Source organism: Streptomyces sp. MGP-P1 (genome assembly GCF_057766565.1).
This window is the reverse complement of the sequence record NZ_JBYMEM010000001.1, coordinates 1-57,671: the sequence shown is the minus strand read 5'-3', so window position 1 is coordinate 57,671 and position 57,671 is coordinate 1. Positions and strand designations below refer to the sequence as shown.

Below are 57,671 nucleotides of genomic sequence, written 5' to 3'. Positions count from 1 at the left end.
GCGCAGCCATCGGCCGGGGGTGGGCGTGCACAGCCACATGCCGGCGGGCTCGGCGAGCGGATCGAGATCGACGCGGTCGGTCAGCACCTGGCTCGCGAGGGTCGTGCCGAGGATGAGGACGCCGTCACCCACCTCGCGCACCCCGCTCCCGATGGCGCAGGCCGGCAGGTCGTACGGCCCCGCAACGACCGGCAGCCCCTCGGGCAGTCCCAGGATTCCGGCGCCGCGACCGTCCAGCCCGAGCACCGTGCCCGGAGCGGCGGGAGCAGGCAGCAGCCCCGCCCGTTCCCCGAGACCGCAGGCGGCCAGGGCCCGGGGCGCGTAGCGGCGGGTCCGCGGGTCGAGGAACGGCAGCGTCGCGTCGGACGCGTCGAGGCACACTCGGCCGGTGAGGCGCTGGGCGACCGCGTCGACGCAGTACCCCGCGACGGCGGCCCGGTCCAGCGACTCCGGCTCGTGCTCCTGGAGCCAGTTCAGCAGCGGGCCGTGGCACCCGGGGAACATGCCGGAGCCGGTGTGCGCGAAAGCGGTGCTGATCGTGCCGTCCACCAGCCAACGGGTCACCAGCTCCGAGGCCCGGGCGTCCATCCAGGAGATGGCGGGCCGCACCGGGCGGCCCTCGGAGTCCCGCAGCCACAGACCGTCCCCCTGCCCGGTGAGCGCCACGGCCTCCGGCGGCCGGCCGACCGCGGCGGCGACCTCGCGCACGACATCGCCGACACCGGCCACGACGTCGTCGAGATCCTGCTCGACCCGTCCGCCCGGCAGCATGTCCAGACGCGAGGGCCGGCTCGCGGAGGCCAGAGCGCCACCCGCCCCGTCGAACGCCACGGCCTTGGTGACCGACGTCCCGATGTCCACACCGATGATGGTGCTCACGCGTGGTGCCTCCTGTACGAGCCGGTAGCAGCCGATACGAGCCGGGGGTTCCCGGACGACGGGGCACGGCGACGGCGGCCGTCAGGGCCGACCGGCCTTCAGGACGTCGGGGTTCGCGAGGTGGGACAGCTTCTCCCCGCGCAGGAAGCGGCCGACCTCGGCGGCGGTGATGGCCGCCGCTCGGTGCGCCGTCTGCCGGGTCGCGCCCGCGAGATGGGGTGTGGTGATCACGTTCGGCACGTCGCGCAGGGCCCAGTCGGCGGGGATCGGCTCGATGTCGTACACGTCGAGGGCGAGCGCCCCGAGAGCGCCGCCGCGCAGCAGCCCCGGCAGCGGCCCGTGGTCGAGCAGTCCGCCGCGGGCGGAGTTCACCAGGACCGCGCCGTGCGGCAGCAGCCCGAGGCGGCGGGCGTCGATCAGGTGATGGGTCTCCTCCGTCAGGCGGGCATGCAGACTCACCACCTGACTACCCAGCAGAAGGGCGTCCAGGTCGACGAGTTCAACGCCCTCCGCCTCGGCCGCCGCGCGGTCGGCGTACGGGTCGGCCGCCAGCACCCGGGCCCCGAAGGCCCGCAGCACCCGTGCCACGATCCGGCCGATGGCGCCGTAGCCCACGAGCCCGACCGTGGCACCGCCCAGCTCGCCACCGCTCTCCTCGTACGCGTACAGATCGCCCCGCCAGACGCCCCGCTTGAGCTCCGCGTCGGCGGCGGTGACGCGGCGCATCGCGGCGAGCATCAGCCCCACGGCGAACTCCGCGGCGGCCTGGGCGTTGCGGCCGGGGGCGAAGCTGACCCGCACTCCGTGACGGGTGGCCGCGGCCAGGTCCACATTGACCGGCCCGCCCCGGGAGACGGCGACGAGACGCAGTGCGGACGACGCGGCGAACACCCGCCCGGTGAACGGGGCCATCTGCGTCACGCAGACCGAGGCCCCGGTCAGCGCCTCGACGAGCTCGTCCTCCGTACCGCTCGCCTCGCGGACCTCCGCGACCGGGCCGAAGGGCTCGTGGGGCCAGGGGAGGGTCAGCTCCGTGAACTCCGGGAGATCCCGGCCTGTGCGGGACAGCTCCTGGCTCACGGCCGCGCGAATCAACGAGGGGCGGACGAAGTGGTCGCCTGCGGCGAGGATGCGCATGACGTCGGATTCCTTCTGCGAGGAGAGCCGGTGGAGTTGCGGGGCGAGCAGGCCGGAGCGTGATCCGGGCCGCGACAGGCCGGTCCTGGGCTGTGGAATTTCTGTTAAATTTAACAGCGCTCACGTGAACCGGCAATGTGCTCGGCGCGTACGGCCTGTCGCCGGTCCTTCGGACGCGCCTCGACCTGGAAAGGGCCTCTCCATGACCTCTCGTCTCCTGCTGGTACGCCACGGCGAGACCGAGTGGCACGCGGAGAACCGGTATGCCGGTGTCACCGACGTCGCCCTGACGCCCAAGGGCGTGGCCCAGGCAGCCGACCTCGGATCCTGGGCCGTCCGCGGCGGCGTGGACGCGGTCGCCTGCTCCCCGCTCGGCCGCGCCCGCCTGACCGCGGCGCCCGCGGCGGCGGCACTGGGTCTGAGGGCGGACGTCCAGGAGGGGCTGCGGGAAGTGGACTTCGGGTGGGGCGAGGGCCGGACCATCGAGGAGATGGCCTCGGAGGACCCCGAAGCCGTGCGGCGGTTCCGCGAGGACGCCGACTCCGGAGCCTTCCCCGGCTCCGAGCCGGTCGCGCAGGCCGCGGCGCGGGCGACCGGCGCCCTGCGCGACCTCGCCCACCGTCACCAGGGGGGAAAGGTGCTCGTCGTCGCTCACAACACCCTGCTGCGCATCGCCCTGTGCGAACTCCTCGGACTTCCCCTCGGGCGCTACCGGCGACTCTTTCCGCGACTGGACAACGGGGCTGTCACGGAGATCGAGATCCGCGGCACGGAGACGGCGCTGCGCTCGCTCAACGTGCCCACCGTCGTGCCCCCCGCCCCGGCGCCCGACCCGGGCCCTGCGGGAGACTGATCCCCATGACCAAGAGATCCGCCGAAGAGCGGCGACGGCTCATCGCCGACCATGTCGTGGAGCAGGGCACCGCCACGGGCGCCGCCCTCGCCCAGCTCGCGGGCGTGAGCCTGATGACCGTCCACCGCGACCTCGACGACCTCGCGCGGCAAGGGGTGCTGCGCCGCTTCCGCGGCGGCGCGTCCGCCCTGCCGTCCACCGTGTTCGAGTCGAGCCTGGACTACCGGCTCGGCGTCAACACGGCGGAGAAGAACGCCGTCGCGCGCGCCGCCGCCGCGCTGGTGGAGCCGGGGATGTCGGTGATGCTCGACGACTCCACCACGGTCCTGGTCCTGGCCGGCCTGCTGGTCGACCTCGCCCCCCTGACCGTCGTCACCAACGCCCGCCGGGTGCTCGACGTCTTCACCGGGTGCGAGGGCATCCGCCTGATCGCCCTGGGCGGTGAGTACTCGCGCACTCATGACTCCTTCCTCGGGATGCCCTGCGTCGAGGCGGTGGAGGCGCTCTCCGTCGACCTGGTGGCGGTCTCCACCTCCGCCCTCGACGCCAGGACGGCCTACCACCAGGAGCAGGACGTGGTGCTGGTGAAACGGGCGATGCTCACGTCGGCGGCAACGAAGGTGATGCTCATGGACCACACCAAGCTCGCCCGGACCGCGCTGCACCGGGTGGGGCCCGTCGGCGACCTGGACCACCTCGTCGTGGACGACGGGGCGGACGCCGAACTGCTCGGCAAACTCCGCGAGCGGACCCGGGTGACGGTGGCGGCCACCGCACCATGAAGCCGTTCCTCCCGCCATGATGGAACGCTTGTCGACTTCACACGCACGTGGCCACGCGACGGACCGCCACCTGATCGGTGGACGTCAAAGGCCCGCCCCGCAGGGGAAGGACGCTTTCCGCCATGAGCAGTGCACCCCCTCGCCCCCCTCCCCAAGCCCCGGCCGTGATCGGCATCGACGTGGCGACCGCGTCCGTCCGCGTGGTGTGCGTGGACGGCCAGGGGCGCGTACTCGCGGAGGCACGGGGCGAACTGCCGCCCCCCGTACGGACCGCCGCCGGGACGAGCGAGCAGGACGCCCGGTCCTGGTGGCCCGCCGTACGGTCGGCCCTGCGCCGCACGACGGGCGCGCTGCCCCGGGGCGGGCGCGAGGTGGTCGCGGTGGCCGTGTCCGCCACGTCCGGCACCATCGTGCCCACCGGGGCCGACGCGGTTCCGCTCGGCCCGGCCCTGATGTACGACGACCGGCGGGCCGCCGCCGTCAACGCCGAGGCGCAGCGGGTGGGCAGCGCCCGGTGGGACGCGCTCGGCCTGTCCGTGGGCCCCACCGCGGCGTTGGGCCGGGCCGTCTGGTGCCTGCGGACGTACGGCTCCGCTCTGCGTCAGGTCCTGCACACACCCGACGTCGTCGGGCGCGCGCTGACGGGCCGTCCCGTTGCCACGGACTGGAGCCACGCACTCAAGTCCGGCTACGACGCCCGCGCTTCGGAGTGGGCGCACGAGGTCTTCGACGCCTTCGCCTTCCCGCTCGCGCTGCTCCCCTCCGTACACGCCCCCGCCACCGAGGCCGGAGTCGTCGGACCGGAGGCGGCCGAGGCCACGGGCCTGCCCGAAGGGTGCTCCGTACGCCTCGGGATGACGGACGGCTGCGCGGGCCAGATCGCCACGGGGGCGGTCGAGCCGGGCCGCTTCGTGGGCGTGCTCGGCACCACGTACGTCCTCAAGGGTGTCTCCGCGGACCTGGTCCGCGACGCGACCGGAGCGTTCTACAGCCATCGGCACCCCGACGGCTGGTGGCTTCCCGGCGGTGCGTCCAACACCGGAGGGGAGTGCCTGGCCGACGTCGACCCGGCCCGCCTGCCCGCGCTGGACGCCGCAGCGGCGGCCCGGGGCCCCGCCTCGTACGTGCGCTACCCGCTGCGCCGTGACGGCGAGCGGTTCCCCTTCGTCTCCGGCACGGCACGCGGATTCGAGCTGGGCCGCCCCCGCGACGAGGTGGACGCCCACCGGGCCGCACTCGAAGGAGTCGCCTTCGTCGAACGCCTGGCCCTGGACCGGGTCGAGCGACTCGGCGTGCCGGTGCTCGGCCCCCTGCACGCGGCCGGCGGGGGCAGCCGCAGCGCCGTGTGGACGGCGATCCGGGCCACCGTCCTGGACCGCCCGGTCCGGGTCGTCGAGCGTGCGGAGACGGCCTTTGGCGCCGCACTCCTCGCCGCGACCGGCACCCTCCACGAGGACCTCGCGGCGAGCGCCGCGGCGATGGTGCGCGGCGGCGCCCTCGTCGAGCCGGTACCGGCGGAACGCCCCGCCCTGGACGACGCGCACGGCCGCTTCGTCGCGGCGCTGTGCGAGCGGGGCTGGCTCCCGGCCGACTGACGCGTCGTGCCGCGCGCGTACGCGACGGCTCCCGTCGGCCGGAACGGCACCGCCCGCCCGGGCCCCTTGGGCAGCGGCGGATCCGCCGACCGTGGCCCGTGCCCGGCGGGCCGACGCAGGAGCTCGGTTCAGCCGGCCGTTCCTGTGAAGTCGGAGGCGTGGTCGCGGGCCCACCGCACGTAGGAGCGTCCCGGTCGGCCGAGGACCTCGGCGAGGGTGAGGTAGGCGTCGTCGGAGACGGGGTGCGCTTCCCGGGGTTCGTCGGTGACGCCCTCCACCCCGTCGTAGCTGGTGAAGCCGTACAGCCAGTCGGCGTTGTCGGCCGCGAACCCGCCCTGTTCGCGGTAGAAGCGGAGCGCCTCTTGGGGCGTCACCTCGTCGAGGGCGATGTCCTCTCCCACCGCCTCGGCGATGAGGGCGACCTGTTCGCGCTTGGTGAGCGTATCGGGGCCGATGATCGTGTCGATGCGTCCGCGGCGGTCGTGATCGAGCAGGTCGGCGACGACGACGTCCGCGATGTCCTGCTCGTGGATCGGATGGCCGGCCTGGTCGGGGAACGGCTCGACCGCCCGTCGGCCGGAGCGGATGGACGGGCCCCAGATGAGCAGGGCGTTGGTGGCGAACTCACCGGGCCGGACGATCGACCAGTCGAGCCCGGACGCCTGCACCGCGCGCTCGACGGGCAGGTTGTAGGTGGTGTCGTGGCCCGCGGTCACGGCGGCGGACGACACGACCACGATGTGCTCGATCCCTGCCTTCCGCGCGCGTTCGACGACCTCGGCGGCCGTGTCGGGCACCGCGATCAGCACCAGGGCCTTGGCCGCCTCGAAGGCGGGGCCGAGCGTCGACGGCTCGTGGACGTCGCCGGCCACCACCTCCACGGCGGAAGGCAGAACGCCGTGGCGGGGCCGCCGGGACAAGGCTCGCACCGGCCGACCGCTGCTCAGCAGCCCGGCGACGACGCGCCTCCCGAGCACGCCGGTCGCACCGGTCACTACGGTAAGAGGCAATGGGTCATCAAAATGAGACTTCATAGTCTCATAATGGCACTGTGCTTTATGATCTGGCAATGGAGTTGTCACCGCAGAAGCAGCGCACCCGCCGTGCCGTCCTCGACGCGGCGGCCGGTGAGTGGGCGCGGGATCCCGCCGCGAGCCTGGGGCGCATCGCCGAGGCGGCCGGTGTCGGCCGGGCGACCGTCCATCGCTACTTCCCCGACCGCGAACACCTCCGGTCGGCGCTCACCAGTGACTCCTGGGTTGCTCTCCACGCGGCGATCGTGGAGGCCGCTCCCGGCTCCGGGTCGGTGTCGGAGGTGATCGACCGGATCGTCAGCGCCATGGTCCACGTCGGTGACCGCGTGCTGTTCCTGTTCGCCTCGGCGGGGGAGGACCCCTCCCGCGCGGACGCCGCGGTGGCGGGTGCGGTCGACGAGATCCTCGTCGCGGAGATCCGGAGGGGCCAGCGGGGCGGCGAGCTCGACCCCACCGTCCCGGCCGAGTGGATCCAGCGCGTGGTGTGGAGCATCGTGTACACCGGCCTCCACGCGACCGGGGACGGGCTCGTCGCACGCCACGGCGTCGATGACCTGATCCGCTGGACCCTTCGTGGCGCCATCGGCGCGCGCTGAGGCAGGCGCCGACGCCGGGGGCCGCCCGAACGGGTCCGGGAGGCAGGGCACTTCGACGCGAGAGCGGTCTCGGGAAAACCGCTGCCGCACGCACCTTGCCATGCCGGTCGGACCCCTCTACTTTCACTCTAGAAAGCGCTTGCTGTCCTGTCGCTTCCGGCGTGGAGCCCGGGACTCAGGGGCGCTGCCGTACGCCCCCTGGTGGATCGAGCCGCTTCTGTGCGGCTGCGTGCGGGAGCGCTCCCGCATATGTCATGCACACGCCAAGAAGTGTGTGCTCTGGCATTCATCACCGACCAACCGAAGACACCTGGGAGACGAATATGGGACGACCAGTCGCACGGCGGCTGCAGGCCGCTGTGGCAGCCCTGGCCCTCGCGGCCGCGACCGGAGCGGTGCTGTCGGCGCCCGATGCGGCGGCGGCGACCGGGAGCGCCACCGGTTACGCCAGCCAGAACGGCGGGACCACCGGCGGTGCGGGCGGGCGGACCGTCCGCGCCACCACCGGGACCCAGATCCACGAGGCGCTGTGCGGGCGGGCCGACAGCGCCACCCCGATCGTGATCGAGGTCGAAGGCACCATCAACCACGGCAACACCACCAAGGTGTCCGGCGAAAGCTGCAGCACCGCCGCCGGCGTGATCGAGCTCAAGCAGATCAGCAACGTCACGATCGTCGGCGTCGGCAGCGGGGCCGTCTTCGACCAGCTGGGCATCCACCTGCGCGAGGCCGGCAACATCATCATCCAGAACGTGACCGTCCGGAACGTCAAGAAGTCCGGCTCGCCCACCTCCAACGGCGGCGACGCCATCGGCATGGAGTCCGGCGTCCGCAACGTCTGGGTCGATCACACGACCCTGGAGGCGTCGGGCGGGGAGTCGGAGGGGTACGACGGCCTCTTCGACATGAAGGCCAACACGCAGTACGTGACCCTCTCGTACAGCACCCTGCGCAACTCCGGCCGCGGCGGCCTGGTGGGGTCCAGCGAGAGCGACCGCTCCAACGGCTTCGTCACCTACCACCACAACCTGTACGAGAACATCGACTCCCGCGCGCCCCTGCTGCGCGGCGGCATCGCCCACATCTACAACAACCACTACGTGAAGCTCAACGAGTCCGGCATCAACTCCCGGGCCGGGGCCCGCGCCAAGGTGGAGAACAACTACTTCGAGGACTCCAAGGACGTCCTCGGCACCTTCTACACCGACGAGGCCGGCTACTGGCAGGTCAGCGGCAACACCCTCGACAACGTCACCTGGTCCAGCCCCGGCGGCACGACCAACCCCGCCGGGCCCGACATGAAGTCCACCACCACGGTCGACATCCCCTACACCTACCGTGCCGACACGGCTGGTTGCGTGCCGGACGTCGTGAGCCGCACGGCGGGCGCCGACAAGGGCCTGAAGGTCTCGGACGGCAACTGCACACCGCAGACGCCCACACCGGGACCGACCGACCCGACGCCGGGACCGACGGACCCGACGCCGGGACCGACGGACCCCACCCCCGGTCCGACCGACCCCACTCCGCCCACCGGGACCAACCTCAGCATCGGCGCGGGCTCCGACGGATCCAGCAAGGCCGCCGGAACGAGCTACGGCGATCTGCGCGACGGCGACCCGAACACCTACTGGTCGCCCGTCGGCCCCACCGGCTCCGCCTCGATCAAGTGGGCCTCCGCCACCTCGGTCTCCTCTGTCGTCATCCGTGAGGCGGCGGGTTCCACCGGCGCCGTCAAGGCCTGGCGACTCCTCGACGGCGACACCGGCACCGTCCTGACCTCCGGAGAAGGCGCAGGGCCCATCAGCTTCCCCCGTACCTCCCTGCGCAAGATCACCTTCGAGATCACCGGCTCGACCGGCACTCCGAAGATCGCCGAGTTCGAGACCTACGCGGGCTGACCGCGCAGTCCGCGCGCATCGTCCGCGACCCGCATCCCCCACGTATCCGGGAGGTGCGGGTTCCGGGCGTCCAGCCAGCGGGCCGGAGTGTGGGCGCGGGCCTCGGCAGCGCTGAGCTGCGGCCGGTTCGCGGGGACGGTGACGCGGGCGCCGGGTCCGGTGTTGCGGTGCTCGGCGAAGCGCTGGTCCTGCCAAGGGAAGCCCGCGGACATGGTGGCGTACGGCGTCCTCGCGTCGATCCCCGGGCCGAGCCGGCTGTCGCGGACGGTCAGCATGGGGTGCGCGGAGAGGTCCGAGGAAGGCACCCAGGGGCGGGCGAGCTTGTAGTACGCGTCGGGGGCGGTGCTCGTGATCCGGGAGCGCAGGACCAGGAAGCCGTACGGATTGGCTCCGGCGGTGCTCGGCGCGAAGACATAGCCGTACGGGGCCGAGGCCAGGTCGGTACGGTTGAGCGCGCGGAAGTGGCAGTGGTCGAAGACGGCGGTGGCGCGGCCGAAGACGATGTCGACGTCCCCCTCCGCGTAGCAGTCGCGGTAGTACTGGCGGGCGAACGCGTCGACGGCGGGGGAGTCGGCGTACAGCGTGTCCTGGTGGCCGAGGAACCGGCAACCGTAGAACGCCGACCGGTCCCCCTGGACCTTGATGGCGACGGCCTGCGTGCCGGTGTACTCGGGGTTGTCGGAGCGCAGCCAGTCGTTGGCGAAGGTCAGGTCGCGGGCGGTGAATCCGGCCGCCCGGACGGTGACGGAGGCCGAGCCGCTGGTGCCCAGGGTTCCGGAGCCGTCGGGCTTGGGTGTGCCTGCCGCGTTGTCGTACACGAGCACGGTGTCCCGGGCGTCGCCGGTCGCGCCGATCAGGGTGAGCCCTCTGTGGGCGGGGCCGATGAGCACCGTCGCGCGGTACACACCGGGGGCGATCACGAGCGTGCGCCCGGTGCCGGTCGCCGCGTCGACGGCGGACTGTACGTCGGTGTGGTCGCCGCGGCCGTACGCGTCGACGTACAGCGTGCGCCGGTCCGGGCGCCGTGCGGGTGAGCCGTAGCGGCCGAAGGGACGGGGGGCGGCGGTCCCGGCGTGGGCGGCGGTCGCGCCGAGGGCGAGGGCGGCACTCGTTCCGGTGAGCAGGGAGATGGCGGTACGTCTGCTGGGCACGGCTGGTCCGCTGGGCAGGGAAGGTTCGCTGGGCACGGCTGGTCCGCTGGGCATGATGGGGCTCCTCGGGGTGAGCGGCGAAAGGCCGGAGCGGCGCTCTCCGGGATGGTGGAAAGCATGCGGTGCCGCTCCGGCCGGTTCGGGGTGGTCGGGTCGAGGGGTGATAAGGCGACGGGGACGGTCGCGCCCGCGACGCCGAGGCCGGGGGCGGTTATGGCCGGATGACGCGGTCCGGGGGCGGTTGCCTGCGGGCGCGTGCGGTCGGGGACGAGCTCTCAGCGGCCGCTCGCGCCCGCCCTGCCCGCTCCCGCCTCGAACGCCACGAGCACCGGCACGACGAGCGGGTGGTGGACCGCCGTCCGCAGGCGGGGCGTCCAGCCGGCGCCCTCGGTGAGGTACTCGCCCGGCACGCCCGCGTTGTGCACGGCGACCAGGTCGGTCTTCCGCCCGTCGACGTAGTTGTTCCTCGCGGTGAGGGGCGACTCCGACCACTTCTTCAGGATCGACGCCCGGTCCACGTCCCGCGTGAGGGTGAACGCGTTGTGTTCGGCGACCAGTCGGGACTCCGCGCCGATGCCGAAGGTGTATCCGTAGGCGCTGCCGTTCGTCGCCGCGAAGTGGTTGTTGTACGCGTCGACCTGGCCGAACCGCACGCGCGGGGCCCGCTCCTTGACGTCCTTGAAGAGGTTGTGATGGAGCGTGACGCGGAGCTTGCCCCGGTCCGTGGCGCCGGCGCCGTCACTGTTGCCGATGAGCATGGTCTTGTCGTGGTCCTTGAGGACGTTCCACGAGACGGTGACCAGGTCGGCGCCGCGCACGATGTCGAAGAGGCCGTCGCGCTGTTGGTAGACCTGACCGAAGTAGTGGGGCTGGTCCGCGTCGGGGCGGTCGCCGTCGCTGAAGGTGTTGTGGTCGACCCAGACGTGGCGGGATCCGTACACGACGAGGTTGTCGTACTCGGAGTTCCAGGCGCCTTCGGCCCCGTCCGTGGGGTCCCACTGGGGGAAGCAGTCGTAGGTGTCCTCGAAGCCGATGTTCCGGATGATGACGTTGGAGACGTCCCGCACCTGGAGCGAGGCCCCGATGACCTTCGGGTTCTTCCCCACCCCGACCAGGGTGGTGTTGGAGGGGACCTTGATGGTGACGGCGGCCGCCTGCAGCTTCGCGGAGGCGACGCGAGCCTCCTCCAGCGGACCGGAGGGGACCGTGTCCCGGCCCCAGACCTCGGGATCGTAGGCGGCGAGGTACTTCTCCAGCGTGTAACCGCCGCTCTGATAGTGCTCGCAGCCGATCGGCGTGCCGTCGACGTCGGAGTTGCCGTGCACGGTCCCGGAAATTCTGATGATCTTCGGTGCGTCGCCCGCCTCCGCGAAGGCGGCGATGAGTTCGGCCCGGTCGGTCACCGTGTAGACGTGGTCGGGGGTGGCGTTCGCGCCACCCGTGGTGGAGCCCTCGGCGGCGGCCCAGCCGTCTCCGGCGGGCAGTACGGCGCGCTCGACCCCGGGGCCGGCGTGGCTCGGCTGTCCGGTGGCCAGGGCGGGGGTGCTGAGGGCGAGGGCCAGAGAGGTGCAGCCCAGGGTCACGGCGATGGCGCGGGTATGACGCTTGCGTGCGGGCATGGCGAATCCTTCTGTGTCGTCGGAAAGAGGAAGAAGGGAAGAAGACGAAGAGATGGAGAGGGGGAGGGGGAGGGGGAGGGTGTCAGACCTGTCCGGGCCAGGTGATCCACTCCGCCGGGACCCGGTTGTCCAGGCGACGGACGTCGCGCGGGTCGAGCACGTCCTCGCCCAGGAGCGCCCTTGCGGTGAGCCGGGCCACCTCGATGGCGCCCGCCGGTCGGAAGTGGGTGTTGTCCCGGGCGCCGTCGGGGTGGTTGGGCGAGTCGCCGGGGTCCAGCCACAGGAAACAGGCCTCGGTGCCGTCCGGACCCAGCTCCTGCCAGCGGGCGAGGGAGAGCGCCTGGACGTCGACCAGGGGGACCTTCTCCTCGGCCGCCAGGGCACGCATCGCCGCCGGATACTCGCCGAGGGTGGGCCGGGCGGTGCCGTCGGCGGTGAACCGGCGCCGCTCGACCGACGTGACCAGTACCGGCCGCGCCCTTCGTGCACGGGCGCCCTTCACGTACTGGCGCAGGTACTCCTGATAGGTGGTGTACGGGTCCGTGCCGCGGGCCGGGTCGTCGGTCTTCTGGTCGTTGTGGCCGAACTGGACGAGGACGACATCGCCCGGTCGGACACCGTCCAGGAGTGCGGTCAGGCGGCCCTCGTCGAGGAAGCTCTTCGAACTGCGGCCGTTCACCGCGTGGTTGGCGACCCGGAGCCGGCCGGAGAGAAAGAAGGGGAGCGCCATGCCCCAACCCGTCTCGGGCGCGGCGTCGGCGTGTTTCACTGCGGCCGTGGAGTCCCCGGCGATGTGGATCGTACGGGGCCGGGGCCCGCCGCCCTCACCGCCGCCCCCGCCGCCGTGGGCGAGCGCGGGGGTTGCGGTGAGGGCGAGGCCGGGGCCGAGGGGCAGGGTGAGCAGTGCGGTGGCGGTCTGTCTGCGGGTGAGTGACACGGAGCGCTGCCTCTCTTGTGTGCGCGCTTGCGCGGGAGAGGGACCGGCGGCGGAGCGCGACCCGGACCGCCGCCGGTCCCCGTCATGGGGGAGGGACGGAGGAGGAGGCCGGATCAGCCGTTGCCGATCTCCTTCCACTCCTTGTTGGCGGCGTTCAACTGCTCGGCCATGTCGTCCAGGAACGCCTTGGCCGTGATCTTGCCGAGCAGCACCTTCTGGAACTCAGGCTCGTTGTCCGCCTTGCTGATGTTGTTCCAGTCGGGCAGGTAGTAGGGCAGATCGACGACCTTCGTGGAGCCGTCGGTCAGGGTCTTCGCGGCCAGCGCGGTCGACTCGGTCTCGGTGATCCAGGGGTCCTTCGCCGCTTCGGTGTTGGCCGGGATGGCGCCCGCCGACTCGTTCCACTTGCTGTTGGACGCGTGGGAGGCCGCGAACTCGATGAACTTCCACGCCGCGGTCTTGTTCTGGCTCGACCGGAAGAGGCCGAGGCCGTCGACGGGATTGGAGACCTGTACCCGGGTGCCGCCGTCCCCGATGGGCGCGGGTATCCCCGCGAACTTGTCCTCTCCCAGAGCCTTCAGATGGTCCTGGTAGGAGCCCAGATTATGGCTCAGCATGCCGATCGTGCCGGTGTCCCACTGGGCCACCATCTTGGTGAAGTCATTGTTGACGTCGGCGGCGGGCGTGGTCTTCTTGAAGAGCCCGGCGTACTTCTCCAGAGCGGCGACGTTCTTCGGGTCGTTGAGCGTCGTCCGGTCGCCGTCCCAGAACTCGGTGATGCCGGACTGCCCGTAGACGGCGTCCAGGGCCTGCGCGATGGAGCCGGCGCCGCCGCGGATCGTGTAGCCGAACTTGTTGTCCTTCGCGTCGGTCAGTTTCTCGGCCGCCGTGTAGAAATTCGCCCAGGTGGCGGGAGCCTTCAGACCGGCCTGCTCGAACAGGTCGGTGCGGTACCAGAGCACACCGTTGTTCGCGGAGGTCGGTACGGAGTAGACGTCGTCGCCCCGGCCGGCCGCGGCGCGGACGCTCTCGACCATGGACTCGACCAGCTTGCCCTTCAGCGCGGACTTCTCCAGCCGGTCGTTGACCGGCTCCAGGGCCTCCTGGGAGACCATGTTGGCCAGGTAGGCCGTGCCGACGCCGCCGACGTCGGGCAGCCCGCCACCCGCGATCGCGGTGTCGTACTTGGACTGGACGTCGGCGATCGGGATCGGGACGTACTTGACCTTGATGTCGGGGTGCTGCTTCTCGAAGTCCTTGATGATCTCGGTCCAGACGGCGGTGCGCGGACCGCCGTTGTTGTCCCAGAAGGTGATCTCGCCCTTTCCGCTGCCCTCGGTGCCGGAGCCGCTGCCGTCGTCGCCGCACGCGATTGCCGTCAGCGCGAGCACCGCCGTGAGGGAGATCGCGGCCGTGGCACGCCCCCGCTGTGTCTTCGAGATGTTCATCGTCGGCTCTTTTCTGTCTGCTGGTGATGCGGGTGTGATGGGTCGTGACGTGTGTGCTTCTGCGGGGGGTTGGGGCGGGTGACGCGGAATGAGGTGAAGCGGGCTGTTCCGGCGGGGCCCGTCCCGGCCGGTGCGGTGGCGAAGAGCCCGAGGAGGGCCCCGACCCAGCGCCAGGGGGTGGCGGCGAAGACCTGGCCCGAGGGCCGGAACCCGTCGCCGGTGTCGGCGGAGAAGCGGCAACGGGCCCCCGCCGTGACCTCGACGCGCAGCCTGGCCCGTCCGTCGGGGGACGCGCGGGAGTCGGCCGCGTCCCGTTCGTGTGCGGCGACACCCTCGGCGAAACGGTGGACGAGCCGCGGTGTGCCGTCGGCGGCGACCGCGAGGCCGATCCAGTCGAAGGCGTCGCCCACCACGGTGAGTCCGGCCTTGGCGCCCGGTTCGCCGCTTTCCAGCGCGAGTTCCACGTCGACGGTGAACTCTTCGGCGGGCAGCCGCTGGACCAGGATGTTGGGCAGCAGCCGCAGGTCGTGCTCGTACGCGGTCCGTACGCAGGTGAGCCGCAGCCCGTCCCCGCTGTGCCAAGTGGCCCATTCGGGGCGCGGGTTGGCCGTCCACTGCCACTGGGCGCCGGGGCGGCCGTCGGGGAAGTCGTCGTCGACGGCGGGTGCCGCCATCGGCCGGGCGGGGGCGACGGGCTTGGTGTGCCGGGGCACGGGCTCGCCCCCGTCGCCGATGACGGGCCAGCCCTCGGCGTCCCAGCGCATCGGCTGGAGGTGGACGACCCGCCCGTACGCTCCCCGGGCCTGGAAATGGAGGAACCAGTCCTCGCCCACGGGGGTGTGCACCCAGCCGCCCTGATGGGGGCCGTTGACGTCGGTGCGGCCCTGGGCGAGGACGACGCGTTCCTCGTACGGGCCGAAGAAGTCGCGGGAACGGAAGGCGCCCTGCCAGCCGGTCTCCACGCCGCCGGCCGGCGCGAAGATCCAGAAATAGCCGTCGCGCCGGTAGAGCTTGGGGCCTTCGAGGGTGAACCAGCCCGGAAGCCGGTCGGCGTCCACCAACGTCGATCCCGCGTCGAGGAGTTCGCGGCCGTCGGGGCTCATCCGGTGGCCGGTGAGCCGGTTCTTGACGCCGGAGCGGGACTTGGCCCACGCGTGGACGAGATAGGCCTCGCCGGTCTCCTCGTCCCACAGCGGGCAGGCGTCGATGAACCCCTTGCCCGCCTTGAGCAGATGCGGGGCGGTCCAAGGGCCCTCGACGCGGAGTGCGTTGATCTGCTGGATTCCGTGGTCGGGGTCGCCCCAGAAGATCCAGAAGCGTCCGCCGTGGTGGCGCAGCGAGGGGGCCCAGACCCCGCGGTCATGGCGAGGAGCGGCGAACTCCGCTTCGGGTTCGAGGCGGTCCAGCGCATGCCCGACGGCGGTCCAGTTGACCAGGTCGCGGGAGTGCAGGAGTGGCAGCCCGGGGGACCGGCCGAAGCTGGAAGCGGTGAGGTAGTAGTCGTCACCGACACGGACGACGTCGGGGTCGGACCAGTCGGCGTTCAGGACCGGGTTGCGGTACGTTCCGTCACCGAGATCGGAGCTCCAGGGCCGGCTCACCGGGCCACCGCCTCGCGCGCGTACCGGGCGGCGGTCTCCCGGTCCGGCCTGCCGTCCACGACGACGGTGATGATCCGGCGCACGACCGACGCCCCGGCGGGTACGGGCAGCCGCTCGTGCGCCGCGAGGCTGGAGCCGACGCCCGGGTACTCGCATGTCCTCACGAACCACGGGTCGCGCCGGGTCTCCTCGGTCGCCCCCACGAACACGAGCGTCCAGCCGTCCCCGGCCAGGGCCAGCCAGTCGGCGGTGCGGCCGTGGACCTCGCTCTCGCCCTCGTGCGCGGCGCTGAACACGGTGGGCGGTTCGGCCTCCTTGGGGGCGCGCCAGAAGAAGCCGCCGTACCCGGCGCCCGGCCGGCCGTTGGTCGCGGGGCTGCCGATGGAGAGGTCCGCGCCCCCGGGGTTGGTGAGCACGAAGGAGAAGTCCAGCTCCCAGGTGGTGCCGGAAATCCGGGTGGCCGACAGGGTGCGGTGCTCACGCAGGAGCTCGACGCCGGCCGCTTCCCAGCCGAGCTCCTGGGTGAAGCCGTTCGGGCTGCGCTGGGGCCGGGCCAGGTGGCGCTGCACGCCGTGGTTGTCGAGTGCGGTGGGCCCCCGGCCCCGTACGAAGGTGCGCCCGCCCCAGAAGTTGTACCCGGCGACGTCGGGGACGGCGACGGAGACGCCCAGGTGGTGGAGGTGGTCGGCGGGACGCTCCTCGGTGACGGTGATCCCGCCGAGGGTGGTGACGGGGTGGAGGCGGGGTCGGCCGTCCGCCCCCGGCGCGTAGCCGTAGTGGGCGACGGTGTCGTCGCCGCAGGCAAGGGTGGCCGGGAGGTCGGGGAACGGGTCCGTGGCGTGCTGGGTCATGAGGTGGCCGCCTCGCCCACCCGGGCCCAGGGGGCGCCCAGTTCGGAGAAGAGGCCGAGGGACTCCGCCCCGGCGGCGACCAGGGAGTCGATGCCCGGCACGACCCGCCGCGCCCCGCCGTCCGGCCGGTCGTACCGGGTCTCCCAGGCGCGGTCGGGCAGCGGGGCGGGCTCGGGGGCGGTGCGCACGGCCTCGACGACGCGCATGAACGCCCCCGTGGACGCGGGCGGAACCAGCAGCGGTGTGCCCTGCTCCAGATGGTCGAGGAGGTTCTCCAGGAGATCGGTCCGCCCGTGGACGGTCTCCTCGGGGCCCCGTCCGGCGCGCTGCACCAGGACGCGGTCCTGCTTGTACCAGAAGGTGATCCGGCCCTTCTCGCCGTGCACGATGACGTACGGCTCCCCGGGCCGTTCGGCGCACAGGGTGACGGCGACGGTGACACACGGCCCCGCGGCGGTGGTGACGCGGATGCTGCTGGTGTCGTCCGCCTCGATGGCGTACGCCCGGTACAGCTCCGTCTCGATGGCGACGACCTCCTCGGACCGGCCCCGGCAGGCCAGCTCCAGCGCGGTGGCCACGGCGTGCGCCAGGGGATTGGTGAGGACGCCGTCGACCACGTCGGTGGTGCCGATCCTGCGCCGCCCGGCCCAGGGCGCCCGCCGGAAGTAGGCGTCGTCCCGGACCCACGCCCCGGCTGCCCCGAAGCCGGTGACGGTCCCGATGGCTCCGGTGGCCACCAGCTCGCGGATGGCGGGCAGGGCGTGCGACCCGAAGGACTGGAACCCCACCTGGCAGGCGATGCCCGCTCGTTCGACGCCTGCGGCCATCCTCGCGTAGTCGGCCCAGCCGGCGGCGGGCGGCTTCTCCAACAGCAGGTGGACGCCCCGGGCGGCGGCGGTGAGGGCCAGCTCGGTGTGGGTCTGGATGGGGGTGCACACGATGGCCGCCCGCGCTCCGGTGCCGTCCAGGAGCGCCCCGAAGTCGTCCGACTGCTCGGGCGACTCGTCGGGGCCGAAGCCGGCGGCCGCGAGTTCGCCGGCGGTCAGCGGCTCCAGCTCGCAGATGCCGGCCAGCCTGACCCGGCCCTGGTGCTGGAGCCGGCGCACATTGGCGAGGTGCCACCGGCCGTGGCCCCGGGCGCCGGCCAGGACGACGGGCACGGGGGTGGTCGGGACGACGGGCACGCGGGCGGCCGGGGCCGCGGTGGGGGCGGTCACTTTCCTCATCCCTTCACCGCGCCGGCGCTGAAGCCCGTGATGAGCCACTTCTGGATGAAGGCGAAGACGATCACCACGGGGACGGCCGCGATGACACCGCCCGCCGCGAGCGCGCCCAGGTCGACGCTGTCCGCGCCGATCAGCGTGTTGAGACCGACCGGGATCGTCTGCTTGTCCTGCTCGCTCAGGAACATCAGGGCGAAGAGGAAGTGGTTCCAGCTGTGCACGAACGCGAAGGAGCCGACGGCGATCAGCCCGGGGCGCAGGAGCGGCAGGACGACCGTGCGGAAGGCGGTGAAGCGCGAGCAGCCGTCGACCCAGGCGGCCTCCTCCAGGGAGACGGGGACGTTCTTGATGAAGCCGCTGATCAGGATGATCGACAGCGGGAGCTGGAACACCGTCTCCGCGATGACGACGCTCCCCAACGAGTTGATCATCTGGAGGTTCCGGAAGATCTCGAAGAGGGGTACGAGCATCAGGGCGCCCGGGATGAACTGCGAGCAGAGCAGCGCGAGCATGAACGCGCCCTTGATTCTGAAGTCGAACCGGGCCAGGGCGTAGCCGCCGGCCAGGGCGATCAGGGTCGTGGCGACGAGCGTCGCCACGCCGACGATCATGCTGTTCTGGAAGAAGACGGCGAAGCTCCGCTCGTTCCAGACCTTGGAGAAGTGCGCTCCGGTCATCGGCCAGGGCACCAGCGATGTGGAGCCGGCGGGCCGGACGGCGAAGAGCAGCATCCAGTAGAACGGGATGAGCGTGAAGAGCAGGTAGAGGCCGAGCGGTAGATAGATCTGCCAGCGCGGCACGTCGTCGAAGGCGCGCTCCCGCCCGGGGCGGCGGCGCGGGGCGGACGGCGGGGAGCCGGGAGCGGAGGACCGCCGAGCGGTTCCGTTCTTCTCGGTGAGCAGGGCGGTCACGTGCGGTCGCCTCCGAACTTGCTCAGGCGCAGATAGACGATCGAACAGAAGAGGAGGATCACGAAGGCGACGGTGGTGAGCGCGGAGGCGTACCCGAAGTCGTGCCCCTCGATGCCGGTGTTGGCCACGTAGAGCGGCAGGGTGGTGGTCTCACCCGCGGGACCTCCGCCGGTGAGGGTGTAGAGCAGGTCGACGTTGTTGAACTCCCAGACACCGCGCAGCAGCGTGGCGAGGATGATCGCGTCCCGCAGGTGGGGCAGCGTGATGTGGAAGAACTGCCGCAGCCGGCCCGCCCCGTCGACCGAAGCCGCCTCGTACAACTCCTTCGAGACGGACTGGAGGTCGGCGAGGATGAGAATCGCGAAGAAGGGGACACCGCGCCAGAGTTCGGTGACGGTGGCCGCCCAGAAGACGGTTCCGGTGTCCGAGAGCACCGACGTGCCGTACTCGCCGATCCCGGCGTCCGCGAGGTAGCGGCTGAACCCCGTCGAGGAGTTGTAGAGCAGGATCCAGATCGTGCTGGTCAGCACACCGGAGACGGCCCAGGGGGAGAAGACCATGGCCCGGGAGATGCCGCGCCCGATGAACGTCTGGTTGACGATCAGCGCGAGTGCCAGGCCAAGGAGCAGCTGAAGCGTGACCTGGGTGAAGACCCACTGGGCGCTGAACCCGAGCGTCGGCCAGAACTGGTCGTCCTCGGTGAAGACGCGCCGGAAGTTGTCGAGCCCGGCGAAGCCGTTCCGCCACGGCTTGGTGACGTTGTAGTTCTGCAGGCTGTAGTAGAAGACGCTGAGCACCGGGTAGGCGATGAAGCCCAGCATCAGGAGGCCCGCCGGTGCGATCAGCAGGTAGGGCAGGCGGCGAGGGCTCGCCCGGCGGCGCCGGGACTCTTTGGGCGGCGGTGTGGCCACGGCTGCGGTTGGGGCCATGACGCGTCTCCGATCTCTGGGAGGTGCTGGATGCGCTGGACGGTCGGGCCTGATGGCCACTGGTGGTGAAAGCGCTTGCTATGGAGAGCTGGAGCGACCCGGGGAATCGACGTGCAGAGGGGGTCCCCCCGGCTCCGCCCCTTACGGTCACAGGCCCCCGTACGGTCACGGGCCCCGCGTACGGTCACGGAACCGGCGTACGGTCACGGGGCCCGGTTCATCCCGCGTACGGGTCGGGCACCTCTCCCTGCCGGGCCAGGAACGCGAAGTCGCATCCGGTGTCGGCCTGAGTGATCTGGTCCTGGTACAGCGCCCCGTAGCCCCGCCCGTAGCGGGCGGGAGGCGGGGACCAGGCGGACCTGCGCCGCTCCAGTTCCTCGTCCTCGACATCGAGCCGCAGGAGCCGGTCCTCGACGTCCAGCGTGATGAGGTCGCCGGTCCGGACCAGGGCGAGCGGCCCGCCGACGAAGGACTCGGGCGCGATGTGCAGGACACACGCTCCGTAACTGGTGCCGCTCATCCGTGCGTCGGAGATCCGCACCATGTCCCGCACCCCTTGCTTCAGCAGGTAGTCGGGGATCGGCAGCATGCCGTACTCGGGCATGCCGGGGCCGCCCTGGGGCCCGGCGTTGCGCAGCACGAGCACATGGTCCGGAGTGAGGGCGAGGGCCGGGTCATTGATCGTGCGCTGGAGCTCCCGGTAGTCGTCGAAGACGACGGCGGGCCCGGTGTGGCGCAGCAGGCGCGGCTCGGCGGCGATGTGCTTGATGACGGCTCCGTCGGGACAGAGGTTGCCGCGCAGCACCGCCACCCCGCCCTCCCCGGCCAGCGGGTCGGAGCGCTCGCGGATGACGTCGCTGTTGTGCACGGGGGCCCCGTCGAGCTGCTCGCGCAGGGTGGCGTGCGCGACCGTGGGCCGGTCCAGGTGCAGCACGTCGGTGAGCCGCCCCAGAAAGCCGGGCAGGCCGCCGGCGAAGTGGAAGTCCTCCATCAGGTACCGCCCGCCGGGACGGAGGTCGGCGAGGACCGGCACCGTACGGGCGATCCGGTCGAAGTCGTCCAGCGTGAGCTTCACGCCGGACCGGCCCGCCATCGCGATCAGATGGATCACGGCATTGGTGGAGCCGCCGAGCGCGAGCACCGTGGCGACGGCGTCCTCGTACGCCTCCGGCGTCAGGATCTGCGACAACGTCACCTGCCGCATGACGAGGTCGACGATCCGCAGCCCCGAAGCCGCGGCCATCCGCTCGTGCCCCGAGTCGACGGCCGGTATGGACGAGGCGCCCGGCAGGGTGACCCCCAGCACCTCGGCGGCGGCGGTCAGGGTGGAGGCGGTGCCCATCGTCATGCAGTGGCCGGGGGAGCGGGCCAGACCGTTCTCCAGCTCGGCCATCTCGCAGTCGCCGATGATCCCGGCCCGCCGCTCGTCCCAGTACCTCCACATGTCCGTGCCGGAGCCGAGGACCTCGTTGCGCCAGTGCCCGGGCAGCATCGGCCCGGCGGGCACGAAGACGGTCGGCAGGTCCACGGAGGCGGCGCCCATCAGCAGCGCGGGCGTCGACTTGTCGCAGCCGCCCAGCAGTACGGCCCCGTCGACGGGGTAGGAGCGCAGCAGCTCCTCGGTCTCCATCGCCAGCAGGTTGCGGTAGAGCATCGGGGTCGGCTTCTGGAAGGTCTCCGAGAGGGTGGAGACCGGGAACTCCAGCGGGAACCCGCCCGCCTGCCAGACCCCCCGCTTGACGGCCTGGGCCCGGTCGCGCAGGTGGGTGTGGCACGGGTTGATGTCGGACCAGGTGTTGAGCACGGCGATGACCGGCTTGCCGAGGTGTTCCTCGGGGAGGTAGCCGAGCTGACGGGTGCGGGCCCGGTGGCTGAAGGACCGCAGCCCGTCGGTGCCGAACCACCGGTGGCTGCGCAGCTCCTCGGGCGCGATACGGCCGGTTCCCGGGCCCCGGGTGGACGTGTCGGTCACAGGGACCACGCGGCTGTCAGCCCGGCGACCTCGGCGCGCCGGGCCTCGGGCAGGACCCGGCTCGGAGCGCGTACATCGCGGCGGCAGAGCCCGAGCGCGGCCAGGGCTTCCTTCACGACGGTGACGTTGTCGGCGGACTGCTCCGCGGCGCGGAGCTCCTCGAAGCGGCGGATACGCTCCCAGACCTTCATCGCCGCCACGTAGTCCCCGGCCCGCAGCGCCTCCAGCATGTCGAGGGAGACGGCCGGGGCGACGTTGACGAGACCGGAGGTGAAGCCGGTGGCGCCGGTGGCGAAGTAGGAGGGGGCGTACAGCTCCGCGAGGCCGGCGATCCAGACGAACCGTTCCAGGCCGGCGTCCCGGGCGAAGGCGCCGAAGCGGGCCGCGTCGGGGACCGCGTACTTCACGCCGACGACGTTGGGGCAGGCGTCGGCGAGTTCGGCGAGCCGCTCGCCGGCCAGCCGCGGGCTGCGGACGTAGGGGACGACGCCGAGCTGCGGCACGGCCTCGGCGATCGACCGGTGGTAGTCGACCCACCCCTCCTGCGCGATGTACGGGTGCACCGGCTGGTGCACCATCACCATCGCCGCACCGACCTCGGCCGCGTGCTCGGCCGCGGCCACCGCGGTCGGCACGTCGTGACCGACGCCCACCAGGACGGTGGCGCGCCCCGCGGCCTCCTCGACGGTCAGCTCGGTGACGAGGCGCCGCTCGTCGGGGGTGAGGGCGTAGAACTCCCCGGTGTTGCCGTTCGGGGTGACCGTGCGGACGCCGCCGTCGAGCAGCCTGCGCATCAGGACGCGGTGGGTCGCGGTGTCGATACTCCCGTCCTCGGCGAACGGCGTCACCGGGATCGCCACAACGTCTGCGAGGGCCGCCTTGAGCGGTGAGTGGTCCATGCGGACTGGCCTTTCTTCGAGGTGCTGGTGGAGCGTGTCCAGCGGGCGGTTCACGCGGCGTCGCCCCCGTCTTCGTCGTCGGGGAAGGCGCGGCGCACGAACGACGCGATGTGGTGGTGCAGGGCCCCGGCAGCGGCCTCCGCGTCATCGGCGAGGGCGAGCCGCAGGATCTCGCGGTGCTCGGCCGCTTCGCGCTCCCAGGACGGGACGGCCGACCAGGCCACGGTCGACACGAGCGCCGCCTGGTCGCGGACCTCGTCGAGCATCCGGGAGAGCAGCGGGTTGCCGCAGGGCAGGTACAGGGCCCGGTGGAAGTCCCGGTTGGCCAGTGACCTGTCCGCCGTGTCGGCCGCCGAGTCGGCCCGTTCCAGGGCCTCCTGGGCCGCCTCCAGCGAGGCGCCCCGGGTGATGGAGCGGCGCAGCGCCTCCGGTTCCAGCAGAAGGCGCACGTCGTACACCTCCCTGGCCATGGTCGCGTCGACGAGCCGCACGGTGACGCCCTTGTACTGGCTCATCACCACGAGCCCGGTGCCCGCGAGCGTCTTGAGCGCCTCGCGGACGGGAGTCTTCGACACCCCGAACTGCGCGGCGAGTTCGGTCTCCACCAACGCCTGTCCCGGTCTCAACTGCGCGGTGAGGATGGCGTGCTTGATGGCCTCCAGCACGTACTGGGTCCGGGACGGGATCGGGGCAGGGGCGAAGGTCATGGGTGACGGGCTCTCACATCTCGCGTATCGCGTCTCATATATGACGTACGAAGTACGACGCGATGAAGCTAGGGCCACGTGGAATGTTTCGTCAACGCTTCCGACCGAAGAACTTCTGCGGCCCTGGAGCCACTTGGCGACGCCGGTGCGCGGGCCGCCCGTCCGGGTGGCCCCATCGGCGGAACAGGGCTCTCCCGTGCGGAGCCGGCCCGGCACGCCCGGGCCCGGCCGGTCGGACGTGCGCGACCTCCCATTTGTCGAACTGTGCCGTAACGTCACAAGTTTCGCCTGTACTCGACGAGGTAAACGCCCTTCGATACCCAAGCCCCGGCGTTCGGTCGACGGAAACGAGATGACGTGGGGAAAAGGGATTGCATTCGATTTCAGGGCGGTCCTGGAACCGACGACCCAGGAGAACTTCATGACTTTTCTGGACGGTGACCGCGGTGCTCCTCAGGAGCCCGCCGCACCCCTCGCGTCCGCGCAGGTTCCTGACCCGAAACCGACCATGCTCGAATCCATGGGAGGCCCGGCGGGATTCGTCTACTCCACCATTCCGGTCGTCGTCTTCGTGGTGGGAGATGCCCTGGCGACCACGCCGGTGGCCATCTCCGTGGCGATGGCCACCGGCGTGGTGCTCACCGTGGTGCGCCTGCTGCGCGGCGAGCGCTTCGCCTCGGCGGTCGGCGGGCTCGTCGGCGTGGCGTTCGCCGCGGGCATCGTCGCGCTGACCGGGTCGGCCAAGGACTTCTTCCTGCTCGGGATCTGGGCGGCCCTCGCCGGATTCATCGCCGCTTTCGGCTCGCTCCTGGCCCGCCGGCCGCTGACCGGCGCCGCCTGGAACCTCCTCCACGGCGGCAAGCACGCCTGGCGGGAGGACCCGGTGGTGCTGCGGGCGCACGACATCGCCACCCTGGCCGCCGCGATCATGTTCGGCGGCCGATTCGTCGTCAAACAGTGGCTCTACGTCCACGACTTCACCGGCTGGCTGGCGTTCGCGAAAATCGCCATGGGAACCCCCCCTGACGATTGTCGCCGCGCTCGTCGCCGCCTGGGCTTTCCGGCGGAGCTCCAAACGGCTGATCCGTGAACTCTGACCGGCCCACGCACGCACGGCGGCATCATTCGGAAAGGGCGGGAAAATGACGAACAACATCAGGCGGGGTACGGCACTGCGCGCGCTCGGTGCATTCGAGAAGACCATCGATCTCTATATGCACAGAAACCCTGTCCAGTTCTCCTTGGTGGCTCGCATCGACCGGCAGGTTTCGGTGGTGACGCTGGCACAGGCGCTGGCGCGCCTCCAGGAACGGCATCCCCTGCTCGCGGCCTCGGTCGACCGCGGCGCGGTGGAAACCCTGTACCGCTCGGCGGAGGGCGCCGTCGAGGTCGCGACACGTGCCTCGGGCACCCCGTGGCAGGCGGTCGTGGCCACCGAACAGACCCGCCCCATTCCGCCGGAACCGGGTCCCCTGCTGCGAGCCGTCCTGATCCCCGGAGAGGCGCACTGTTCCATCGTGCTGACCTTCGCCCATCAGATCACCGACGGAGTCGGCGGCCTGCGCGTGCTGCTGGACCTGATCGCGGCTCTCGACGGCGGCGCACGCGAAAGGACCGGCGGCGTACCGCGGGCCCAGGAGGACCTCCTCGCCGGCCTCGACGTACGGACGGACCCCGGCGACGCCGAGGCTCCGGTGGTCTCGCCGGCAGAGGACGAGCGTATGACCGCACCCGGGGAGCTCGTCCCGTTCACCGCGATGCTGCCGCACGTGTCCGCCCTCGCGCTGGACCGTGAACTGACGACGAGGCTCGTCGGCCGCTGCCGTACGGAGGGCATGTCGGTGCACGCGGCCCTCTGCTCGGCCGCTTCCATGGTGTTCCACGGACGGGGCCGCGACTTCGTGCGGGTGTTGAGTCCGGTGGACCTGCGCCGCGCGGCCGGCCTGCCCGACGATGTCGCCAACCGCTTCGCCGGCGCTCGGACGGCGAGTGAGGCGACGCGCGCGGACGACCTCTGGGCCCTTGCTCGGCGGCACCACGAGTCCCTCGCGCGGCAACGTGCACCGCACGTGCTCCGGGCCGGTTCCGCGGCTCTCTCCGCGAGCCCGCCGGAGACTCCCGAGGACGCCGAGGCGATGATGGCCGCGGTCACAGCGGCCGATATCCAGATCACCAACCTCGGTGCGGCGGAAGCGTTCGGATCGATCCCGCCCTCGGTCACGGCTCTCTGGGGCCCCGCGCAGATCACCCAGGTGCGAGGGGAGCACGTCCTCGGCGTCGTCACCGTCGGCGGGCGCCTGCGGATGACCGAACTCACCCACGACCCCGTGGCCGGCCTTCTCCCGGAGATGGCCGCTGTTCTCGCCCGGGCATGCGCGGCCCCGGACCGGGACGCCGGCCCCGCGTGACGGTTGCCTCCCGCGCGGCGGGCCCGCCGGGAGCCGGTCCGAGGCCGCGCACGACCGCACGCCCTTCCCCGACCCCCCACCACACCCCCCCACACGAGGAGCGACGTTGTCCTACCTGCCCACCCGACTCCACCCGACGATGATCGCGGTGGCCGTGCCGCTGCTGCTTCTGGTCGGAGCGTGCAGTCCGACCACGTCCGACGCCTCACAGCCGGCGAAAGCCTCGACGAAACCACCCGGTGAGCTGGACCGCTTCCATGCCCAGGACCTCGCATTCGGCTCGTGCAAGGGGTACGGCACCACTCCGGCGGACGAGAAGGCCTTCGCCGATCCCGGTCTCCAGTGCGCCCGGCTGGAAGTGCCGCTCGACTACGGCGAACCCGACGGCAGGACGGGGCAGATCGCGGTGCTCCGGGTCCCCGCACGGGGCAAGTCGAAGGGGCCCTTGCTCCTCAACTCGGGCGGTCCCGGCGGCACCGGGCAGAACTTCGCGGCGCAGACCGGCACGGCGCTGGCGAAGAGCCCCGTGACCGAGAGCTTCGACCTCGTGGGATTCGACCCCCGTGGCGTCGGAGCGTCCCGACCGGCGATCCGCTGCTTCACCGAGGAGGACTACCTCGCCGGTGACGTACGCACCGAACTCGTCCTGACAGCCGGTCGCTTCACCGAGGAAGACACCAAGCGACTCGTCGGCAAGTGCGCGCGGGGCTCCGGCGGTGAACAGAACCTGGGCAGCGTCAGCACCCGCGACACGGTCCGCGACATGGACATCCTGCTGTCCGCCCTCGGCGGGAAGAAGCTGAACTTCCTGGGCCAGAGCTACGGGACCCGGATCGGAGCGCTGTACGCCGAGCAGTACCCGCACAACGTACGCAGCATGGTCCTCGACGGCGCCGTCGACCCCCACCTCGGCAGCGAGCGGCGACTGTCCCAGTACAGCGGCTTCCAACGCTCCTTCGACAAGATGGCCGAGGCCTGCGCCGCCGGCAAGGACTGCCCCCTGGGCACCGATCCGAAGCAAGCGACCGAGAAGTTCCAGAAGATCGCCCGCCCGCTTCTCGACAAGCCGCTCACCTACGGGCAGGGGATGCGGTTCACGTACAACGACCTCATGGACGCGGTGATCTCCGGCCTCTACTACCAAGCGGTCTGGCCGAAGATCACCAAGGGCATCGCCGAGGTGCGGTCGGGCGACCCCGAACAACTCCTGGCCATCTCCGCGGCCTTCAGCGGGCGCGGCCCGGACGGGAGCGGCAGTAACTTCGACGTGGCCAACTACGCCATCACCTGCATGGACGAGGCACGCATGACCCCCGAGCAGGCGGTCGAGATGCGCGGCAGGACCTACCGGGCGGCACCGTTCGTAGACCCGGGCACCGGCACCGAAGGGGCCAGGGACACCTGCGAGTTCTGGCCGACCGGGCCGAAGACCACATACCCCTTCCCCGACCGCGTCGACGGGCTGCCCGCCACCCTGACGATCTCGATCACCGGTGACCCGAGCACTCCGCATCAGGCGGGCGTCAACCTGGCCGAGACCCTCGACGGCAGCCTACTGACCGTGAAGGGGGAGCAGCACACCATCGCCGCATCGGGGGCCAACGCCTGCGTCAACAAGGCTGTGGCCGACTATCTGATCCACCTGCGAACCCCGTCCGAAAGCACCACCTGCACCCTCTGAACACCCCACCGGGGCCCGCCGACGAGCGTCTGCGCCCGGTCCGTGTCCTTCTTCCCCCGCCGAACAGCGGCGGAAGAAGGACACCGCGGTTCCGGTGGGAGGAACACCTGCGCTTCCCGTAGCGACCTGCCCGTACGCTGCCGGGGCCAGGTGCGCCCATCCCGCACCCCCGCGCTTGACCATGCCGCTGCGGCATGGTTTCCACTGGACCCCTTCGGCGCGACCGCGCCGACATCACCGGTTGCCGAGGGAGAAACCCATCATGGCGTGGAGCACCCGCGAGATCGCGGAGCTCGCCGGCACCAGCCTGAGGACGGTGCGGCACTACCACGACATCGGGCTGCTCGACGAGCCGGAGCGGCGCTCCAACGGCTACAAGCAGTACGGTGTCACCCACCTCGTCCGGCTGCTGCGGGTCAAACGCCTCACGGCCCTCGGATTCTCCCTGGCCCAGATCGCCGCCCTGCGCGACGACGAACACCCCCGGGACGCCCTCCAAACCCTCGACGCAGAACTGGCCGCCACCATCGAACGCCTCCGACAGGCCCGCTTCGAGGTCGCGGCACTGCTGAAGAAGACCGCTACCACCGATCTGCCACTCCGGTTCGCCGAGGCGGACGGCCCCGCCGAACTCCCGGAGCCGGACCGCTCGTTCGTCACCGTCCTGGGCACGATTCTCGGCCCGGCCGGCATGGACGCCTACGCGGACATGCTGCGACAGGACCCCGACGCGGTAGCCCTGGAACTCGACGACCTCCCTGCCGACGCCGACGAACCGACGCGTCGGGACCTCGCGGAACGCCTCGTGCCTCATGTCCGCGCACTGCATGCGAAGCACCCCGGCCTGGAGCACCTCTCCTCGGACGCCCCACGAGGCCCGGAGCACACCGCGCAGACCATCGGCAGAGCGATCACCGACCTCTACAACCCCGCCCAGGTCGACGTGTTGCGCCGCCTCAGGACACTTCTCGGGCGACCGGAGGGCAACACGGCCGTCTGACCCGGCGGCCCCCCTTGTCCACCGGTCGGTGGACAACAGGTTCAGTCGGCAGGACGTGTCGGGCGCCGCACCCCCGCGGCCAGGATTTCCCGCATGAGACACCTACCTGTACGTATGGCTCGATGGAGCGCCCGGCACGCCGGGCGGGCGATCGCCGGCTGGTTCGCGTTCGTCGTCCTGTGCCTCGGCGCCGGCATCGCGCTGGGCACCAACGAGGCCACCACCGAGGACTTCTGGGTCGGCGAGGCGGGACGCGCCGAGGCGACGGCGACCGAGGGCGGCCTGGAGCGTTCTCCCACCGAGCGGATCATCATCCGGGCCAGGTCGGGGGAGCTCGACATGGCAGCGGCCGGCGCGGCGGCCCGGGATGTGACCGCGCGGATGCGGGGCCTGCCAGAGGTGGAGAGCGTGGCCGCTCCCGTCCGCTCGAAGAGCGGCGAGGCACTGCTGGTCTCGGTGGTCCTGAACGGCCCCGAACTGAACGGCAGGAAGAACGTCGTGCCGCTGCTGGAGCAGACGGCGTCGGTGGGCGCCGACCACCCGGACCTGGTGGTGGAGGAGACCGGATCCCCAGCCATCAGCAAGGGCGTCAACGACCAGCGCGACGAGGACCTCGCGCTCTCCGAACGCATAAGCCTGCCCGTCACCGTCATCACCCTGCTGATCGTGTTCGGCTCGGTGATCATGGCGGGTGTGCCGCTGCTGCTGGCGCTCTCCTCGATCGCCGCCGCGATCGGGCTGTCCATGGTCGCCTCGCACGTCATGCCCGACGCGGGGGTCGGGACGAACCTCATCCTGCTCATCGGCCTGGCGGTCGGCGTCGACTACACCCTCTTCTACCTGAAGCGCGAACGGGAGGAACGGGCGCGCGCCGACGGGCGGCTCGGCCCGGAAGCCCTCGTGGAGCTGGCGGCGGCGACAGCGGGCCGGGCCATCGTGGTCTCGGGTCTGGCCGTGATCGTCTCCACCGCCACCCTGTATCTGGCCACGGACGTCATCTTCTCCTCACTGGCGACCGGGACCATCCTCGTCGTGGCCGTCGCCGTGGCCAGCTCGCTCACCGTGCTCCCCGCGCTGCTGGTCGTCATCGGCCGCCGTGCCGACCGGCTCGCTCCCCGCAGGGACGCCCGCCGGGCGAAGCGCGGCAGGCCGGCCCGGGCCGGGAAGCCGGAGACGGGACGGGTGTTCGCCGCTCTGTTGCGCCCGGCCCGGACCCGCCCCGCCCTCACCCTGTGCCTGTCGGTCCTCGTCATGCTCGGTCTGGCCGTGCCCGCGCTCGGCATGAAACTGATCGACCCGGGAAGGGACACCTTCTCCCGCGACATCCCGGCCATGCGGGTGTACGACCGGCTCACCGCGAGCTTCCCCGAACTCCTCGTCACGCACGAGGTCGTCACCCGCTCCACGCCGGAGCAGGCGGCACAGGTGAGGCAGGCCCTGGAGGATCTCGGCCGACGGGCCCAGGCGGACCCCCTCTTCGTGCAGGCCCCGAAGGACGCGGAGGGCGCGGAGAGCCCCACGAACCCGAAGACCCCGGCGATATCCGAGCCGACGGTCCGCACATCGGCAGACGGCCGGATCAGCGTGCTGGAACTCTCGGTCCCCCATCCCGCGCCCTCCGCCGAGGCGATCGCGTCGCTCACCCACCTCCGCCAGGACCACATCCCCGCCACCGTCGGCCGACTGTCCGGCGTGGAGACGGCGGTGAGCGGCGACGTCGCGCGGGGCCGCGACTACGTGAGTCACGAGAGCGACAAGCTGCCCCTGGTCCTCGGCTTCCTGCTGCTGATGACCTTCCTGATGACCGTGTGGGCGTTCCGCTCCGTGGTGATCGGCGCGATCGGCGTCGTACTGAATCTGCTCTCCGCCGGCGCCTCGCTGGGCATGCTGGTCCTGGTCTTCCAGGGGACGTGGGCGGAGGGACTGCTGGTCTTCGACTCCCTCGGGGCGATCGCGTCCAGGGTTCCGTTGTTCCTCGTGGTGATCCTCTTCGGCCTGTCGATGGACTACCAGGTGTTCGTGGTCAGCCGGATCCAGGAGGCCAGACAGAACGGCATGTCCGCCCGTGAGGCGGTCCTGGAGGGCATCAACCGGTCGGCCAAGGTGGTGACCAGCGCGGCGATCGTCATGGTGACGGTGTTCGGCGCGTTCGTGGCCCTGCATCTCACCGAGATGAAGCAGATGGGGTTCTGCCTGGCCGTGGCCGTCCTCCTGGACGCCGTGGTCATCCGGCTCATGGTCCTGCCGTCGGTGCTGTTGCTCCTCGGTGAGCGTGCCTGGTGGCCGGCCCGGCGCCCCACCCGGGTCGGGCGGGCGCAGGAACCCGCCGCCGGGACCCTGGCGGAAGTAGGCTGACGCGGTGAATCAACGGCCGCAGCCCGACACCGCGTTGACCGTACCGTCGCTGCACCGGTGGAACGCCGTCTTCTGGGTGCTGCTGGGCGTGGTCCCGCCGGCCCTCGCGGTCGCCGACGCACCCGGGACGACGCGCTTCCCGGTGCTGGGGCTGCTGGCCGTGCTCGCCCTGTCGTACGGCGCGGTGGGGCTGTTCCCCGGCAACCCCGCCCTGCGCCCCCGCCCCTACCTGTACGTACTCGTCGTGGGCCTCGGAGCCATGTCGTACCTGCTCGACGGCAGCGCGGCGCTCTTCGTGGTGACACTGCCGCACTTCTGGATCTACACCGCGAGCGCGCGTGCCGCGATCGCCCTGAGCGGTCTCGCCGCTGCGGGCGTCGTGGCCGGCAACGTCGTACGGCAGGGCTGGGACGGGGAGTTCTTCACCGGCAACGTGATCTTCACGCTCATCGGGTACGCGGCAGGCGTACTCATCGGAGTGGGGGTGCGCCACATCACCGAGGACGCCGACGAGCGGGCCCGTCGGCTGAGCGCCGAACTGGAGGAGGCGCGGCTCCGGCTCATCGAGGCACACCACCGCCAGGGGGCGGCGGACGAGCGCGAACGGCTCGCGCGGGAGATCCACGACACGCTCGCCCAGGGGTTCGCGTCCATCATCGTGCTCGCGGAGGCGGCCAGATCCGGTCTGGCGACCGACCCGGGCAGGAGCGGGAAACACCTGCTCGCGATCGAGAACACCGCACGCGAGAACCTCGCCGAGGCGCGCGTCCTCGTCGGCTCGGCACCGGAGAGCGGTGTCGCCGCCGGCTCGGTGGCGGACACCCTGCGACGTACCCTGCGGCGGTTCACCGAGTCCACCGGGACCTGCGTCACCTCCGAACTGCCGGACGTCACCTGCGACCAGCAGACCCGCATCGCTCTCCTGCGCTGCACCCAGGAGTCCCTCGCCAACATCCGCAAGCACGCGGCGGCCTCCACCGTGGAGGTGGTCCTCACCGCGCAGCCGTACGGGATCGAGCTGGAGATCACCGACGACGGCGCGGGCTTCGTGACGGAGGACTCCCACGGCTTCGGGCTGCACGGAATGCGCAAACGCCTGGCCGAGTTGGGCGGCGAGCTCACCGTCACGAGTTCGGTCGGCGACGGTACACGCGTCCTGGCCATGATTCCCACCGACGGGCAGGGCTGAGATGACGCACGGGCCGACAGCGCAGAAGAAGCTCCGGATCCTCGTGGTGGACGACCATACGGTGATGCGTGCCGGGGTCGTCGCCCTGCTGGCGAACGAACCCACCATCGAGATCGTCGGTGAGGCCGAGGACGGCCGGGCGGCCGTCGGTCTCGTTCAACGGCTGGAGCCCGACGTGGTGCTGATGGACCTGCGGATGCCGGTCCTCGACGGGACGAGCGCCACCGCGGAGATCGTCGCCGGTCCCGCCCGGACCCGCGTGCTGGTCCTGACCACGTACGAGACCGACGCGGAGATCGAGCGCGCCGTCGAGGCGGGCGCCATCGGCTACCTGCTGAAGGACGCCACCCGCGAGCAGCTGGTCGAGGCCGTCCACTCCGCGTCCCGGGGCGAGACCGTGCTGGCCCCGCGTGTCGCGGCGCGGCTGGTGGCCCGGATGCGACGGCCGACGCCGGTGACGCTGACGCCACGGGAGGTGGATGTGCTGGGCGCGGTGGCGGACGGGCTGTCCAACGTGGAGATCGGCCGCCGACTGGTCATCGCGGAGGCGACCGTGAAGACGCATCTGCTGAGGGTCTTCGCCAAACTCGACGTCGCCGACCGTACGCACGCGGTGGTAAAGGCACTGGAGCTTGGTCTGCTGGAAGGACCCCGGGGGAGAGCGGAAGGCGTCTGACCTCCCTCCCGGTCGGCGCGTGCCCGTGCTCGTGGCGGGTCAGCCTCGCGAGCGCGCGGTGGGTCGGCCCTCGCGATAGAGGCCGGCGGCGAGGGCGATCGCGGTGTGCGTGGCGGGGTGGGTGGCGTGGGCGTGCCAGATGAGGTGGACGGTGACCGGGTCGGCCCCCCGGAGAGGACGGTAGGTGATGCCGTCACGGCGGTACTGGGCCGCGGTGGCCTGGGGTGTGAGCCCGACACAGCGACCGGTGGCGATGGCGGCCAGCCAGTCGTCGATGTCCTGCGTGAACTCGACCCTCGGCCGGTCCCGCTCCGGCCACAGATCCAGAGCGGTGGTGCCCGTGCGGCGGTCGATGGCCAGGGCACGGGCCGGGATCTCGTCCAGGCGGATACCGCGGCGGCGGGCCCAGGGGTCGTCGGACGCCATGGCCACGTACCGGGCCTCGGTACCGGTCCGGGCGTGGGACCACGGCTTGAGGTCGATCGGAGCACGGATGACGGCGAGGTCGCACAGCCCCTCCGCCAGGCCGCCGGTGGGAGTGTTGTGACGGATGAGGCGCAGGTCGGTCCCGGGGTGCCGTTCGTGCCAGCGGCGCTGGAACTCGGTGGTGTGCCGACCGAAGGCGGACCAGGCGTGACCGATGTGCAGACGAGTGTGCCCGGTGGTGGCCTCGCGGACGAATTCCTCGGTGCCGGCAAGCACGATGCGGGCGCGGGCCAGCGCGCGGACTCCCGCGGCGGTGGGGGCGACGCTGCGACTGGTGCGGATCAACAGCCGCACGCCGAGGAGGCTTTCGAGGCCGGCGAGGGTGCGCGAGACGGCGGCCTGCGACATGCCGAGTGCGTGGCCGGCGTCGGTGAAACTGCCGGTGTCCACGATGGCGACCAGACACCGGAGCTGCTTCAGCTCCAGCGCACGCGCCGTGCTCCCCGACTCATCCATACGCCCATCGTATAGATGCGTGCGCGGATGCATTTTGCGCAGGGCGGTGGCTCTCCCATCGTCGGTGGCATGAAGACCGATACTTCTCCGGCCTCGACGCCCCGCCCGGCCGGAGCCGACGGGGCGGGGCCACGACCGGGCACGGGGCGTGGAGCCGGTGTGGCCCTGATGCTGGGCAGCGGCCTGTCCAACCAGACGGGCGCCTCCGTCGCGGCTCTCGCCTTCCCGGTGATCGGGCCCGCTGGGGTGGTGGCGGTACGCCAGTGGGTGGCCGCCGTGATCCTCGGCGCCGTCGGCCGGCCACGGCTGCGGCACTTCACCGCCGCGCAGTGGCGTCCCGTCCTGGGCCTCGCCCTGGTGTTCGCCGGGATGAACCTCTCCCTGTACACGGCGATCGACAGGATCGGCCTCGGGCTGGCCGTCACGCTGGAGTTCCTCGGCCCGCTGACCGTCGCCCTGGCCGGCTCCCGTCGCCGGACCGACCTGGTCGCCGCCGGGGCAGCCGCGGGCGCGGTGGCCGTGCTCATGCGCCCCACGCCCTCCACCGACTACCCGGGCATCGGCCTGGCCCTCCTGGCGGCGGCCTGCTGGGCCTGCTACATCCTGCTCAACCGGACGGTCGGGACCCGCCTGCCCGGCCTGGAGGGCTCGGCCGCCGCCGCGATGGTCTCCGCCGTGCTCTACCTGCCCGTCGGCGCCTGGGTGCTGTGGCATCACCCGCCCACGCCCACCGCGCTGGGCTGCGCCCTCGTCGCCGGGGTGCTCTCATCGGCGGTGCCGTTCCTGGCCGACCTGCTGGCGCTGCGCCGTGTCCCGGCCCACTTCTTCGGTGTGTTCATGAGCGTCAACCCGGTCTTCGCCGCCCTGGTCGGCCTCACCGTTCTCGGGCAGCGGCTCGACGTCCTCGCCTGGTCGGCCATCGCGGTGATCGTCGCCGCGAACACCGCCGCCGTATCCACCGTACACAGGAAGAGAACCCCATGAGGATCACGTCGACGTCCACCGCGCGTCCGGCCCGTTCCTACCGCTGCGTGACGGTGGTGAGGAAGTCCAGGACGAGCGGGCTCGCGACGGCGCGGAACTCCTCGAAGTAGGCGCGCCGCGCTCCGGGGACCAGGTGCAGAGTGGCGCCGGGGATACGCTCCGCGAGCAGGGGAGCGTTGGCGGCCGGGTTGAGCAGGTCATCGGCGCCGTGCACGACGAGAGTGGGCGCGCCGATACCCGGCAGGAGCTGCCATGCGTCGTGCTGGTTGCCGGCCGCGAGGTGGCGCCGTCGGGCGTGGGCGGGCATGCCCGGGTCGCCCAGCGTCCGGTACGGTCCGGGGTTCGCCGTCAGCCAGGCCGGGGTGTACATCAGCTCCAGCAGGGCCTGCCGCGCCGCACCGGGTCGCGTCTGCACCAGGGACCTGCGCACGTCGTCGGTGCGTTCGACGGCGTGCGGGCCGCCGGGCGATGTGCACCCGAGCACCAGGGCGCGTACGCGGTCGGGGTGGCGCGCCGCGAGCTGCTGCGCCACCCGCCCGCCCATTGACGTCCCGTAGATGTCGGCCCGCTCGATACCGAGGGCGTCGAGTACCGCGATCACGTCCAGGGCGAACAGCTCGGTGCTGTAGGGCAGATCGGGTTTGTCGCTCTCCCCCGTACCCCGGTAGTCGAAGGTGATGGTGCTGCGGGCGTCGTGGAAGTCGCCGCGCACCGAGTCCCACCAGTGGTGGTTGTTGGCCTGCCCCGCCAGGAGGAGCAGGGGAGCAGCCCCGTCGCCCCGGACCTGATAGGCGATACCGACCCCGTCGGGCGTCGTCGTGCGCGGCATGGGCGTCCTCACTCCTCATAGGCCGAGGGCCGGGGGAGCACCGACCTGTTCGAGCGCCCCGGCCAGGTCGTAGTTGAACCAGCTCTCGGCGATCCTGCCCTGCTGGAACCGCAAGGTGACGTGACCGGTCGTCTCGAACGCTCTGCCGCTGGGCGGGTTTCCCCGGTAGTCGCCGGTGTGGCGGCCGTGGATGATGAATCGGGAGCAGACGAGATCGCCCTCGGCCACCAAGCTCTGTGCGGTGTGGGTGACTTCGAAGGCCTCGCGGACCTCTCGGTACGAACGCGTGGCCTCCGCGAGACCCACGGTCTCCTGCTCCATGTTGGGGTCGTGCTCGGCGTAGTCGGCTGTGCAGTGGTGCGCGTAGACGGACTCGCGGTCGTCGTCTGCTGACTCTTCCAGAAACCGGCGGGCAAGCGTTTTGGTGTCCATGACCCCGTTCTTACCTCCCGTCACCGGCCCCGCCTCGCCTCTTCACCCTCTGCCCGGCGGTTTCCTGGGCTGCCCGGTCGAATCGGGGCGGAGCTCCGCGCAGGGTGCCGGCCGCGCTACGCCTGCACTCTTCCGCTGCGCCCGCACTCTTCCCTGGCCTCTCGAAGGCGCGCTCCAGCACGGGAGGGCGCGTCGCACCGACCAGCGCAGCGGCGGCGCACGCTGCGGAACCGGGGTCCACGACTATCGACGCCGCTCCCGGTCCTTCTCCGGCAGCAGCGCGAGCACCGCGACGACGGCTCGGTGATCGGTCCCGGGCACGGTTCGCTCACCCACCGAGACCCCGGCCAGACCGGGACCGTGAAGGACGTGATCCAGCTGGACCACGGGTGGGACGAGGGCACGGCCGGCGGGCCACGTGGGGGCCCACCCGTGGCCGAGCTCGGCGTGCGTGTCCGTGAGGCCGGCCGAGAGCAGGTCCCGCATCGGAGTGTGGTCGAGGGAAGCGTTGAAGTCACCCAGGAACACGGTGTCCGGGCCCGCGCGCCGCGCCAGGGAGGTGAGCGCGGCCATGTCCCGGGTCCACCGCTCCGGGCTCCCGAGGGGGTAGTAGGTGTGCACCGCGACGAACTGCACGCTACGTCCGCCGACCGCGACCTCGGCGACGGTCTGGGGCCAGGCGGTGTCGGCACGAGTGGTACCGGCTTCGCCGATCGGGAGCCGTGAGTAGACCGAGGAGTCGTACTCGGGGTGGAGTTCCTGGTGCGGCAGCAACGCGCCCAGGCCCGCCCTGTCGAGGGCTTCCACGCCGCCCGGCGGCATCTGCTGCACTGCCAGGACATCGATCCGCTCCGTACGGACCAGACGCACCACCGCCTGGGCGTCGGCGGCGCCCCCGTTGGTGTTGAGGGTGGCCACACGCAGCTCAACCGCGCGCTCCGGCACCTGCGGGCCATCAGCTAGGAACCGTGGGGCGAGCAACACCGCGTGAGCGATCACCAGGGCTGCGGTGCCGGCCAGGGCCCATCGGGACCGCAGCGCAGGAACGGCGGCCATCAGCAACAGCACCAGTACGCCGATGACGGTGGTCCAGGGAAAGAGCACCATCGGCATCGCCAGCGGTGTTCCGGCGTCGAGCCCCGTCAGCCGGACGACGAGCAGAGCGGCGGGCGCGATGAGCGCGACCGCGCAGCCCAGCAGCCCCCATAGCTGCCCGCCACCACCGGCCCACCGCCGTCTCTCAGCGGGCGGGGCCTCTGTAGCCGTGTGCGTCACTTGTTCCCATCCTGGAGTCGTGCCCGGTGGACTGAAGGTGATGGCCGGATCCCGGACGGAGACGTCGGTGCATGCTGCATGGTTCCGCAGGCGGGTTCCACACTCAAGAGGCCCCGGAAAGTCGGGCGGAGGGGGCCCGCTCCACGATGAAGAGCCCGTCAGCGTACTGACGGGCTCCCACGGCATCGCAGCTAACCTGCCATCAGGTCAGATCGTCGGCGTCTCGTCGATGACCTCCTTGTGCGGTTCGACGACGAACTTCCAGCCCTCGCTGGGCTCGAGAAACCGCACGCGAGTCGGGAAGATGTCCAGGGCGCGGCGGTCGCGGTTCTGGCTGTTCGTGTTCTTGCGTCCCCGGGCCGGCTCCTCGTACAGGTCGACCTTGACGTCCGGTACTTCGACGACTTCCTCGCTCCAACGCTGGACGACCCCTGCGCCGAATGCTTCCCGGGCCGCGGAATAGAGAGAGTCCAGGGACTCCTTGCTTCCGCCGGGAACGAAGAGGGCCAGGTTCAGAAGAACGCCGGCACTCTGGAGAACCTCGATTGCCTCCCCTGCCTTGTCTGCAATCCAGATGCCGCCCTCTTCGGCACTGTCGGGGAGGACATGAACCTCCTCGCCGAATGCCGTCCGTACCGTGAAGGACCCGCCCTCGAAACTCTTTCCCGATTTCGTAAGGAAAGCTGGTGCGTAGCAGTCGGGGGAAACGCCATCCATGCTCGCCGGGACGAAGACACCGTCCTGGGGGCCCAAACCTGAAGTCTCCTCGGCTGTAAGACGCCGAGCCGTAAGCTTCTCGGTATTCACGCCATTCCCCTTTATCGCGTCGTTCTGATAAATCATCAAGACTCTATCATGGAAAGGGAAGAAGGCTGCCCTCAGGTGCCCCATGCCGGAAATGACCAGTCGTGGAGAAATCGGTCGGCATATGGGTCGTCTGCGGTCTGTATGTGTACGCCCGGTCAAAAAGGGGACCTGGGTTGCCGGGTGACAACTCCCGCCGAAAACAACTCACCCCTGAGTGCTCGTAGCGCACCATGCAAGGGATCTCCGAACATCATGGGCATCAGCAGGCTCCGCTATGTCATCGAGCAGACCTTTGCCTGCTCCACCCGTGCAAGCGGCTCACCGTCCGCTGGTAACGCCGCACGAACTCCACGCCGGCTTCGTCTCCCTCGCCTGCAACCCGATCTGCTTCAGACGCCTCAAGGAGGCACGATCTTGATCGTGTTATGAGCTCAAAGGGGGATTGCGGAAAGGGATCAGCCATCGTCCCGCTCACCGTGGCAGGGATCCGATGGCTCCCGGACACTCTCCCGCCCCACCCAAGAGCCGCCCGCGACCCCGGCACCCATGAAGTGGTCGGCCTGAGGAAGGCGCGCGCCAGTCCGCCGCCCCTACCAAAAAACGCAGCTCAGGGCCGCGCCCTCGCGGGCGGACGCGGCCGCGTTGGCGTGCGGCCCGTAGACGTCGGCGGTGTCGATCAGATCCGCGCCCAGGTCGAGGGCACGGTGGATGGCCGCGATCGATGCCGCGTCGTCCCGCCCGTGGGGGCGTACGCATAGGACATCCCCATGCAACCGAGTCCCACGACGCCGACCCGCTGCCCACCCTGTCCCCTTGCCGTGGTGCGCAACCTACGTCTCCTGTCCAGGAGTTCCGCTCCGTCGACGAGAGAGTCGACGAGAGAGGGCCGGTTCGTGTCCACCATCGAGGTGGTGGACACGAACCGGCCCCGGACGTTCAGGAAACGGCACCCTCGGTCCAGGCCCGTTCGAGGATCTCGTCCACGGTCTGGTCCACCGTCTGGTCGGAGGTGTCCAGCCAGAGCCCGATCTTCGAGGTGCCGCCGCGGAGCACCGCGTCGAGGTCCTTGGGCTGCCAGTCCGGGCCGTAGCCGGTCTTGGCGCGCTTCTCCTCCCGCGCAAGCACGGCGTCGGGGTTCGGAGCCAGGACGACCACCGCCAGAGGCCGGCTCTTGATCGTCTCGGTGATCTCCTGGAGATGCTCGCCGAGCAGAATGTCCTGGAGGATCGCGGTGAAACCCGCCTGGCAGTAAGCGTCGGCGGACGCCGCTGCCAGTCGGTGCCGGAGACGGAGCTGCTCGAGGGCCTCCGGCTCCGGGTCGGCGGTCACGTTGACCTGACCGTTGACGATCATGCGACGGAAGAAGTCCCCCCGCACGTGAACAGATCGGTCCAACCGCTCGGCCAGAGCCTGCGCGACGGTCGACTTGCCCGCCGCGGAGATGCCCGACAGGACGAGGACGCCCCTGCTGCCTCCGTCACCCGGATTGTTGTCTGCCATAAGGTGAAGTGTTTCCTCTCTCGTGTACTCGGTCGCGCGGACCGCAGCCGTTCCAGCACGTCCGGAAAAAGCCGACGGCGTGGCCTGCACGGGTATTCAGCGCCCTGTGCGCTCAGCCGCGTTCGAGGATGAGCAGGTCCAGGTGGTCGGACTCTCGTTGGAGATACCCCACGTGCCCGTCTTCGGCTCTCGACGCAGGCGCAGACCATACCGTGCGGCTGCGGCGCGCAGATACTCGACCTGATAGGCGATAGCGTAGGCTGGCTCTTCCTTCGAATGTACGTAGTATTCGCCACGATTGTTGGTGAAGGTGAACGCCGTACGCCCCTGGGCGATATTTTCGGCCACCTTGTCGTCGACCGGATAGTCCGTCGCAAAGCACCTGCCTTAAGGGCGGAGCGCACGGGCCGCCTCCGTCAGGTAGTTGTTCAACCCGGGCCGGATCAGATGGCTGACGAGACCCGCCATCGCGACCACGTCGAACGCCGAGCCCTCGGCCGGGAACTGAAAATCCACAGCTCGCGGCTTTGCGTCGGTATTATAGATCTCCTGACGGATGTCGACATGCTCGAATCTGAAATTTGGGTACTTCGACGTAATGGCGTACGAGCACCACTCGCTGGCATGCGGCACGATGTCGAAGCCGAGACAGGAGCCCTTCTCGCCGAGGACGTCGGTGAGCGGAGCCGCGATGCACCCCGCACCGCAGCCGACGTCCAGCACCTCGTGCGCGTACCCGACGTCCAGCTCCCGCCGTCACGTAGCCGGTGATCTGGCGCCCGACCTTCAGGAAGTCGCCGTTTCCGACGAAGCGGCGGTATCTGTGTGGCGGCAGCCGCTCGTGGTTCCGGCCGCGCAGCCGGTCGGTCAGGTCAGGAATCCGCGATCCCTCCCGGTACCCGGAAGCCCGCAAGCGATCAAAAGCACTGGACGCGCGAACCGTGGAGGTATATCCGTCGCCTTCTTGGGCGAGCGCGCGGCGGCCGACCGCTTCCACGGTGCCGTCACGTCGTCCCGCGACACCGCACCGAGCGCCCGGGGCGGCGGCCGCAGCGCGAGAAAGCAGCGGGTGACCCCACGACGACCCGCGGTCCGGGTGCGAGCAGGGTGGACGAAGGCCCCGGCAGAGGGCTACGAAACCGGGCGTTCCGAGCCCCAGGAGCCGCGCCTCACGGCCTATCAGCGCCTGCTGAACGGGTGGGCGGCGAAGTACCCCGCCGCCACCCCGCCCCAGCCGCAGGTTCCGGAGACGTTCACCGGCCCCGGCACTCCCGAGCCCCCGAGCCGGAGATCCCCGCCCCGGCACCAGCCCCGGCCGACCAGGCCACCCCCGAGCGCCGTCCCGCCCGTCCGGCGACCTCGCGCCGCCCGGCGTCGAAGAAGGCGGCGCAGCCCGCGACCGACCCGCGCTTCCCGAACGGCCCGCTCGCCGTGCTGGACGGCCACGGCTCCGCGCACGGCATCGACGACCTCGTCCTCCACTGCCCCGCCACCATGATCCCGGAACTGGTTGAGTGGACGCTCACCGAGTCCGGCCTCGGCGCGGCGAAGCTCCACCGCAACGGCAAGGATGCCGACCCGCTGATCGTGCTCACCGCAGCAGCCACCGTGAAGTTCGGGCTCCCCGAGCGCCTGGAGGGCCACGAGCAGCGCCGCTCCCTGCGCCTGCCCGAGGACCACCCGGTCGTCAAGCAGGTGGCCAAGGCGCGCTGGCAGCTCACCCAGCGCGGGTTCGGCCCGTGGGCCAGGGTGTACCGCAAGGCGCAGGGGCGAGAGCGGCAGTGCGTACAACTCGCGATCCTCTCGTGGGACGCCCTGGACGAACGGTCATGGCCCGGCGTCGCGGACATGGGCGCCGCCGACATCGCCCGCGTCCTGGGCACCTACGCGACACGGGTCACCACCCCGCGCGGCTCCACGGCGGTCTCCGGACTGGAACTGATGACCGCGCTGCGCCCGCCGACCAGGGCCGTGCGGGACGAGGCGACCGGGGCCCGGGTGTCCGGCCACAACGCGGGCAGTCTCGGCACCGAGCCGATGGAACCGGCCCCGCCGGAAGCCACCCCGGAGCACCCCGTCGTAGTCGGCAGCGGCTGGAAGGGCGGTTTCCTCAACGAGGAGGCCTACCAGTGGGTCCGGCCGGTGGACGCACTCACTGCCGAGGAGTGCACACTGCCCTACGCGATCGGTCTCGACCTGAACGCGACATTCCTCGCCGCCGCCTCCCGCCTGACCGTCGGCCTCTCCACGCCGGACCACTTCCCCGCCCCGAAGTTTCACCCGAAGATCCCCGGAAGCTGGCTCGTCGACCTGAGCCACATCGAGCTGGACCCCCGCCTGCCCAGCCCGTTCACCCCGACGGCACCCGCCCGACGGGCCCGGCCTGGTACCAGACGAACGCCGTCGCCTACGCCCAGGAACTCGGGCACGAGGTCCACCCGGTCGAGGCCTATCTGCGCCGTGGGACCGGCGCGTACCTGGACCCGTGGCACGACCGCCTCAACACCGCCTACGTCGACACCCTCGCCGACCTCGGCGTCACCAAGGATCTCGCCGACCGCGCTTTCCTCGCCGCGATGGAACAGCACAAACAGACCGACCCCGCCATGGCCGCCGTGCTGTCCGCGATCAAAGCGACGGTGAAGGGCGGCGTCGGCAAGCTCCGCGAACGCCCCCAGGGGCGCCACTACAAGGCGGGGGATCGGTGGCCCGCACTGGAACGGCCGACCTGGCGACCCGACATCCGGGCCGCCGTCATCAGCAAGGCCCGAGTCAATATGCACCGCAAGATTACGAACATGGCGAAGATGACCGGCCTGTACCCGCTCGCCGTGCTGTCGGACTGCGTCGCCTACGCCAGCCCGGGAGACAGCCCACTCGACTTCCTCCCGTACGACGATGCCGGGAAGCCCCGGCCCGGTGGCTTCCGCCTCGGCGCGGCCCCGGGCCTGGTGAAGCTGGAGGGCGTCCGGACCATGTCATGGGCGGTCGACCTGATGGAGAAGGGCCTGAACCCAGCTCGCCACATCAAGGGCGGCGACGCCGTCCTGGACGAAGGGGAGTAGGCTATGGGGGAGATCGAGGACGCTATCGAGCGCGCCGACCGAGAAGCCTTCACCCGTGAACCGCCCAAGACGCTCAAGGCCCAGATCGGCTACCTGCTCAAGCAGTACGGCAGTGCCAAGGCCGTCGCGGCGGAGCTCGGCGTCACCGCCGACAGCGTGAACCACTACCGGCGCGGAGCCCGCAAGCCCGCCCGCGCCGACGTCGCCGCGAAGATCGACGACGCGGTCCGGGCACGCTGGCAGCCCCAAGTCCGCAAGCGCCGCAAGCGCCAGGCCGCCACCACCGGCGGGATCACCGTGGAGACCCGCCCGCTTCGGCTACACCGCACCCGTCGGCACCACCGACGACGGGCGATTCCGCCGCCTCACCGTCCACCTCCCCGCCACGTACGCGCAGCGCCTGTTCGACGCCCGCGACGCCGGAGCCAACGACCAGGAGATGCGCGGCATCATCGCCGAAGGTTTCAAGAACGTCTACTTCCAGGACGGCGGCAACCGTGCCACCGGACTCTCCGACGTCGAGATCAACGACATCGACTACCTCGATCTCAACTTCTGAACCCTCCCGACCCCTCGCCCCGGACGCGACACACCATCAGGCGCGGGGAGGCGGGCCCTCGCCAGAACGCCACCGTCACGCACCGGGCCGTGCGCGACGGCCGCCCGCGACCCGAACGCCGAGCGCGCACCCGGGGAACCCCGAACCGCAGCCGGGCGACACCAGGCCCCGCACGGAGCCCCCGGCGCGCGCCGCCCCCGCCCCGGCCGGCGGGCGCACGCCGTACGGAACGGCGGTGCCGAGCACAGGAAGAGAGCGACACGGATGATCCCCCAAGGCCGCCCCGCCCTGACCGAGGACGACATCGCCACCGCCGCAGGCCTGCCGGTCCACCCCTGGCGCCGCCGCCACGGCGCCGCCCTCCGCGCACGCGTACCCGTGGTCACCCGGGCCAACGCCTGCGCCTGTACGACGAAGAGCAGGTCCGCGCCTACCTCGACGGGAAGTCGTGGCCGCCGGCGGCGAACGACGAGGACGAGGAACCGGTCGCCGAGGACGCAAGCCGTGGCCGACCGCCGTGCCACCGGGAGAGAGACACCCCGACGACCTCCTCACCGACAAGGAGACCGCCGGCATCCACGGCCTCGGGGACTCGACCGTCCGCGCCTACGCCACCACCGGCTACCTGCCAGCCGGCATCGAACGCCACGGCCGCACCTGGTGGCCCCACCACAGCGCCGAAGCCCGACGCGAAGCCGGAGACCAACGCCACCGCAACCCCGGCCGACAGCCCGGCGACCCCCGCAACCGCGCACCACGCCCCCGCCACGACCCCCGCATCACAGAAATCGCCGGACTGACCACCGTGGCGCCTCTCACCACCGCAGACGTCGCCCAGCGCTACAAGGTCAGCGAACGAACCGCCCAACGACTCCTCGCCGCCGCCCGCAAGCACAAAGAGAACCAATAGCGCCCCCTGAGCTAGTCGTTTTATCCCGTAGGAGCCTTGGGTGCGTGGCTCGCATAGTGGTCTGATGAGTCCGATCTCCACACACCATCGGTTCCGGGACCCGCGCAGTACGAAGTACGACTTCCTCGCGTCTGTCCTCGTGCGCTGTCCAGGCTGCGAGAAGATCGCTGACGTCGTGGCAGGACCGGATCCGGCAGGGGTGCACGATCCGGATCTCTTTGGACCAAGGCGTCTAGCCTGCCGGAACTGCGGGGCGGCGAAGGAATGGAGCCGTGGGGGTGTGACCCTGCACCGGGGTCGGGATGAGCCGGCCACGGACCCGTACTTCGGCGTCCGTCTGTGGCCGCAGACCGAGAACCGGCACGCGTGGGTATGGGCCTACAACCTGGAACACCTGGACCTGATCAGGCGGTTCGTGCAGGCGCCGCTGCGTGAAGGGATTCCCTGGCACGACCACGGCCGGAAGATGACCGTGGTGGCCCGCCTGCCTGCATGGATGCAGCAGGCCAAGAACCGCGACGAGGTGCTGCGGGCCATCGCCCGCATCCACGCCGCACTGCTCCGCGCCTGATGTGGGAACACCGAGCCTGCCGCTCATCCCGTGACGCGTGGGGGCTTGGTGCCTTTCTTGTAATGCCTGGGGCGCGAATGCGCTTCTCCGGTCTCGAGGACAAGACCGACGTCCTGAACGGTGGCCCGGCGTCGGTTTTTCACGCCGGGCGGGCGGCCCGGGCCGGGTTTGGTGGGATTGGGCGCATGGGCTGGCAGGGGGGCACTTCATACGGAGGTTCCTGAACCCGCGCCGTACCCGGGGCGGGGTGAGCTTGTTCGGTAGAGCCGGCCGTTCCCAGGGGCGACGGAGATCGGTGACCAGGCCACGGACGAGACGGAGTTGGGTGTGAGCGGCGACGATCAGCCAAGTCCACCGGTCGGCGGCCACGGGATCACGGAGCTTGGGGCGGGGCCTCCGAGCGTCTGTTTGATCATTCTGAAGGTGTGCTCAAGATCGAATCTGCGCAGGAACGCGTGCCGGAGCCGGTCGACATCCGTCTCGCTCGCGCCGGTGCCCGACCATCACAGCCAGACTGGCTCGGGGTCCGCTCCGTTGGACAGGCGGTTGACCTCGAGCCGGATTACGGTGCCCTCGATGATCGGCAGCTCCTCCCGGCGGGTGAGCCAGGCCGCGCGGCGGGTCAGCCGCGGGTGGAGCCGGCCGAAGGAAGTGGCCACCGCGGTGCCGTACCGCTCCGTCTCAGTGACTGTCCGAACGTCGGGCTCGCCCCAGATGCCCGGCTGGCCGAAGATGAACTCGCAGCCGAGCTTGGGCGGCCGCCCGCCCGTCGGGTCGTAGATCCTCGGAGGCGTGGGCCGGCGCATCGCGCGGTCCGACCGTAGTCTGCCCAACCGCTCAAGTGGTAGGTCCATCAGCAGGAACGACAGGCGCTGAACGCCGTAACCGGCGTCCAGGACCAGGAGAATGGCCAGGTCGCCGGGGGTCCACTGGTCGGCGGCGACCAGGCGCTCGGCGACCTCGTGGACTTGGGCGGCGGTGACCGCCGCGACATCGGTACCCGGCTCCAGCCGGGCCGCGTCCAGCAGCGCGGTCCAGGAGGTGCGTCCCACCTCCAGTGCCGCGACGATCGAGTCCGGCCAGCCCGGGATCATCGTGTGCTTGCTTTCGCCATGGCCATAGGTGTGGCAGAACGAGCGGTCCGGTGACGTGTTTGCGTCCGGCCGTAGCCACGGCTGACATCGGCCGTGAACACCAGGCGCCCGGCCGCAGCCCGGGGCTGCGGCAGCCCGGCCAGCGTTCTCCGCAGTCGTGCGACGTCGACGCGGCCGCGGTCGAGCCCGCCCTACAACGCGCCGTGCTCACGCCGGTGTTCAGGCGTGAGCGCGAGATCAACCAGAGTCTTCGCGGGCCCGTCGGAGCGCAGCAGCGCGTCGCAGAGCTCGAACAGTTCGTCGCCCCCTCTGGTCAGGCACGCATACAACTCCGACCGGAAGTATGACGCTTCCGCGAACGCCTCCCGGCGGACATCCTCATCCAGCAGACTCGACTCCACGGCCGCCGTTACGGTCATGTGCACTCCTTGGTCGGAGCACAGGATCGAGCGAAGACCGCCCGCACGTCCGCTGAGCTGCGAAATCACGGCTCAAGTTCGAGGGCTGTTCGACACGGGGTCGATAAACGACAAGCTGAGTGGCTGTTGTTGTTACGAACGCGAGCGGTATCGCTCGAACGGAAATCTCAGTATCGGGTGACCACGGTGGGTGCCGGGTATGAGAAGTCGGCGTACATGGTCGTCTCGACTCAGATCGTCGCGTGATGCTCGCCGTGGACCCCGGGAGTGTCGCCCCTACTCGGATCGTCGCCGCGCGAGATGGACGATGATGTCGGCGGCGATCTCGACTGTCTCGGGAAGGACCCGCGTGATCGCGTCGTACGCCTGCTGTCGCCTCGATTGCGGCAGTTGGAGATACGCCGAGACCGTCGACAGATAACCCACGTAGTCAGAAGCGCTCGTCGTCAAGCGCCGCTTGACGACGGCCTGCTGAACATCGAGGAACAACGGAGACCGCTGCAGTTCCGTGCCCGGCCACTGCATTTCCTCGTCAGGATCAGTCCCATCGGGAGACGGAACCTCGTCGCTTTCCAGGAACGGCGCCCGCGCCGCACGCACACACTCCGCAACAGCTGGGTCAGCCGGCTGAACCTGGCCGCCGAACGAGGCGAAAACGCCCTCCGGCTTCAGTAGCGCGACCACTCTTGACCACCGACTCTCCGGGCGTGTCCAGTGCAGGGCTGCCGCCGCATAGACGAATTCATAGGTCTCACCTGGCCGCAGGTCCTCGAACGCGGCCCGCACGGTCGTCACGTTCGGGGTCGCGGTCTTGTTCAGCTCGGTGAGCATGGCGGGGTCGGGCTCCGTCGCCGTGACCGCGACCCCATGGTCAGCGAACAGGCGGGTTGCTTTGCCTGTCCCCGCACCGATCTCCAGGGCCGTCCGGACCGGTCGGCCCGCGTACGTCATCACCAAGTCGAAGAGCTCCTTGGGATACCCCGGCCGGAACCTTTCGTAGGCTTCCGCGTTTACGCCGAAGCTCAGTGCACGAGCAGACATGCCGACCATCCTCACACGAGCGGGGCAGACAGCGCTTGGCAGTGCTTAGAAGCCATCTCATTTGGGCGACTCGGTATTCTGTGAGTCATGGTGGGGATCGTTGAGCGGTTGGTGCCGGACGAGTTGTGGGAGTTGTTCCAGCGGGTGGTGCCGGAGGCGCCGTCGCGGCCGCAGGGCGGTGGCCGGCGCCGGCACGGCGACCGGGAAGTGCTGGCGGCGATCGTCTTCGTGGCGACATCGGGTTGTACCTGGCAGCAGCTGCCTTCGGCGTCGTTCGGCCCGTCCGGCGCGACCGCCCACCGGCGGTTCTCGGAGTGGTCGAAGGCCAGGGTGTGGGCCAAGCTCCACCGCCTGGTCCTCGACGAACTGGGTGCCCGCGGCGAGCTGGACTGGTCGCGGTGCGCGATCGACTCGGTGAACATGCGAGCCCTGAAAAGGGGGACCTGACAGGTCCGAATCCTGTCGACCGGGGCAAGTACGGCTCGAAAATCCACCTGATCACGGAAAGGTCGGGTCTGCCCATATCCGTCGGCATCTCCGGCGCCAACCTGCACGACAGCCAGGCCCTGATCCCCCTCGTGAAGGGCATCCCGCCAATCCGCTCGCGCCGCGGCCGGCGACGGCGCAAGCCCGCCAAACTCCACGCCGACAAGGGCTACGACTACGCCCACCTGCGGCAATGGTTACGCGAACGCGGCATCACCCACCGCATCGCCCGCAAGGGAGTCGAGTCCTCGCAACGGCTGGGCCGCCATCGCTGGACCGTGGAGCGCACCATGGCCTGGCTCGCCGGCTGCCGCCGCCTCCACCGACGCTACGAACGCAAAGCCGACCACTTCCTAGCCTTCACCAGCATCGCCTGCACCCTCATCTGCTACCGCAGACTCACCAAATGAGATGGCGTCTAAACATGCGCAGCCGGGGCCGCCGAACCTCACTTCGGCGGTATCCCGTGCCTATGTGCGCACGCCAGGACATGATCTTTCAGGAACGCACTGGCTCGGACTCCTTGACAGCAAGCCGGTATGAACCGGTCCGGGGACGCGTCAGAATTCCGCGCTTCACCATGCGGTTCAGGTCTCGGGCGCAGTTCTCCGCCTTGACATCGGGACGCATCTTCCCGACCTCATCCTTGATCTCCGCGTACGTTGCCTCGACTTGCAGCCGCAGCAAGTCCTGGATGACGGCAGCGACGGAGACCCGCGGCTGTGAACGCGGCGACGCTTCCGCGACGGGATCAGGAACACCGGTCGCACCCTCGGCCAGCGGCTCGTCCAGTGCCGACAGCCAGGCCTCGGCCTTCGACAGAGCACTGCCGGAAGCCGTGACCATCAAGGCCACCAAATCCTCCCGCTCCTTCGCCGACCGCAGCGCTTCCTCGGCGGCCTGACGCTCAGCCGTCGCCCTGCGGAGCAGTTCTCTGTCTTCTGCAGCATGCCGCGCCAGCTGGGTAGCCCACAGCCTCCGCCTGGTCACGTTCACTGGGCATCTCCTTCCGGCATAGTCGTAAAAGGCCTTCCCTGCGCAGCAGACCATATAGCGGTCCCGCCACCTACCTAGCAACTTCCTGGCTGGATGGAAACACTCTCCCATCCAGCCAGCACTGAACTACCCCGTATTCCTGGGCCCACCTACCGTCGGACACCTTCCCTAATGCCGTAACCCTCGTGGGTGAATGCCCCAAGGGTCAAGATTGACGCCTTCTTTGCGTCAGCCGCGACGGTAGCTCGCGGCATACCTGCGACGGTGCCGGATGGTCCGTGCTGCCCGCACTCGCGGTGTATCCAGCGGGTCGTGACCTACCGTTTGGAATCGGCCTCGCAACAAGCAGAGTGAGCCGCTGCGGCACCGGCGTGACGCCTGCCCCGTTATGATAAATCCGGCTGTCCGGCACCCTCAGGAACCGTCACTGAATACGGCAGACGGGAAGATGCCGGTTCCGCTCTGGTGTAGGTACCGTTACGATATCCAATCGAATAGAACATGTTATCCGTGTTCGAAACTATTTCTTGATCTTCCAGAGTGCAGAGGAAGTTGAGAGGGAAAACCGTGGCCAGACGCGAGCGATCAGTTCCCGCGGGCGAAGGCGTGCCGGTACAGCGCCTGGAGTGCCCCCACTGCGGCATGTCCTGGAACCGTCCTCCCAAGCCAGGCCGGCTACCCCGGTTCTGTCGGATGCCTGCAAGCAGGCTTCCTGGCGCAGACAGGCCCGGGATCGGCACGCCGAGAGGGCGTCTGCGCAGCCGCGACAGGGGCAACGCGAGCGATTCCACGCCGAACTGGCGGCCCTCTCGGGCAGAAAGCCCCTGCCCACCCCAAGGATCCTTCCCCTGCTGAGGGAACTCGCACAAGCGACGGCCTCGGACGAACGCACAGCCCAGCAGCTCTACAAGGCCGCGGCGCGGAAATGGCACCCGGACGCTGGGGGAGACGCCGGAACATTCACGCTGCTCCAACTGGCATACCGCCGGGCGCGGCAGGAGGGGTTGTGAGGGCGGCAGAACCTGCAGGCAGTCAACGTCCGTGGCCTCCTGTTCCTTCCTCCCGGCCGGTCTGCCGGCTGCTCGTACGGTAGGCGGGCAAGCCGCGACCGGTAGTGCTCGTTCACCGAGCCACCTGCTCTATGCCCTTCCGGCGGCGTGAAGCCGTTCGGCGGCGGCACCCTCTCGCCTGCCAACTGGGCCCGGCGCGAGCGCACTTCTTCACCGGCGTGAACGCCGCTGCACTGAGGCCGACGAAGCCGAAGGGACGGCGCCGCTTTCACCTCGAAGAGGTGTGAGCGCCTTCTGGCTCTCCCGTGCTTGCTGTCCCCCTCGCCTCGGCGACGAGCTGTCACGAACTGCCGTTTTCCTCGGCCGCATGGCGGCTTCTTCGCGTCCCCCAGGACGAGATCCGCTCTCCGGCTCCCCTTAGACGCCATCTCATTTGGTGAGTCTGCGGTAGCAGATGAGGGTGCAGGCGATGCTGGTGAAGGCTAGGAAGTGGTCGGCTTTGCGTTCGTAGCGTCGGTGGAGGCGGCGGCAGCCGGCGAGCCAGGCCATGGTGCGCTCCACGGTCCAGCGATGGCGGCCCAGCCGTTGCGAGGACTCGACTCCCTTGCGGGCGATGCGGTGGGTGATGCCGCGTTCGCGTAACCATTGCCGCAGGTGGGCGTAGTCGTAGCCCTTGTCGGCGTGGAGTTTGGCGGGCTTGCGCCGTCGCCGGCCGCGGCGCGAGCGGATTGGCGGGATGCCCTTCACGAGGGGGATCAGGGCCTGGCTGTCGTGCAGGTTGGCGCCGGAGATGCCGACGGATATGGGCAGACCCGACCTTTCCGTGATCAGGTGGATTTTCGAGCTCGTACTTGCCCCGGTCGACAGGATTCGGACCTGTCAGGTCCCCCTTTTCAGGGCTCGCATGTTCACCGAGTCGATCGCGCACCGCGACCAGTCCAGCTCGCCGCGGGCACCCAGTTCGTCGAGGACCAGGCGGTGGAGCTTGGCCAGCACCCGGCCTTCGACCACTCCGAGAACCGCCGGTGGGCGGTCGCGCCGGACGGGCCGAACGACGCCGAAGGCAGCCGCCGCCAGGTACAACCCGATGTCGCCACGAAGACGATCGCCGCCAGCACTTCCCGGTCGCCGCGCCGCCGGCCACCGCCCTGCGCGGCTGACGGCGCCTCCGGCACCACCCGCTGGAAATACTCCACAACTCGTCCGGCACCAACCGCTCAACGATCCCCACCATGACTCGCAGAATACCGAGTCGCCCAAATGAGATGGCTTCTTAGTCCTCCTGGCTGTGCGCCCTTCGGAGTGAAGGAGGAGAGCCTTGATCGAGCCGGGTGAAGCTGCAGCGCGGAGGCCGTGCGCTACCGGGCCGCGCCCCCGCCAACTCCCGTTCACCGGAAGCTGCGCACCAAGCAGCTCGCGGCCTTCGGACCCGGGGACACGGTCCGAAGCCGTCGTGGTCTCGCCTGTCCCCGAACGAAGTGCAAGTCGGATCAGATAATTGAGTTGGCTTGTATCTGGAGAGGGTTCGCGGTATGTTTGCAAGCAGAGCTTCAATCGGCGAGGAGCCAGGCCATGCTGCTCACGACTGGGCAGAAGCTGCCAGGAACTCGGCTGCGCCATCACTACTTTCCGCCGCCTCATCACTGCAGAGGTCCTGCCCGGCTCTCGCCCAGGCGTGCGGGTCATGACTCCCCTTCAGGTCGTACAGGCTCTGCGGGAGCGCCCTTCCGCTCCCGTGCAGCACCTGGGTGTGAAGGAGATCGGTGTGCTGCGTGTTGACGCTGCCCACCAGGGCGGTGGTCCTGACGGGCAGCGGTCGGCTTCTTGTTCAGGCTTGCCCCCGAGGATCTTCTGGAGAGCCTGCGGGCGGGTGGCGCTGCGATGCCGCCAGTGTGGCCGCCGGGGGGGAGTGCTCCCGGTGACCCTGTCCGGTTACGTGGTGGCCGTCCTACAGGCCTGGGGACATGGAGAGAGGGAAGACGGGCGGCACGTCTTCCCGGACGCCGTCCTGGCCGGGTATGTCACCGACCTGGCTACCGCGGTTGTGCACCTGACCGCACCGCGGCAGGCCGACCGGGCATCGCCGACCTCTTTCGGGCACCCGCCTGCCCTCCCACTCGGTGGCGCTGTCGCCTACGTCTCCACCAAAGTCTTCCGCCAACTGACCCGCAGGCACAAGGAATCGTGATGGACGCAAAGACCTACAACGCGGAGCTGGCCGAGCTGCGCGCCCTGCGGGACGGCATCAGGAAGACGCAGGCCACGCTGGAGAAACTGGAGACGGACCGCGCCCGCAAGATCACCGCGCTCGCGGATACGAGAAGGCGAAGGCAGAGCGTATCGCTCCTGCGGCCGGGCTCAGCCTGGCCGACATCGTGGCGATCGCCCCCATCCTCGCCCCCGACCGGCTCACCACCGCAGCACAGCCAAACCCCACTCCCGTGCCCCCGTCGCCCGAACCGGCAACTCCGCCCACCACAGCCGTCCCAGCCCCCGAGCCCGCCGGGGACACAGCACTGCCCAGTAGCACCGAACACCCACAGACCCCGTCCCAGGCGGCACGGTCGCCCCGGCCATGACCCGCCCCGCCCCTGAACCGGCAGCTGAACCCAACGGCCCGCAGCCCCCTCGAAGCCCGCCCCGGCCACCGCCGCCCCTCTCTCGCGGCCCAGACAGCACAGCGCACCCTTCCCGGGCACCCCCAAGGCCCCACGGGGACCGCTGGTTCACCCACACCACCAACCTCGCCTCCACACACCCCAACTTCACCCAGCAGGCCCGCAGCACCGTCTTCCTCGACACGCACACCGGTGTGCTGGTCCACCGGGACCAGACGTTCCGCATCGACCTGCCGACCGCCAGCGCCGCGGAAATCCTGAACACCGTCTTCCACGTCCTGCCCGGCGGTGTCGAGCGGATCGACACCGCCAGGCGCCCCTGGGCACCGGCAGGCCGACCAGCACCCTTTCCTCAAGGACACCGTCGCCGCCTGGCTGATCTACACCCGGCTGGCGCACGGACACCGGCCGCGGCAAGGACAAGATGGCCGCGACTTCGTCCACCCCCGCAACCCCGTCGGCCGATACCAGCGCGAACAGGGCGACCAGCATGTCGAGATCCGGTCGGCGGGGGAGTGGTTCGACACCGAGGGCACTGAGCCCGCCGTCATCCGTGACGCGTTCGTCCTGCTGTGGAAGGCCCTGCGCCGCCAGTGGCCCGACGCCGTCCTGATGGGCTCACCGTCCCAGACCGGCCGTGACCTGTGGACCCGCACCATCCCCACCAAGGGCCAGTACGCGGACGGCTACCCCGTCCTGTCCGAAGAGCTCCGCGGCCTCTTCCACGCAACCGCCGGACAGGGCCGCACCGAACTGATCACCCCGCCCCGTGTTCCCGCCCAGCTCCCCGCCCTGGTCGAGTACGACCGCACCTTCGCCTACGCCAAACACACCTGGAAATCCGGAGTCGGCACCCCCGCCGCGTCACTGCAGCCACCTTCGCCTCCTGGTCCCAGAGGAACAGACCAAAGCCCTCTTCGCCTGCGGCCACTGGCACGTCCGCGTCACCGTCCCCGACACCTGGACCCACATCGGGATCCTCCCCGCACCCGCCCCCGGCGACCGCGCCTGGCACTACCCCGCCACCCCCGGCACCACCTTCACCACCTGGGCAGGCGGACCCGAAATCCACACCGCCCTCTCCAACCAGCAACCCACACATCCCGTGGAAGATCGAGATCCTCGACGGGATCCTCTTCGACGACGGCAAACCACTCGACGACTGGTCCAAGAAACTCAAGGAAGCCGCAGCCTCCCTCACCGCCCAGGCCGACCTGAACGGCGACCCCGACCAGCGCACCGCAGCCCACCTCGCCGCCCGCGCGCCGCGCCCTCCTCCTCTACGGCATCGGCGCCTTCGCCCAACGCCCCCGCACCGTCACCGGCACCACCCCCCGCACGATGGAACGCGACGTCCCCCCGGACGCCGAAATCATCGGCTTCGACGACCAGTTCATCACCTGGCAACGCCCCACCGGCTTCACCCGCGACCCCAACGCCCACCCCGAATGGGCCTCCCACATCTGGTCCTCCGCCCGCGCCGCCCTGCTCTCCCAGCGCCACCGAGACGACAACACCTACGCCGGAGCCCTCCACGCCCCACCCGGCACAATCGTCGCCTTCCGCACCGACGCCGTCTACCTCACCCAGCCCCAAACCTGGCCCCACCACGGCCAGCCGGGCGACTACCTCAACAAAGGCCACCTCCCCGGCCCCATCCCGGCCCCCACCACCGAAGACGAACTCCTGACCCTCCGCGACAAGGGCCGCGCCGCCCACCACGCCACGCCCACTGCGAAGGAGGCCTGATGCCACCGCGCCGCAGGCACCTTTCGGCACCGCACCGCAACGAAGCAGCCCGCCTCGCCGACCAACTCCAACAAGCCGGCTACACCAAACGCGACATCGCCCGCATCATCAACCGCTACGCTCCCCCTCGTCTCCCAGTTCTACACAAAGAACAAGGGCGCATCCTTCGTCCCCGCCCTCACCCAGGTCCTCACCGCCATCCACACCGCAGGCATCAGCGACGTCACCGAACTCGCCGCGATCGCCGCCCCCCACACCACCCGCCGCACCACCGCCAGCGGCACCCGAGCCCGCGTCCGCACCAAAGCCGTCCGCATCACCCCCACCGGCACCGGCACCGGGACGAGCCGGAGCACAGGCCATCGCCTCCGGCTCCGCCCGACTCCGCCCGTTGATCGCCGAAGCCGCCCGCCAGGACCTGCGCCTGGCCTTCACCGTGCGCCTCGCCAAAACCGGCTACGTCCACGTGTCAGGAAGCCGCACCGACTCACCCGGCATCCGCCGCGACGTCATCCAGCGCGCCGACCACACCGAGGAACGCTCCTACGGATCCGCCACAACGAGTGCTTCGGGCAGCCGACATCGCCCGCCGTGTCGATGCGGCGGGCGGCGATGTCACCACGGCCATCCACCGGTGGCTGGTCGACACCGGCCGGATCATCCCGACGCACACATCGTCCATCTCGAAATCCGTACCTGGCGCCCTCGCTGACCCCGCGCGGCCGCAACGGGTGTACCGCCAACCCCACAGCCAGGGGAAGTGATGCCTGGGCCTCATCCTGTCCGGTCGTGGCTAACGCGTGTGCGCCGCGAAGGAAGGCCATAGCGGGGCCACCATGGCAGCACGGTCGTTGACCTTTCATGTTCTGGCTGGAATCGACCACGACATGCGACCAGCCGCGACGATTCGGGGCCGGTCACTCAACCTGCGCGACAGGGCTCTGCGGAGATTGTCTGCCGTGTGCGCCACGGACAGCGCGTTGCCCAGGGCGCGCCGCATACCGCATCATCACGCCCATGAGTGATGCTTCCCGTCAGCCCAACCCCGGCACAGGCCTGCTCGGTCCGCGTTACGCCCGCCGCAACCAACTCGGCGCCACAGCAGACATCGAGGGAGGGGGACGGTGGGTGGCCGTCGACGAGTCAGGATGGGACGGCGACCAACTCCACGGCGAACAGCGCAGCCGCTACCTGTCGGTCGGATCAGTAGCCATCAGCGACGCCGACGCGGAGCCCATCGTGGATGAGATCCGCTCCGCTACCCGCATGCAAGCACCTGAGCTGAAGTTCTCAGGCGTCTTCGCCGGCCCGAAGAACGGCCAGCGGCGCTCGGTCCTGTCGCGCTCCTCGCACCGGGCGGTGCTCTGCACGAAAGGGCATCGGTCTATCTGCTCGACAAGCACTACTTCGTCGTGGCCAAGCTGATCGACCTGTTCGTCGAAGAACAGGCGCACAAGCAGGGCAGCAACTTCCGCAACGCCGGCGATGCCCGCAAGATGGCCCGCAGCCTGTTCGAGGAAGGCCCCCGCGCCCTGGGCCCGGCGCTCTTCGGCCGGCTGCTGATGTCACCGTCGCCTTCACATCCCAGAGGAACCGGGACCAGCAGGTCACCGTCGACGACTTCTACGAGATCGTGGAGGAGGCCTGGGCCCGTTCATGCCGGCGCAACGTCACCGAGGCCCGGCACTGCTGCGTACCACCCAGGAGGAAGCCGTCGAATTCCTCCAGGCCGCACACGGGCCCGACGCCGCCATCCCGCAAGCACTGGAGCCTCTGATCCGGCCGTAGCTGCGGTCACCGCCAACTGGTCCCGGAAACTGGGCAGGGTCAACATGCTGGTAGACGACCAGAGAACCCTGTCCGATGCGAACCTCGACGACATCGAGGCGGCAGCACGTGACCGCGGCTACCCCGAGTTCCGCCACCTGTCCCGTGGGGTGCATCTGGGCCAACTCCTGCGAGGGCAGTCCACGCAGCACCCCTCGCTACAGCTTGCCGACCTCATCGCGGTCGGCTTTGCCGTGGCGCAGCGCCATCACGGACTCGCCAACCCCGCTGGAGAGGACCTGTACCCCGTCGTGGTGCCCCTCGTTGACGTGGCGGGCATGCTCCCTCACCATGAGCCGGCACGGGCGGCCCACGCCGCTCCGCTGGCAGCCTGATTGCCGGTCTTGCAAGAACTGCACGGCTCGCAGACGACGACGCGGCACCGGCCTCCGTGCTCTTGGTCGTGCGCGCTCTGCGATGCATGAGGTCAATGAACCGGACAGAAGTCTGGTTCGCTCCACTCGCCTAGCCTTGGCGAGAACACCGGCCAGGCTTCCGAGGAGGAGACCCTCACAGGGGCGCTCCTGTCCGCGCAGGCTGCGGAGGAGCACCGGCCGTCGGGTGGGCGGAGGCGAGCCTTTTCTCGCTGGCACGGGCCCCGCCGCCCGACGCCGGCCTCCAGCTCCTCGGCATGCGGTCTGGGCCGGTACCCGGCCCGGGGCCGCGTCCTACGTACGCTGTCGGCTGCCGGCGACGGCTGTTCCGAGTTGCCGCAGCAGGCGGGCGACGAAACGCTGCCACTCCACGTCTTCGCTGCCCTCGGTGAACCATTCATCGGCCGGGAGCGCCGCCCGACTGCCGCAGCTCGGCCAGGAGCGAAGCGGTGTCTGCTTCCAGGTCGGGATGGCCCAGGGCCCACCGGACCTGTCCGGCCAGGCTGTGCATCTGGTGTGCCGCACGGTAGTAGGCGACTTGCGCTGCGGACAGCCGCCGGGTGGCGTAACCGCCGCACTTGCTGCACGGGATGAACTGGTGGAACGCAGCATCTCCTCGACAGTCAGCAGTTCGAAGTACCGGTTCAGGCCGCGGTCGCTGCGGAGGTGCTGGCAGCCGGGGGCGGCGCCTTTCCCTCGAACCCGCCGAGCCGTCCGTGGTGTACAACTGCACCCGGGCGAGCACCCCCAGGGCAGACCGGAGCCCTCCTGCCGCGCATCATCATCGGCGGGCCGGAAGGGCCGCAGGTCAGCCGCTCGGCTGGCCAGCAGCCCGTCCCAGAGGAGCAGAGGCAGCTGGTCACGGCGACTGCCAGTGTCATACCCGTCATCGAGGCTCCGCAGATCCGCTGCTCCCCGGGCGAGGGCCAGGCAGCGCAGCGTGGCATCGGCCTCCCGCTGCGTGCGCGCCAGGCGCACCACCAGCCTTTCAGCCTTCGGCCGTCCCCAGGTGACGGCCGAAGTCCGGATGGCCCGGATTGTGGATGCGGGGCGCCCGGACCGGATCCGCATCCGCTGTGGCGGGGGCCGTGAGGTCTTGCTGCCCAGATGTGACCAGCGCGTCGGGCAGATCACCGGCGGCCGCGATGAAGACGTAGCGGCCTCCTCCCGCCACCCGTGCCTCGAGCGCGAAGAGCGACAGGACCTCGGGCCCGTTGTCGAGAGACAGGACGAGATACAGCCCGTCCGGATCCCGCGACAGGACTCGCAAGGCCCGTAGATCACGGACGGTGACCGGGCGCCGCTCGGCGACCGGCGTGTCGTCGAAGACTCCCGGCCCCGCTGGCTGGCCGGGCAACTGCGCGAACGATGCCGATTCGGGGAATCCTTGCGCGGGTGTGCTGCACCGCAACTGTGAACCACGACCGGACAGCAGACGGGACGCGACCGGTTTGGGCACCCGCACGGTCACGGTCAACCGGTCCCAGTCCGCCTCGGTGGCCCAGCACACCAGCATGCCCAGTTCCCACTCGCTCAGAGTGCCCAGGAACGGCTCGCCACAGCCATACCGGTCCCCCCGGATCCGAGCCGGCAGCTGGACGAGCAGCAGCTGATCCTTCTGCGCCCCGGCAGTGTCCGCCGGAACCTCCGCCGCCCAGGCCGAAACGAGCCGCTGCGCACGCTCCAGCGCCGCCTGCCAGCCCTTGCGCCGACTGCTGATGTCCTGGACGAGGTAATGGGCCAGGTGGCCGTGTTCGCGGGGGTCCTCCCAGCTGTCGGCGGCACCCCCGCTCCACCGGCGCCAGAACCACTTCGCACCGTCGGCCCACCGCAGCCGGGTCACCCACCG

45 protein-coding genes and 6 pseudogenes (1 of these 51 running past the window's edge) are annotated in these 57,671 nt (G+C 70.5%); 23 read left to right on the top strand and 28 right to left on the bottom strand.

The features are described from left to right. Positions 1–879, bottom strand: the 5' portion of a protein-coding gene (locus AC3CH1_RS00255; protein ID WP_488460960.1) for an FGGY family carbohydrate kinase. 594 nt of this gene lie to the left of the window's left edge; 879 of the gene's 1,473 nt are visible here — the first part of the coding sequence; its start codon is at positions 877–879; the stop codon falls past the left edge of the window. An 81-nt stretch (positions 880–960) separates the two neighbouring features. Continuing rightward, entirely contained in the window at positions 961–2,016 is a 1,056-nt protein-coding gene (locus AC3CH1_RS00250) for a 2-hydroxyacid dehydrogenase (RefSeq protein ID WP_488460959.1), read from the bottom strand. 202 nt (positions 2,017–2,218) lie between these two features. Between AC3CH1_RS00250 and AC3CH1_RS00245 the strand changes: the two genes are divergently transcribed. From AC3CH1_RS00245 to AC3CH1_RS00235, 3 genes are all read left to right on the top strand, one after another. Then, a complete protein-coding gene (locus tag AC3CH1_RS00245) occupies positions 2,219–2,869 on the top strand; it encodes a histidine phosphatase family protein (protein WP_488460958.1) in 651 nt (216 codons plus the stop codon). A 5-nt stretch (positions 2,870–2,874) separates the two neighbouring features. Beyond that, positions 2,875–3,651, top strand: coding sequence for a DeoR/GlpR family DNA-binding transcription regulator (locus AC3CH1_RS00240; protein ID WP_488460957.1), 777 nt, complete (start codon positions 2,875–2,877; stop codon positions 3,649–3,651). 122 nt (positions 3,652–3,773) lie between these two features. After that, positions 3,774–5,246, top strand: a complete 1,473-nt coding sequence (locus AC3CH1_RS00235) for an FGGY-family carbohydrate kinase (RefSeq protein WP_488460956.1) — start codon at positions 3,774–3,776, stop codon at positions 5,244–5,246. A 128-nt stretch (positions 5,247–5,374) separates the two neighbouring features. Here AC3CH1_RS00235 and AC3CH1_RS00230 read toward each other — a convergent pair whose 3' ends face one another. Beyond that, a complete protein-coding gene (locus AC3CH1_RS00230) occupies positions 5,375–6,280 on the bottom strand; it encodes an SDR family oxidoreductase (protein WP_488460955.1) in 906 nt (301 codons plus the stop codon). A gap of 35 nt (positions 6,281–6,315) precedes the next feature. Here AC3CH1_RS00230 and AC3CH1_RS00225 point away from each other — a divergent pair, with 35 nt between their 5' ends. Then, positions 6,316–6,876, top strand: coding sequence for a TetR/AcrR family transcriptional regulator (locus AC3CH1_RS00225; protein ID WP_488460954.1), 561 nt, complete (start codon positions 6,316–6,318; stop codon positions 6,874–6,876). A 323-nt stretch (positions 6,877–7,199) separates the two neighbouring features. After that, positions 7,200–8,777: a pectate lyase family protein gene (locus AC3CH1_RS00220; RefSeq protein ID WP_488460953.1), complete on the top strand. Its 1,578-nt coding sequence runs from the start codon at positions 7,200–7,202 to the stop codon at positions 8,775–8,777. On the opposite strand, the gene AC3CH1_RS00215 is transcribed toward AC3CH1_RS00220, so the two are convergent. The 12 genes from AC3CH1_RS00215 to AC3CH1_RS00160 form a co-directional block, all read right to left on the bottom strand. After that, a complete protein-coding gene (locus AC3CH1_RS00215) occupies positions 8,765–9,928 on the bottom strand; it encodes a pectinesterase family protein (protein WP_488462107.1) in 1,164 nt (387 codons plus the stop codon). The genes AC3CH1_RS00220 and AC3CH1_RS00215 overlap by 13 nt on opposite strands. 275 nt (positions 9,929–10,203) lie before the next feature. Further along, positions 10,204–11,547, bottom strand: coding sequence for a pectate lyase family protein (locus AC3CH1_RS00210; protein WP_488460952.1), 1,344 nt, complete (start codon positions 11,545–11,547; stop codon positions 10,204–10,206). A gap of 82 nt (positions 11,548–11,629) precedes the next feature. After that, positions 11,630–12,484, bottom strand: coding sequence for a rhamnogalacturonan acetylesterase (locus AC3CH1_RS00205; RefSeq protein ID WP_488460951.1), 855 nt, complete (start codon positions 12,482–12,484; stop codon positions 11,630–11,632). Positions 12,485–12,597: 113 nt separating this feature from the next. Next, positions 12,598–13,932, bottom strand: a complete 1,335-nt coding sequence (locus AC3CH1_RS00200; RefSeq protein WP_488460950.1) for an ABC transporter substrate-binding protein — start codon at positions 13,930–13,932, stop codon at positions 12,598–12,600. Next, positions 13,929–15,533, bottom strand: a complete 1,605-nt coding sequence (locus AC3CH1_RS00195; protein WP_488460949.1) for a glycoside hydrolase family 43 protein — start codon at positions 15,531–15,533, stop codon at positions 13,929–13,931. The genes AC3CH1_RS00200 and AC3CH1_RS00195 overlap by 4 nt, the downstream gene beginning before the upstream one ends. After that, entirely contained in the window at positions 15,530–16,384 is an 855-nt protein-coding gene (locus AC3CH1_RS00190) for a DUF6807 domain-containing protein (RefSeq protein WP_488460948.1), read from the bottom strand. Before AC3CH1_RS00190 ends, AC3CH1_RS00195 begins: the two co-directional genes overlap by 4 nt. Further along, entirely contained in the window at positions 16,381–17,610 is a 1,230-nt protein-coding gene (locus AC3CH1_RS00185) for a Gfo/Idh/MocA family protein (RefSeq protein ID WP_488460947.1), read from the bottom strand. Before AC3CH1_RS00185 ends, AC3CH1_RS00190 begins: the two co-directional genes overlap by 4 nt. Then, entirely contained in the window at positions 17,607–18,518 is a 912-nt protein-coding gene (locus tag AC3CH1_RS00180) for a carbohydrate ABC transporter permease (protein ID WP_488460946.1), read from the bottom strand. Before AC3CH1_RS00180 ends, AC3CH1_RS00185 begins: the two co-directional genes overlap by 4 nt. Continuing rightward, positions 18,515–19,447 (bottom strand): carbohydrate ABC transporter permease, encoded by a 933-nt coding sequence (locus AC3CH1_RS00175; protein WP_215103325.1) that lies wholly within the window; start codon positions 19,445–19,447, stop codon positions 18,515–18,517. Before AC3CH1_RS00175 ends, AC3CH1_RS00180 begins: the two co-directional genes overlap by 4 nt. A 217-nt stretch (positions 19,448–19,664) precedes the next feature. Further along, the gene (gene araD, locus AC3CH1_RS00170; RefSeq protein WP_488460945.1) at positions 19,665–21,419 is read right to left on the bottom strand and encodes an L-arabinonate dehydratase; all 1,755 of its coding nucleotides are present in this window, start codon (positions 21,417–21,419) and stop codon (positions 19,665–19,667) included. After that, complete coding sequence (locus AC3CH1_RS00165) at positions 21,416–22,318, bottom strand: dihydrodipicolinate synthase family protein (protein WP_488460944.1); 903 nt, start codon at positions 22,316–22,318, stop codon at positions 21,416–21,418. The genes araD and AC3CH1_RS00165 overlap by 4 nt, the downstream gene beginning before the upstream one ends. 50 nt (positions 22,319–22,368) lie before the next feature. Next, positions 22,369–23,025 carry a GntR family transcriptional regulator gene (locus tag AC3CH1_RS00160; RefSeq protein ID WP_018960934.1) on the bottom strand — a complete coding sequence of 219 codons (657 nt, stop codon included), beginning with the start codon at positions 23,023–23,025 and terminating at the stop codon, positions 22,369–22,371. Between the two features lie 352 nt (positions 23,026–23,377). On the opposite strand from AC3CH1_RS00160, the gene AC3CH1_RS00155 reads away from it, so the two are divergent. From AC3CH1_RS00155 to AC3CH1_RS00125, 7 genes are all read left to right on the top strand, one after another. Further along, positions 23,378–24,115 (top strand): DUF3159 domain-containing protein, encoded by a 738-nt coding sequence (locus tag AC3CH1_RS00155; RefSeq protein ID WP_488460943.1) that lies wholly within the window; start codon positions 23,378–23,380, stop codon positions 24,113–24,115. A gap of 52 nt (positions 24,116–24,167) precedes the next feature. Next, entirely contained in the window at positions 24,168–25,433 is a 1,266-nt protein-coding gene (locus tag AC3CH1_RS00150) for a phthiocerol/phthiodiolone dimycocerosyl transferase family protein (protein ID WP_488460942.1), read from the top strand. A gap of 106 nt (positions 25,434–25,539) precedes the next feature. Further along, the gene (locus AC3CH1_RS00145) at positions 25,540–27,114 is read left to right on the top strand and encodes an alpha/beta fold hydrolase (RefSeq protein WP_488460941.1); all 1,575 of its coding nucleotides are present in this window, start codon (positions 25,540–25,542) and stop codon (positions 27,112–27,114) included. Positions 27,115–27,376: 262 nt separating this feature from the next. Beyond that, positions 27,377–28,114, top strand: coding sequence for a MerR family transcriptional regulator (locus AC3CH1_RS00140; protein ID WP_488460940.1), 738 nt, complete (start codon positions 27,377–27,379; stop codon positions 28,112–28,114). A 93-nt stretch (positions 28,115–28,207) separates the two neighbouring features. Further along, positions 28,208–30,469, top strand: coding sequence for an MMPL family transporter (locus tag AC3CH1_RS00135; protein WP_488460939.1), 2,262 nt, complete (start codon positions 28,208–28,210; stop codon positions 30,467–30,469). A 4-nt stretch (positions 30,470–30,473) separates the two neighbouring features. After that, positions 30,474–31,658 carry a sensor histidine kinase gene (locus tag AC3CH1_RS00130; RefSeq protein ID WP_488460938.1) on the top strand — a complete coding sequence of 395 codons (1,185 nt, stop codon included), beginning with the start codon at positions 30,474–30,476 and terminating at the stop codon, positions 31,656–31,658. Between the two features lies 1 nt (position 31,659). Then, positions 31,660–32,334 (top strand): response regulator, encoded by a 675-nt coding sequence (locus AC3CH1_RS00125; protein ID WP_488460937.1) that lies wholly within the window; start codon positions 31,660–31,662, stop codon positions 32,332–32,334. A gap of 39 nt (positions 32,335–32,373) precedes the next feature. On the opposite strand, the gene AC3CH1_RS00120 is transcribed toward AC3CH1_RS00125, so the two are convergent. Continuing rightward, on the bottom strand, positions 32,374–33,276 hold the full coding sequence (locus AC3CH1_RS00120; protein ID WP_488460936.1) for a LysR family transcriptional regulator: 903 nt from the start codon (positions 33,274–33,276) through the stop codon (positions 32,374–32,376). Between the two features lie 168 nt (positions 33,277–33,444). Here AC3CH1_RS00120 and AC3CH1_RS00115 point away from each other — a divergent pair, with 168 nt between their 5' ends. Further along, positions 33,445–34,260, top strand: a complete 816-nt coding sequence (locus AC3CH1_RS00115) for an EamA family transporter (protein ID WP_488462106.1) — start codon at positions 33,445–33,447, stop codon at positions 34,258–34,260. Between the two features lie 37 nt (positions 34,261–34,297). On the opposite strand, the gene AC3CH1_RS00110 is transcribed toward AC3CH1_RS00115, so the two are convergent. The 7 genes from AC3CH1_RS00110 to AC3CH1_RS00080 all read right to left on the bottom strand — a co-directional run bounded on the left by AC3CH1_RS00110 (position 34,298) and on the right by AC3CH1_RS00080 (position 39,826). Continuing rightward, the gene (locus tag AC3CH1_RS00110) at positions 34,298–35,089 is read right to left on the bottom strand and encodes an alpha/beta fold hydrolase (protein WP_488460935.1); all 792 of its coding nucleotides are present in this window, start codon (positions 35,087–35,089) and stop codon (positions 34,298–34,300) included. Positions 35,090–35,104: 15 nt separating this feature from the next. Beyond that, positions 35,105–35,521, bottom strand: coding sequence for an ester cyclase (locus AC3CH1_RS00105; protein ID WP_488460934.1), 417 nt, complete (start codon positions 35,519–35,521; stop codon positions 35,105–35,107). 243 nt (positions 35,522–35,764) lie between these two features. Next, positions 35,765–36,796: an endonuclease/exonuclease/phosphatase family protein gene (locus AC3CH1_RS00100; protein ID WP_488460933.1), complete on the bottom strand. Its 1,032-nt coding sequence runs from the start codon at positions 36,794–36,796 to the stop codon at positions 35,765–35,767. Positions 36,797–37,003: 207 nt separating this feature from the next. Beyond that, the gene (locus AC3CH1_RS00095; RefSeq protein ID WP_488460932.1) at positions 37,004–37,639 is read right to left on the bottom strand and encodes a hypothetical protein; all 636 of its coding nucleotides are present in this window, start codon (positions 37,637–37,639) and stop codon (positions 37,004–37,006) included. Positions 37,640–38,193: 554 nt separating this feature from the next. Beyond that, entirely contained in the window at positions 38,194–38,376 is a 183-nt protein-coding gene (locus tag AC3CH1_RS00090; protein ID WP_488460931.1) for a hypothetical protein, read from the bottom strand. A 163-nt stretch (positions 38,377–38,539) separates the two neighbouring features. Beyond that, entirely contained in the window at positions 38,540–39,103 is a 564-nt protein-coding gene (locus AC3CH1_RS00085; RefSeq protein ID WP_488460930.1) for an AAA family ATPase, read from the bottom strand. 387 nt (positions 39,104–39,490) lie between these two features. Next, entirely contained in the window at positions 39,491–39,826 is a 336-nt protein-coding gene (locus AC3CH1_RS00080) for a class I SAM-dependent methyltransferase (protein ID WP_488460929.1), read from the bottom strand. A gap of 373 nt (positions 39,827–40,199) precedes the next feature. On the opposite strand from AC3CH1_RS00080, the pseudogene tap reads away from it, so the two are divergent. The 4 genes and pseudogenes from tap (at position 40,200) to AC3CH1_RS00060 (ending at position 44,208) form a co-directional block, all read left to right on the top strand. Then, positions 40,200–42,168, top strand: a pseudogene (gene tap / locus AC3CH1_RS00075) (telomere-associated protein Tap). A gap of 3 nt (positions 42,169–42,171) precedes the next feature. Next, positions 42,172–42,727, top strand: a pseudogene (gene tpg, locus AC3CH1_RS00070) (telomere-protecting terminal protein Tpg). A gap of 517 nt (positions 42,728–43,244) precedes the next feature. Next, a complete protein-coding gene (locus tag AC3CH1_RS00065; RefSeq protein WP_488460928.1) occupies positions 43,245–43,637 on the top strand; it encodes a hypothetical protein in 393 nt (130 codons plus the stop codon). A 280-nt stretch (positions 43,638–43,917) separates the two neighbouring features. Beyond that, on the top strand, positions 43,918–44,208 hold the full coding sequence (locus AC3CH1_RS00060; protein WP_488460927.1) for a hypothetical protein: 291 nt from the start codon (positions 43,918–43,920) through the stop codon (positions 44,206–44,208). Positions 44,209–44,231: 23 nt separating this feature from the next. On the opposite strand, the pseudogene AC3CH1_RS00055 reads toward AC3CH1_RS00060, so the two are convergent. Together AC3CH1_RS00055 and AC3CH1_RS00050 are read right to left on the bottom strand one after the other, a co-directional pair. Beyond that, positions 44,232–45,721: pseudogene (locus AC3CH1_RS00055) on the bottom strand (NF041680 family putative transposase). Between the two features lie 276 nt (positions 45,722–45,997). Beyond that, on the bottom strand, positions 45,998–46,762 hold the full coding sequence (locus tag AC3CH1_RS00050) for a class I SAM-dependent methyltransferase (protein WP_488460926.1): 765 nt from the start codon (positions 46,760–46,762) through the stop codon (positions 45,998–46,000). Between the two features lie 87 nt (positions 46,763–46,849). Between AC3CH1_RS00050 and AC3CH1_RS00045 the strand changes: the two genes are divergently transcribed. Beyond that, a protein-coding gene (locus AC3CH1_RS00045) for an IS5 family transposase (protein WP_488460925.1) occupies positions 46,850–47,658 on the top strand; the annotation gives its coding sequence in 2 pieces (ribosomal slippage) (positions 46,850–47,198 and positions 47,198–47,658; 810 coding nt in all). A gap of 88 nt (positions 47,659–47,746) precedes the next feature. On the opposite strand, the gene AC3CH1_RS00040 is transcribed toward AC3CH1_RS00045, so the two are convergent. Beyond that, positions 47,747–48,244 carry a hypothetical protein gene (locus tag AC3CH1_RS00040; protein WP_228924541.1) on the bottom strand — a complete coding sequence of 166 codons (498 nt, stop codon included), beginning with the start codon at positions 48,242–48,244 and terminating at the stop codon, positions 47,747–47,749. 1,439 nt (positions 48,245–49,683) lie between these two features. Continuing rightward, positions 49,684–50,488: pseudogene (locus AC3CH1_RS00035) on the bottom strand (IS5 family transposase). A 2,725-nt stretch (positions 50,489–53,213) separates the two neighbouring features. Here AC3CH1_RS00035 and AC3CH1_RS00030 point away from each other — a divergent pair. From AC3CH1_RS00030 to AC3CH1_RS00010, 5 genes and pseudogenes are all read left to right on the top strand, one after another. Beyond that, a complete protein-coding gene (locus tag AC3CH1_RS00030; protein WP_488460924.1) occupies positions 53,214–53,621 on the top strand; it encodes a hypothetical protein in 408 nt (135 codons plus the stop codon). Then, a pseudogene (locus tag AC3CH1_RS00025) lies at positions 53,621–54,333 on the top strand (helix-turn-helix domain containing protein). The gene AC3CH1_RS00030 and the pseudogene AC3CH1_RS00025 overlap by 1 nt, the downstream one beginning before the upstream one ends. Positions 54,334–54,638: 305 nt before the next feature. Continuing rightward, on the top strand, positions 54,639–55,046 hold the full coding sequence (locus tag AC3CH1_RS00020; protein WP_488460923.1) for a hypothetical protein: 408 nt from the start codon (positions 54,639–54,641) through the stop codon (positions 55,044–55,046). A gap of 231 nt (positions 55,047–55,277) precedes the next feature. Next, entirely contained in the window at positions 55,278–55,409 is a 132-nt protein-coding gene (locus AC3CH1_RS00015; protein ID WP_488460922.1) for a hypothetical protein, read from the top strand. A gap of 44 nt (positions 55,410–55,453) precedes the next feature. Then, positions 55,454–55,783 carry a hypothetical protein gene (locus AC3CH1_RS00010; protein ID WP_488460921.1) on the top strand — a complete coding sequence of 110 codons (330 nt, stop codon included), beginning with the start codon at positions 55,454–55,456 and terminating at the stop codon, positions 55,781–55,783. A 1,027-nt stretch (positions 55,784–56,810) separates the two neighbouring features. Here AC3CH1_RS00010 and AC3CH1_RS00005 read toward each other — a convergent pair. Next, positions 56,811–57,671: pseudogene (locus tag AC3CH1_RS00005) on the bottom strand (hypothetical protein); the annotation flags it as partial.

What these genes read in the sequence shown, in the direction of transcription:
- AC3CH1_RS00250 (WP_488460959.1), bottom strand. Translation starts at nt 2,016, where the DNA reads ATGCGCATCCTCGCCGCAGGCGACCACTTCGTCCGCCCCTCGTTGATT.
- AC3CH1_RS00245 (WP_488460958.1), top strand. Translation starts at nt 2,219, where the DNA reads ATGACCTCTCGTCTCCTGCTGGTACGCCACGGCGAGACCGAGTGGCAC.
- AC3CH1_RS00240 (WP_488460957.1), top strand. Translation starts at nt 2,875, where the DNA reads ATGACCAAGAGATCCGCCGAAGAGCGGCGACGGCTCATCGCCGACCAT.
- AC3CH1_RS00235 (WP_488460956.1), top strand. Translation starts at nt 3,774, where the DNA reads ATGAGCAGTGCACCCCCTCGCCCCCCTCCCCAAGCCCCGGCCGTGATC.
- AC3CH1_RS00230 (WP_488460955.1), bottom strand. Translation starts at nt 6,280, where the DNA reads ATGAAGTCTCATTTTGATGACCCATTGCCTCTTACCGTAGTGACCGGT.
- AC3CH1_RS00225 (WP_488460954.1), top strand. Translation starts at nt 6,316, where the DNA reads ATGGAGTTGTCACCGCAGAAGCAGCGCACCCGCCGTGCCGTCCTCGAC.
- AC3CH1_RS00220 (WP_488460953.1), top strand. Translation starts at nt 7,200, where the DNA reads ATGGGACGACCAGTCGCACGGCGGCTGCAGGCCGCTGTGGCAGCCCTG.
- AC3CH1_RS00210 (WP_488460952.1), bottom strand. Translation starts at nt 11,547, where the DNA reads ATGCCCGCACGCAAGCGTCATACCCGCGCCATCGCCGTGACCCTGGGC.
- AC3CH1_RS00200 (WP_488460950.1), bottom strand. Translation starts at nt 13,932, where the DNA reads ATGAACATCTCGAAGACACAGCGGGGGCGTGCCACGGCCGCGATCTCC.
- AC3CH1_RS00190 (WP_488460948.1), bottom strand. Translation starts at nt 16,384, where the DNA reads ATGACCCAGCACGCCACGGACCCGTTCCCCGACCTCCCGGCCACCCTT.
- AC3CH1_RS00185 (WP_488460947.1), bottom strand. Translation starts at nt 17,610, where the DNA reads ATGAGGAAAGTGACCGCCCCCACCGCGGCCCCGGCCGCCCGCGTGCCC.
- AC3CH1_RS00175 (WP_215103325.1), bottom strand. Translation starts at nt 19,447, where the DNA reads ATGGCCCCAACCGCAGCCGTGGCCACACCGCCGCCCAAAGAGTCCCGG.
- AC3CH1_RS00165 (WP_488460944.1), bottom strand. Translation starts at nt 22,318, where the DNA reads ATGGACCACTCACCGCTCAAGGCGGCCCTCGCAGACGTTGTGGCGATC.
- AC3CH1_RS00160 (WP_018960934.1), bottom strand. Translation starts at nt 23,025, where the DNA reads ATGACCTTCGCCCCTGCCCCGATCCCGTCCCGGACCCAGTACGTGCTG.
- AC3CH1_RS00155 (WP_488460943.1), top strand. Translation starts at nt 23,378, where the DNA reads ATGACGTGGGGAAAAGGGATTGCATTCGATTTCAGGGCGGTCCTGGAA.
- AC3CH1_RS00150 (WP_488460942.1), top strand. Translation starts at nt 24,168, where the DNA reads ATGACGAACAACATCAGGCGGGGTACGGCACTGCGCGCGCTCGGTGCA.
- AC3CH1_RS00140 (WP_488460940.1), top strand. Translation starts at nt 27,377, where the DNA reads ATGGCGTGGAGCACCCGCGAGATCGCGGAGCTCGCCGGCACCAGCCTG.
- AC3CH1_RS00135 (WP_488460939.1), top strand. Translation starts at nt 28,208, where the DNA reads ATGAGACACCTACCTGTACGTATGGCTCGATGGAGCGCCCGGCACGCC.
- AC3CH1_RS00125 (WP_488460937.1), top strand. Translation starts at nt 31,660, where the DNA reads ATGACGCACGGGCCGACAGCGCAGAAGAAGCTCCGGATCCTCGTGGTG.
- AC3CH1_RS00120 (WP_488460936.1), bottom strand. Translation starts at nt 33,276, where the DNA reads ATGGATGAGTCGGGGAGCACGGCGCGTGCGCTGGAGCTGAAGCAGCTC.
- AC3CH1_RS00115 (WP_488462106.1), top strand. Translation starts at nt 33,445, where the DNA reads ATGCTGGGCAGCGGCCTGTCCAACCAGACGGGCGCCTCCGTCGCGGCT.
- AC3CH1_RS00110 (WP_488460935.1), bottom strand. Translation starts at nt 35,089, where the DNA reads ATGCCGCGCACGACGACGCCCGACGGGGTCGGTATCGCCTATCAGGTC.
- AC3CH1_RS00105 (WP_488460934.1), bottom strand. Translation starts at nt 35,521, where the DNA reads ATGGACACCAAAACGCTTGCCCGCCGGTTTCTGGAAGAGTCAGCAGAC.
- AC3CH1_RS00095 (WP_488460932.1), bottom strand. Translation starts at nt 37,639, where the DNA reads ATGATTTATCAGAACGACGCGATAAAGGGGAATGGCGTGAATACCGAG.
- AC3CH1_RS00085 (WP_488460930.1), bottom strand. Translation starts at nt 39,103, where the DNA reads ATGGCAGACAACAATCCGGGTGACGGAGGCAGCAGGGGCGTCCTCGTC.
- AC3CH1_RS00050 (WP_488460926.1), bottom strand. Translation starts at nt 46,762, where the DNA reads ATGTCTGCTCGTGCACTGAGCTTCGGCGTAAACGCGGAAGCCTACGAA.
- AC3CH1_RS00030 (WP_488460924.1), top strand. Translation starts at nt 53,214, where the DNA reads ATGGAACGCGACGTCCCCCCGGACGCCGAAATCATCGGCTTCGACGAC.
- AC3CH1_RS00020 (WP_488460923.1), top strand. Translation starts at nt 54,639, where the DNA reads ATGAGTGATGCTTCCCGTCAGCCCAACCCCGGCACAGGCCTGCTCGGT.
- AC3CH1_RS00015 (WP_488460922.1), top strand. Translation starts at nt 55,278, where the DNA reads ATGCCGGCGCAACGTCACCGAGGCCCGGCACTGCTGCGTACCACCCAG.
- AC3CH1_RS00010 (WP_488460921.1), top strand. Translation starts at nt 55,454, where the DNA reads ATGCTGGTAGACGACCAGAGAACCCTGTCCGATGCGAACCTCGACGAC.